The sequence below is a fragment of the Streptococcus infantis genome (assembly GCF_000960085.1).
Lineage (GTDB): Bacteria > Bacillota > Bacilli > Lactobacillales > Streptococcaceae > Streptococcus > Streptococcus infantis_C.
The window spans coordinates 1-57,671 of record NZ_JYGT01000008.1 but is presented as its reverse complement, the minus strand read 5'-3'; the positions used below and the strand labels follow the sequence as shown (position 1 = coordinate 57,671).

54 protein-coding genes (1 of these 54 running past the window's edge) are annotated in these 57,671 nt (G+C 38.0%); 38 read left to right on the top strand and 16 right to left on the bottom strand.

From position 1 onward, the window contains the following. Both serB and TZ94_RS05280 read left to right on the top strand, forming a co-directional pair. Positions 1-99, top strand: the final stretch of a protein-coding gene (gene serB, locus TZ94_RS05285; RefSeq protein WP_045614963.1) for a phosphoserine phosphatase SerB. 543 nt of this gene lie to the left of the window's left edge; the window shows 99 of its 642 coding nt (coding positions 544-642); the start codon falls outside the window, past its left edge; it ends in the stop codon at positions 97-99. Positions 100-117: 18 nt separating this feature from the next. Next, positions 118-1,227 (top strand): glycerate kinase, encoded by a 1,110-nt coding sequence (locus TZ94_RS05280; protein ID WP_045614962.1) that lies wholly within the window; start codon positions 118-120, stop codon positions 1,225-1,227. 2 nt (positions 1,228-1,229) lie between these two features. Here TZ94_RS05280 and TZ94_RS05275 read toward each other — a convergent pair whose 3' ends face one another. Continuing rightward, positions 1,230-1,673: a DUF1694 domain-containing protein gene (locus tag TZ94_RS05275; protein WP_045614960.1), complete on the bottom strand. Its 444-nt coding sequence runs from the start codon at positions 1,671-1,673 to the stop codon at positions 1,230-1,232. Positions 1,674-1,835: 162 nt separating this feature from the next. Between TZ94_RS05275 and eno the strand changes: the two genes are divergently transcribed. The 18 genes from eno (at position 1,836) to lacD (ending at position 18,683) form a co-directional block, all read left to right on the top strand. Continuing rightward, positions 1,836-3,140, top strand: coding sequence for a surface-displayed alpha-enolase (eno, locus tag TZ94_RS05270; protein ID WP_045614958.1), 1,305 nt, complete (start codon positions 1,836-1,838; stop codon positions 3,138-3,140). A gap of 194 nt (positions 3,141-3,334) precedes the next feature. After that, positions 3,335-4,675 (top strand): exodeoxyribonuclease VII large subunit, encoded by a 1,341-nt coding sequence (gene xseA / locus TZ94_RS05265; protein ID WP_045614956.1) that lies wholly within the window; start codon positions 3,335-3,337, stop codon positions 4,673-4,675. Next, positions 4,653-4,865: an exodeoxyribonuclease VII small subunit gene (locus TZ94_RS05260; protein ID WP_006154290.1), complete on the top strand. Its 213-nt coding sequence runs from the start codon at positions 4,653-4,655 to the stop codon at positions 4,863-4,865. The genes xseA and TZ94_RS05260 overlap by 23 nt, the downstream gene beginning before the upstream one ends. Then, complete coding sequence (locus TZ94_RS05255) at positions 4,862-5,737, top strand: polyprenyl synthetase family protein (RefSeq protein WP_045614954.1); 876 nt, start codon at positions 4,862-4,864, stop codon at positions 5,735-5,737. The genes TZ94_RS05260 and TZ94_RS05255 overlap by 4 nt, the downstream gene beginning before the upstream one ends. Beyond that, positions 5,730-6,545 carry a TlyA family RNA methyltransferase gene (locus tag TZ94_RS05250; protein WP_045614952.1) on the top strand — a complete coding sequence of 272 codons (816 nt, stop codon included), beginning with the start codon at positions 5,730-5,732 and terminating at the stop codon, positions 6,543-6,545. Before TZ94_RS05255 ends, TZ94_RS05250 begins: the two co-directional genes overlap by 8 nt. Beyond that, a complete protein-coding gene (locus TZ94_RS05245; protein WP_045614951.1) occupies positions 6,538-6,969 on the top strand; it encodes an arginine repressor in 432 nt (143 codons plus the stop codon). Before TZ94_RS05250 ends, TZ94_RS05245 begins: the two co-directional genes overlap by 8 nt. A 6-nt stretch (positions 6,970-6,975) precedes the next feature. Next, positions 6,976-8,643 (top strand): DNA repair protein RecN, encoded by a 1,668-nt coding sequence (recN, locus tag TZ94_RS05240; protein WP_045614950.1) that lies wholly within the window; start codon positions 6,976-6,978, stop codon positions 8,641-8,643. After that, entirely contained in the window at positions 8,644-9,372 is a 729-nt protein-coding gene (locus TZ94_RS05235) for a metallophosphoesterase family protein (RefSeq protein WP_045614949.1), read from the top strand. It begins immediately after the preceding gene. A 78-nt stretch (positions 9,373-9,450) separates the two neighbouring features. Beyond that, complete coding sequence (lepA, locus tag TZ94_RS05230) at positions 9,451-11,274, top strand: translation elongation factor 4 (RefSeq protein ID WP_045614948.1); 1,824 nt, start codon at positions 9,451-9,453, stop codon at positions 11,272-11,274. A 125-nt stretch (positions 11,275-11,399) separates the two neighbouring features. After that, positions 11,400-12,011, top strand: a complete 612-nt coding sequence (locus TZ94_RS05225) for a hypothetical protein (protein ID WP_045614946.1) — start codon at positions 11,400-11,402, stop codon at positions 12,009-12,011. A gap of 188 nt (positions 12,012-12,199) precedes the next feature. Next, the gene (locus TZ94_RS05220; protein ID WP_045614944.1) at positions 12,200-12,676 is read left to right on the top strand and encodes a PTS sugar transporter subunit IIA; all 477 of its coding nucleotides are present in this window, start codon (positions 12,200-12,202) and stop codon (positions 12,674-12,676) included. Positions 12,677-12,717: 41 nt separating this feature from the next. After that, positions 12,718-13,023, top strand: a complete 306-nt coding sequence (locus TZ94_RS05215) for a PTS sugar transporter subunit IIB (RefSeq protein WP_006148587.1) — start codon at positions 12,718-12,720, stop codon at positions 13,021-13,023. A 44-nt stretch (positions 13,024-13,067) separates the two neighbouring features. Then, positions 13,068-14,543, top strand: coding sequence for a PTS galactitol transporter subunit IIC (locus TZ94_RS05210; protein ID WP_045614940.1), 1,476 nt, complete (start codon positions 13,068-13,070; stop codon positions 14,541-14,543). A 95-nt stretch (positions 14,544-14,638) separates the two neighbouring features. Continuing rightward, positions 14,639-15,532, top strand: coding sequence for an aldose 1-epimerase family protein (locus tag TZ94_RS09335; RefSeq protein ID WP_052689734.1), 894 nt, complete (start codon positions 14,639-14,641; stop codon positions 15,530-15,532). Between the two features lie 257 nt (positions 15,533-15,789). Further along, positions 15,790-16,215 (top strand): galactose-6-phosphate isomerase subunit LacA, encoded by a 426-nt coding sequence (gene lacA, locus TZ94_RS05200; RefSeq protein ID WP_000029280.1) that lies wholly within the window; start codon positions 15,790-15,792, stop codon positions 16,213-16,215. Positions 16,216-16,245: 30 nt separating this feature from the next. Then, complete coding sequence (lacB, locus tag TZ94_RS05195) at positions 16,246-16,761, top strand: galactose-6-phosphate isomerase subunit LacB (protein ID WP_001216925.1); 516 nt, start codon at positions 16,246-16,248, stop codon at positions 16,759-16,761. A gap of 10 nt (positions 16,762-16,771) precedes the next feature. Continuing rightward, entirely contained in the window at positions 16,772-17,701 is a 930-nt protein-coding gene (locus tag TZ94_RS05190; RefSeq protein ID WP_045614936.1) for a tagatose-6-phosphate kinase, read from the top strand. 1 nt (position 17,702) lies between these two features. Next, positions 17,703-18,683 carry a tagatose-bisphosphate aldolase gene (gene lacD, locus TZ94_RS05185; protein ID WP_045614935.1) on the top strand — a complete coding sequence of 327 codons (981 nt, stop codon included), beginning with the start codon at positions 17,703-17,705 and terminating at the stop codon, positions 18,681-18,683. Positions 18,684-18,739: 56 nt separating this feature from the next. On the opposite strand, the gene TZ94_RS05180 is transcribed toward lacD, so the two are convergent. The 4 genes from TZ94_RS05180 to nrdH all read right to left on the bottom strand — a co-directional run bounded on the left by TZ94_RS05180 (position 18,740) and on the right by nrdH (position 23,187). Further along, the gene (locus tag TZ94_RS05180; protein ID WP_045614932.1) at positions 18,740-19,507 is read right to left on the bottom strand and encodes a DeoR/GlpR family DNA-binding transcription regulator; all 768 of its coding nucleotides are present in this window, start codon (positions 19,505-19,507) and stop codon (positions 18,740-18,742) included. Positions 19,508-19,638: 131 nt separating this feature from the next. Then, on the bottom strand, positions 19,639-20,601 hold the full coding sequence (gene nrdF, locus TZ94_RS05175; protein WP_006151169.1) for a class 1b ribonucleoside-diphosphate reductase subunit beta: 963 nt from the start codon (positions 20,599-20,601) through the stop codon (positions 19,639-19,641). Positions 20,602-20,739: 138 nt separating this feature from the next. Continuing rightward, on the bottom strand, positions 20,740-22,899 hold the full coding sequence (gene nrdE / locus TZ94_RS05170) for a class 1b ribonucleoside-diphosphate reductase subunit alpha (RefSeq protein WP_045614929.1): 2,160 nt from the start codon (positions 22,897-22,899) through the stop codon (positions 20,740-20,742). A 69-nt stretch (positions 22,900-22,968) separates the two neighbouring features. Then, on the bottom strand, positions 22,969-23,187 hold the full coding sequence (nrdH, locus tag TZ94_RS05165; RefSeq protein WP_006151154.1) for a glutaredoxin-like protein NrdH: 219 nt from the start codon (positions 23,185-23,187) through the stop codon (positions 22,969-22,971). 361 nt (positions 23,188-23,548) lie between these two features. Between nrdH and TZ94_RS05160 the strand changes: the two genes are divergently transcribed. The 3 genes from TZ94_RS05160 (at position 23,549) to udk (ending at position 26,309) form a co-directional block, all read left to right on the top strand. Next, the gene (locus TZ94_RS05160) at positions 23,549-23,812 is read left to right on the top strand and encodes a phosphocarrier protein HPr (RefSeq protein WP_000146952.1); all 264 of its coding nucleotides are present in this window, start codon (positions 23,549-23,551) and stop codon (positions 23,810-23,812) included. A 4-nt stretch (positions 23,813-23,816) separates the two neighbouring features. Further along, entirely contained in the window at positions 23,817-25,550 is a 1,734-nt protein-coding gene (gene ptsP, locus TZ94_RS05155; protein ID WP_045614925.1) for a phosphoenolpyruvate--protein phosphotransferase, read from the top strand. A gap of 120 nt (positions 25,551-25,670) precedes the next feature. After that, positions 25,671-26,309 (top strand): uridine kinase, encoded by a 639-nt coding sequence (gene udk, locus TZ94_RS05150; RefSeq protein WP_006151141.1) that lies wholly within the window; start codon positions 25,671-25,673, stop codon positions 26,307-26,309. 35 nt (positions 26,310-26,344) lie between these two features. Here the strand turns inward: udk and TZ94_RS05145 are convergent, their stop codons facing one another. The 3 genes from TZ94_RS05145 to TZ94_RS05135 are packed head-to-tail and all read right to left on the bottom strand — an operon-like array spanning position 26,345 to position 28,144. Next, complete coding sequence (locus TZ94_RS05145; RefSeq protein ID WP_045614921.1) at positions 26,345-26,908, bottom strand: ECF transporter S component; 564 nt, start codon at positions 26,906-26,908, stop codon at positions 26,345-26,347. Continuing rightward, positions 26,892-27,443: a phosphopantothenoylcysteine decarboxylase gene (gene coaC / locus TZ94_RS05140; RefSeq protein WP_045614917.1), complete on the bottom strand. Its 552-nt coding sequence runs from the start codon at positions 27,441-27,443 to the stop codon at positions 26,892-26,894. The genes TZ94_RS05145 and coaC overlap by 17 nt, the downstream gene beginning before the upstream one ends. Positions 27,444-27,457: 14 nt before the next feature. Beyond that, the gene (locus tag TZ94_RS05135) at positions 27,458-28,144 is read right to left on the bottom strand and encodes a phosphopantothenate--cysteine ligase (RefSeq protein WP_045614914.1); all 687 of its coding nucleotides are present in this window, start codon (positions 28,142-28,144) and stop codon (positions 27,458-27,460) included. 231 nt (positions 28,145-28,375) lie between these two features. Here TZ94_RS05135 and TZ94_RS05130 point away from each other — a divergent pair, with 231 nt between their 5' ends. After that, complete coding sequence (locus TZ94_RS05130; RefSeq protein ID WP_045614911.1) at positions 28,376-30,046, top strand: formate--tetrahydrofolate ligase; 1,671 nt, start codon at positions 28,376-28,378, stop codon at positions 30,044-30,046. Positions 30,047-30,129: 83 nt separating this feature from the next. On the opposite strand, the gene lysS is transcribed toward TZ94_RS05130, so the two are convergent. From lysS to TZ94_RS05105, 5 genes are all read right to left on the bottom strand, one after another. Then, on the bottom strand, positions 30,130-31,620 hold the full coding sequence (gene lysS / locus TZ94_RS05125; protein WP_045614909.1) for a lysine--tRNA ligase: 1,491 nt from the start codon (positions 31,618-31,620) through the stop codon (positions 30,130-30,132). 140 nt (positions 31,621-31,760) lie between these two features. Then, on the bottom strand, positions 31,761-32,384 hold the full coding sequence (locus tag TZ94_RS05120) for a histidine phosphatase family protein (RefSeq protein ID WP_045614907.1): 624 nt from the start codon (positions 32,382-32,384) through the stop codon (positions 31,761-31,763). After that, positions 32,381-32,866, bottom strand: coding sequence for an aminoacyl-tRNA deacylase (locus tag TZ94_RS05115; protein ID WP_045614904.1), 486 nt, complete (start codon positions 32,864-32,866; stop codon positions 32,381-32,383). The genes TZ94_RS05120 and TZ94_RS05115 overlap by 4 nt, the downstream gene beginning before the upstream one ends. Next, on the bottom strand, positions 32,866-33,708 hold the full coding sequence (locus tag TZ94_RS05110) for a DUF368 domain-containing protein (protein WP_045614902.1): 843 nt from the start codon (positions 33,706-33,708) through the stop codon (positions 32,866-32,868). Before TZ94_RS05110 ends, TZ94_RS05115 begins: the two co-directional genes overlap by 1 nt. A gap of 105 nt (positions 33,709-33,813) precedes the next feature. Then, positions 33,814-34,614: a glycoside hydrolase family 25 protein gene (locus tag TZ94_RS05105; RefSeq protein ID WP_045614900.1), complete on the bottom strand. Its 801-nt coding sequence runs from the start codon at positions 34,612-34,614 to the stop codon at positions 33,814-33,816. A 157-nt stretch (positions 34,615-34,771) separates the two neighbouring features. Between TZ94_RS05105 and glmU the strand changes: the two genes are divergently transcribed. The 6 genes from glmU (at position 34,772) to TZ94_RS05075 (ending at position 40,574) form a co-directional block, all read left to right on the top strand. Continuing rightward, positions 34,772-36,151 carry a bifunctional UDP-N-acetylglucosamine diphosphorylase/glucosamine-1-phosphate N-acetyltransferase GlmU gene (gene glmU, locus TZ94_RS05100; RefSeq protein WP_045614898.1) on the top strand — a complete coding sequence of 460 codons (1,380 nt, stop codon included), beginning with the start codon at positions 34,772-34,774 and terminating at the stop codon, positions 36,149-36,151. 9 nt (positions 36,152-36,160) lie between these two features. Further along, complete coding sequence (locus TZ94_RS05095) at positions 36,161-36,706, top strand: NUDIX hydrolase (RefSeq protein ID WP_045614896.1); 546 nt, start codon at positions 36,161-36,163, stop codon at positions 36,704-36,706. A gap of 11 nt (positions 36,707-36,717) precedes the next feature. Next, complete coding sequence (macP, locus tag TZ94_RS05090) at positions 36,718-37,029, top strand: cell wall synthase accessory phosphoprotein MacP (RefSeq protein WP_045614892.1); 312 nt, start codon at positions 36,718-36,720, stop codon at positions 37,027-37,029. Between the two features lie 10 nt (positions 37,030-37,039). Next, a complete protein-coding gene (locus tag TZ94_RS05085) occupies positions 37,040-37,735 on the top strand; it encodes a 5'-methylthioadenosine/adenosylhomocysteine nucleosidase (protein WP_045614891.1) in 696 nt (231 codons plus the stop codon). Between the two features lie 120 nt (positions 37,736-37,855). Next, positions 37,856-40,144: a DNA helicase PcrA gene (pcrA, locus tag TZ94_RS05080; protein ID WP_045614889.1), complete on the top strand. Its 2,289-nt coding sequence runs from the start codon at positions 37,856-37,858 to the stop codon at positions 40,142-40,144. A gap of 169 nt (positions 40,145-40,313) precedes the next feature. Then, positions 40,314-40,574: a SemiSWEET family transporter gene (locus tag TZ94_RS05075; protein WP_045614887.1), complete on the top strand. Its 261-nt coding sequence runs from the start codon at positions 40,314-40,316 to the stop codon at positions 40,572-40,574. A 47-nt stretch (positions 40,575-40,621) separates the two neighbouring features. Here TZ94_RS05075 and TZ94_RS05070 read toward each other — a convergent pair whose 3' ends face one another. Further along, positions 40,622-41,431, bottom strand: coding sequence for a Cof-type HAD-IIB family hydrolase (locus TZ94_RS05070; RefSeq protein WP_045614885.1), 810 nt, complete (start codon positions 41,429-41,431; stop codon positions 40,622-40,624). Positions 41,432-41,613: 182 nt separating this feature from the next. Between TZ94_RS05070 and TZ94_RS05065 the strand changes: the two genes are divergently transcribed. The 8 genes from TZ94_RS05065 (at position 41,614) to TZ94_RS05030 (ending at position 54,750) form a co-directional block, all read left to right on the top strand. Beyond that, a complete protein-coding gene (locus TZ94_RS05065) occupies positions 41,614-42,285 on the top strand; it encodes a CPBP family intramembrane glutamic endopeptidase (protein ID WP_045614883.1) in 672 nt (223 codons plus the stop codon). A 129-nt stretch (positions 42,286-42,414) separates the two neighbouring features. After that, on the top strand, positions 42,415-45,666 hold the full coding sequence (gene rexB, locus TZ94_RS05060) for an ATP-dependent nuclease subunit B (protein ID WP_045614881.1): 3,252 nt from the start codon (positions 42,415-42,417) through the stop codon (positions 45,664-45,666). Next, on the top strand, positions 45,663-49,313 hold the full coding sequence (gene addA, locus TZ94_RS05055) for a helicase-exonuclease AddAB subunit AddA (RefSeq protein WP_045614880.1): 3,651 nt from the start codon (positions 45,663-45,665) through the stop codon (positions 49,311-49,313). Before rexB ends, addA begins: the two co-directional genes overlap by 4 nt. An 88-nt stretch (positions 49,314-49,401) precedes the next feature. Then, positions 49,402-49,899: a YkgJ family cysteine cluster protein gene (locus tag TZ94_RS05050; protein WP_045614878.1), complete on the top strand. Its 498-nt coding sequence runs from the start codon at positions 49,402-49,404 to the stop codon at positions 49,897-49,899. Positions 49,900-50,109: 210 nt separating this feature from the next. Further along, positions 50,110-51,153 carry a bifunctional glycosyltransferase family 2/GtrA family protein gene (locus tag TZ94_RS05045; RefSeq protein WP_045614876.1) on the top strand — a complete coding sequence of 348 codons (1,044 nt, stop codon included), beginning with the start codon at positions 50,110-50,112 and terminating at the stop codon, positions 51,151-51,153. Next, a complete protein-coding gene (locus TZ94_RS05040) occupies positions 51,150-52,061 on the top strand; it encodes a phosphodiester glycosidase family protein (protein WP_045614873.1) in 912 nt (303 codons plus the stop codon). The genes TZ94_RS05045 and TZ94_RS05040 overlap by 4 nt, the downstream gene beginning before the upstream one ends. Further along, complete coding sequence (locus TZ94_RS05035) at positions 52,036-52,461, top strand: hypothetical protein (RefSeq protein ID WP_045614871.1); 426 nt, start codon at positions 52,036-52,038, stop codon at positions 52,459-52,461. The genes TZ94_RS05040 and TZ94_RS05035 overlap by 26 nt, the downstream gene beginning before the upstream one ends. Positions 52,462-52,680: 219 nt before the next feature. Next, the gene (locus tag TZ94_RS05030; RefSeq protein WP_045614869.1) at positions 52,681-54,750 is read left to right on the top strand and encodes a glucosaminidase domain-containing protein; all 2,070 of its coding nucleotides are present in this window, start codon (positions 52,681-52,683) and stop codon (positions 54,748-54,750) included. Between the two features lie 99 nt (positions 54,751-54,849). Here the strand turns inward: TZ94_RS05030 and TZ94_RS05025 are convergent, their stop codons facing one another. Then, complete coding sequence (locus TZ94_RS05025; RefSeq protein ID WP_045614867.1) at positions 54,850-56,562, bottom strand: LPXTG cell wall anchor domain-containing protein; 1,713 nt, start codon at positions 56,560-56,562, stop codon at positions 54,850-54,852. 356 nt (positions 56,563-56,918) lie between these two features. Continuing rightward, positions 56,919-57,671, bottom strand: a 753-nt coding sequence (locus tag TZ94_RS05020; protein WP_045614864.1) for an LPXTG cell wall anchor domain-containing protein, incomplete at its 5' end; no start/stop codon positions are given.

Here is a 57,671-nt window from a genome sequence, read left to right as displayed (position 1 = left end):
ATAGCCTTTTGTGCCAAGGATATTGTGAAAAAGGAAATAAATCTTCAGGTAGATGAGAGAGATTTTGGGAAAGTTTTGGAAATGATAGACTTCCTTTAGATAGAAAGAGAAATCAAGATGAAAATTATTATTGCACCTGACTCTTTTAAGGAGAGTCTCCCTGCTAACCAAGTGGCTGAAGCTATAAAACGGGGCTTTAAAAAAGCTCTGCCTGATTCAGAATGTGTACTTTTGCCTGTAGGCGATGGAGGAGAAGGAACCGTTGCTGCTATAAATAATTCTTTAGGTCTTGAAGAACATACAAGTCAGGTAACAGGATCTTTTGGTGATGAGGTTCAAATGCCCTATTTTCAAAAAGGTCAACTAGCTCTATTTGAAGTTGCTGATTTGGTGGGCCTTGCTAAGATACCTTATGAAAAACGAAATCCACTTGAGATTCAAACAAAGGGAATTGGACAGCTGATTCTATATTTAATAGAGCAAGGTATAAAAGATATCTACATCGGTGTCGGTGGAACTGCTAGTAACGATGGAGGCATTGGTATTGCTTCTGGACTTGGTTATCAGTTTTATGATGAAAACGGAAATGTAGTTCAAGCAAATGGTCAATCTCTATTTGATATCAGGAAAATTTCGAAGGAGGGAGTGCTTCAAATTCCTTCTGATGTACATATAAAAATACTTGCAGATGTAACTAATCCCCTATGTGGACCTCACGGCGCCACCTATACATTCGGGAAGCAAAAAGGGTTGGAACCAGCTAAATTCCAAGATGTTGATATTGCTATTGAAAACTTTTACAACAAAGTTGCACCTGAAATTTTAAAATTAGAAGGTAGTGGTGCTGGTGGTGGAATTGCTGCGGGTTTGTGTGCCTTTGCTGATGCAGAGATTGTTTCTGGAATACAAACTTGTTTGGATTTGATAAACTTCAATGAACAGGTCGCAGATGCAGATCTAGTTATTGTTGGTGAAGGTAGATTAGACTCTCAAAGTTTTTCAGGCAAGGCTCCAATCGGTGTAGCAAAAAGAACACCAAATTGTGTTCCGGTTATTGCTATGTGTGGTAGTTTAGCTGAGGATTTACCTCCTTTACCATTTGAGAATATCATCGCTGCTTTTTCTATACTAGAAAAAAGCGAACCATTAGAAGATAGTTTAAAAAATGCAGCTGTTTATTTAGAAAATACAGCTGCAAGTATTGCTCGGATCATGTCTTTGAGATAGAGTTAACCAAACCATTTTTTCCAAAAAGAAGTAGGAGCTTTCGTCTCTTTCTCTTGCCATAAGTCAGAAAAGGCCTTTTTAAGGTCTTTTTCTTGGGTTTGAACAGGACTATCACTGTGTATGACCATGCCGAAAGGAGAAGAGTTATGATTTTCAGAAACGATGGTTGCTTGACATTCAGCTTCTTTGGCTTTTTTTAGATAAAAGACTTGTTTGTCAAATTCAATCTGAGGAGAAATTTTGACAAATAGAGGTTCAGTCTCTTTTTTAAAGGTTTCTAAAATTGTTGAAAATCCTTTTTGAAATTTATCATCATCGGCAGTTTCAAGGTCTGCATAGCCAAGGACACGTTCTTCAAATGTTCCGAGAAAACGTCTTTGTTCATCAGGATTTAATTTAAGACCACCATTGGCCTTTTCTAGGATTTGTTTAGATAGATCAGTCATAAATATAGTATATCACAAAAGTCTCAAGATAAAAGGAAAAAGAAAGCGATTACTTTATCAACTTAAGGAAAATTTGCACAAAGATAACGTTTTTTCTTGAAAAAGGTCTCTTTTTAATGTATCATAGAGGTGTAAAAAATTTAACTCAAAGGAGAGTAAAAAATGTCAATTATTACTGATGTTTACGCTCGCGAAGTCCTAGACTCACGCGGTAACCCAACACTTGAAGTAGAAGTTTACACTGAATCAGGTGCTTTCGGACGTGGTATGGTTCCATCAGGAGCTTCTACTGGTGAACACGAAGCAGTTGAACTTCGTGATGGTGACAAATCTCGTTACGGTGGTCTTGGTACACAAAAAGCTGTTGACAACGTAAACAACATCATCGCTGAAGCAATCATCGGCTACGATGTACGTGACCAACAAGCTATCGACCGTGCTATGATCGCACTTGACGGTACTCCTAACAAAGGTAAATTGGGTGCTAACGCAATCCTTGGTGTGTCTATCGCTGTAGCTCGCGCTGCTGCTGACTACCTTGAAATCCCACTTTACAGCTACCTTGGTGGATTTAACACTAAAGTTCTTCCAACTCCAATGATGAACATCATCAACGGTGGTTCTCACTCAGATGCTCCAATCGCTTTCCAAGAATTCATGATCGTACCTGCTGGTGCACCTACATTCAAAGAAGCTCTTCGTTGGGGTGCTGAAATCTTCCACGCTCTTAAGAAAATCCTTAAATCTCGTGGTCTTGAAACAGCCGTAGGTGACGAAGGTGGATTTGCTCCTCGTTTCGAAGGAACTGAAGATGGTGTTGAAACTATCCTTGCTGCTATCGAAGCTGCTGGTTATGTTCCAGGTAAAGACGTATTTATCGGATTTGACTGTGCTTCATCAGAATTCTACGATAAAGAACGTCAAGTATACGACTACACTAAATTTGAAGGTGAAGGAGCTGCTGTACGTACTGCTGCAGAACAAATCGACTACCTTGAAGAATTGGTAAACAAATACCCAATCATCACTATCGAAGATGGTATGGACGAAAACGACTGGGACGGTTGGAAAGCTCTTACTGAACGTCTTGGTGGTAAAGTTCAATTGGTTGGTGACGACTTCTTCGTAACAAACACTTCATACCTTGAAAAAGGTATCGCAGAAGGTGCTGCTAACTCAATCCTTATCAAAGTAAACCAAATCGGTACTCTTACTGAAACATTCGACGCTATCGAAATGGCGAAAGAAGCTGGTTACACTGCTGTTGTATCACACCGTTCAGGTGAAACTGAAGATTCAACAATCGCTGACATCGCAGTTGCAACAAACGCAGGACAAATCAAGACTGGTTCACTTTCACGTACTGACCGTATCGCTAAATACAACCAATTGCTTCGTATCGAAGATCAACTTGGTGAAGTAGCTGAATACCGTGGATTGAAATCATTCTACAACCTTAAAGAATAATCGTTGATTTAACAACGTTTTTAGCCCCTTGGATTTTATCCAAAGGGTTTTTTCTTTATTCAAGGGATATGAAAGGGACAAAACTTTTGTACAAACAAGCTGTATTTTTGCCATTCCAAGTGGAAATAGAGATTTTTAAGCATATTTTTGGTATAATAATACCCAGGAAAAACTAGAGAAAGAAGGAGGTTGAGATGGAAAAGTATTTATCGGTAACAACTTTGACCAAGTATTTAAAAATGAAATTCGATAAAGACCCATACTTGGAGAGGGTCTATTTAACTGGTCAGGTTTCTAACTTTCGAAAGCGTCCAACTCACCAATACTTTTCTCTAAAAGATGATCGCGCTGTTATCCAAGCAACCATATGGTCTGGTATCTATCAGAAACTTGGATTCGACTTGGAAGAAGGCATGAAGATTAATGTAGTCGGCCGAGTTCAAGTCTATGAACCAAGTGGGAGTTATTCAATTATTATTGAAAAGGCAGAGCCGGATGGTGTCGGCACACTTGCCCTTCAGTTTGAGCAACTGAAAAAGAAGCTTTCAGAGGAAGGGCTTTTTCAAGACCGCTTTAAGCAAGTAATTCCGCAGTTTGCAAACCGTATCGGGGTAGTGACAAGTCGTAGTGGAGCTGTTATCCAGGATATCATTACAACCGTTAGCAGACGCTTCCCTGGTGTGGAAATTATCTTATATCCTACCAAGGTTCAAGGTGAAGGAGCGGCAGAGGAGATTGCCCTTAACATTGCTAAAGCTAATGAACGTGATGACCTAGATGTACTTATCATTGGTCGTGGTGGTGGCTCGATAGAGGATCTCTGGGCTTTTAACGAGGAAATAGTTGTTCGTGCTATTTTTGAATCGCGTTTACCGATCATTTCAAGTGTTGGTCACGAGACGGATGTTACTTTGTCAGATTTTGTAGCAGATAAGAGAGCAGCAACTCCAACTGCTGCAGCAGAACTAGCGACTCCTGTTACTAAGTTAGATCTTTTGACTTATCTGAAGAATCAAGAGAGACGTATGGCTACATCTGTACAAAACACTTTATCTAAGAAAGAAAAAGCATTAAAAGTACTAAGTCAATCCGTTATTTTCAGGCAACCTGAACGCTTATATGATGGTTATTTACAACGATTGGATCAGTTACAGCTTCGTCTCAAACAAAGTATTAATACAGAACTTGTCAGACAACAACAAAAAGTCTTGGAACAAGTTCATCGTCTTGAACAGTTATCACCAATCAATAAGATTCATCGTTACCAGGACCGTCTGCTACAACTGGAAAAGTTACTTCGTAGTCAAATGGCAGTAGTTTATGATGCCAAGGTGGCCGAAGTCAAACGTTTGTCAGAAGCGCTACTCATGTTAGATACTAGTCGTATCGTAGCCAGAGGTTATGCGATTGTGAAAAAAGAGGATGCCGTAGTATCGTCAGCTAAAGATTTGAAAAAAACTGATCAAGTAACGTTAATGATGCGAGATGGTCAGGTAGAATTAGAGGTTAAAGATGTCAAAACAGAAGAAATTTGAAGATAATTTAGCAGAACTAGAGACTATTGTTCAGAGTTTAGAAAATGGTGAAATTGCTTTAGAAGATGCCATTGCTGCATTTCAAAAAGGAATGGTTCTTTCAAAAGAATTGCAAGCAACACTTGATAAAGCAGAAAAGACTTTGGTTAAAGTCATGCAAGAAGATGGAACAGAAAGCGAACTTCTATGAACAAGCAAGAAAAATTAGCTTTGGTTGAGTCAGCTCTTGAGGAGTTTTATGGAGACCAGCAATTAGCTGCTAATCTCAGAGAAGCTGTTCTTTATTCTATTCATGCAGGTGGTAAACGAATTCGTCCTTATCTACTTTTAGAAGTTTTGGAGTCTTTGCAGGTGCCAATCACTATAGCTCATGCCCAGATTGCAGCAGCGCTCGAGATGATTCACACAGGAAGCTTAATTCATGATGATCTTCCTGCTATGGATGATGATGATTATCGCCGAGGACGTTTGACCAATCATAAAGTCTATGGAGAGGATTTAGCTATCTTGGCAGGTGATGCTCTTTTTCTAGACCCGTATGCTCTCATAGCTCTGTCAGATTTGCCAAACGAAATCAAGGTAGACTTAATAGCAAATCTATCTCTTGCTTCTGGAAGTATGGGAATGGTAGCGGGTCAAGTTTTGGATATGGAAGGTGAAGGAAAACACTTGAATTTAGAGGAACTTCAGACTATCCATGCTAATAAGACTGGTAAACTATTGGCCTTTCCTTTTCATGCAGCTGGAATCATCGCTGGATTGGATACAACTATTCATACAGCACTTAAAACTGTTGGAGAGTTGATTGGTCTTGCCTTTCAAGTGAGAGATGATATCCTTGATGTTACAGCTAGTTTTGAGGAAATTGGTAAAACACCACAAAAAGATTTACAAGCCGAGAAATCAACCTATCCTGCTTTGTTAGGATTGGATGAGGCGATTGCCTTTTGCAATCATACTTTGGATCAAGCCAATGCGAAACTAGAAGAGATTAGCCAAGTTGTAAGCTTTGATAAAGAACCAATTGTAAAAATAGTAGAAAGTTTGAGAATCAATGGCTAAAGAAAGAGTAGATGTACTAGCTTATAAACAAGGTTTGTTTGAGACAAGAGAGCAAGCTAAAAGAGGAGTTATGGCTGGTTTGGTTGTTGCGGTTCTAAATGGTGAACGATTCGATAAACCAGGAGAAAAAATTCCAGATGATACTGAATTGAAACTCAAAGGTGAGAAGCTTAAGTATGTGAGCCGTGGTGGCTCGAAACTTGAAAAAGCCCTAGAGAAATTTGATATATCAGTCGAAGGCAAAACGACCATTGATATTGGAGCTTCAACAGGAGGATTTACTGATGTCATGCTTCAAAATGGAGCAAAATTAGTTTATGCAGTTGATGTCGGGACCAATCAGCTTGCTTGGAAATTGCGCCAAGACTCACGTGTTGTTAGTATGGAGCAGTTTAATTTTCGTTATGCTGAAAATTCTGATTTTGAACAAGTACCTAGCTTTGCAAGTATCGACGTGAGTTTTATATCATTGAGTCTCATCCTTCCAGCTCTACATAGAGTCTTAGCTGATCAAGGACAAGTTGTTGCCCTCATAAAACCACAGTTCGAAGCCGGTCGAGAACAAATTGGGAAAAATGGTATTATTAGAGATGCTAAGGTTCACAAAAATGTTTTAGAAATGGTAACAGAAATGGCAGTCACAGAAGGATTTTCCGTCTTAAGATTGGATTTTTCACCTATACAAGGTGGCCACGGTAATATTGAGTTTCTTGCTTATTTACGTAAGGAAGAACACGCAAGCAATCAGGTGGTTTCTGAAATAGAACCACTAGTAGAAAAAGCACATAGAGAGTTTAAAGATGAATAAAAAAGAGAGACTTGAGAAGATTAGAAGATTTGTGACTGATTATCAAATCGGTACTCAGGAAGAAATCGTTGAACATTTAAAAGAAGCAGGAATCACTGCTACTCAAGCAACTGTTTCACGAGATATCAAAGAACTAGGGATTGTGAAAATTCCATTGAAAGACAATACATATGTCTATGAATTGCCAAAGTCAGTAGTCAAAAGTTTACAGTTAGCTGAGAACAATATTGAAAGCTTTGAACGAATGGGAAATCTCATCAATTTAGATGTTATTCCTGGAAATACAATTTTTGTTAAAAGCCAATTAACTCAAACATTTTCAGATAAGATTTTTAGCTGTTTAGCAGATGATAATTCCATTTTGATTGTAGCGCGAACTGAAGATGCAGCTGTAGAAATTGTAGAGCAAGTTAAAAAGTGGTAGGACCTTATGTTACTTGAAATTTCAATTAAAAACTTTGCCATCATTGAGGCTATTTCACTTAATTTTGAGAAAGGAATGACAGTTCTTACTGGGGAAACTGGTGCCGGGAAGTCTATCATCATCGATGCTATGAACATGATGCTGGGAGCAAGAGCAACAACAGATGTCATTCGTCATGGTGCACTCAAAGCGGAAATCGAGGGTCTTTTCTCAATTGAAAATAGTCTCCCTCTTCAAGAGATTTTTGATGAGCAAGGTATCGATTTAGGTGATGAAATCATCATTCGTCGTGAAATTTTACAAAACGGGCGCAGTGTTAGTCGAGTTAATGGACAGATGGTCAATCTTTCTGTTCTACGCGCAATAGGACAACATCTAGTCGACATTCATGGTCAGCATGACCAAGAAGAGTTAATGCGTCCACAATTACATATTCAGATGCTGGATGAGTTTGGTGATACAGATTTTCTTGAATTGAAGCAATCTTATCAGACCAACTTTGATGCCTACCGTCAAATGCGCAAGCAACTTCTTGAAGTTAAGAAAAACCAAGAAGAACATAAGGCTCGTATTGAGATGTTGGAATTTCAAATGGCAGAGATTGAATCTGCAGCATTACAGCCAAGTGAAGACCTCAAACTCAACCAAGAACGCGATAAACTTCTGAATTATAAAAATATTGCTGATACGCTAACTAATGCCTATACCATGCTAGATAATGAAGAATTTTCAAGCCTGGCTAACGTCCGTTCTGCTATGAATGACATGGAGAGTTTAGAAGAGTATGATGCTGAGTACCGTGAAATATCAACTTCTTTATCAGAGTCTTATTATGTATTAGAAGATGTCACCAAACGTTTAGAGGATATTATCGAAGATTTAGATTTTGACGGCAATCGCTTGATGCAGATTGATAGTCGTTTAGATCTCATACATGCCATTACACGTAAGTATGGTGGAAATGTAGATGATGTCTTGTTATACTTTGCAAAAATAACTGAAGAATACAATTTACTCACTGGTAATAATCTTTCTTCAGAAGATATGGAAGCAGAACTCAAACAATTAGAAGTAAGTCTGGTTGATTTAGCAAGTAAACTTGCATCTGCTCGCCACAACTTAGCTCAACAATTAGAAATTGAGATTCAACAAGAGCTTAAAGACCTTTATATGGACAAGACTCGATTTCAGGTTCAGTTTACTATAGGAAAATTCAGTCGTGAAGGGAATGAGAGTGTTGAATTTTATATTTCAACTAACCCTGGAGAAGACTTTAAACCATTAGTAAAAGTAGCTTCTGGTGGTGAGTTATCTCGTTTGATGTTGGCTATTAAGTCTGCCTTTTCTCGTAAGGAAGGTAAGACTAGCATTGTATTTGATGAGGTAGATACAGGAGTTTCAGGTCGCGTAGCTCAGGCAATCGCACAGAAAATTCATAAGATTGGTCAGCATGGCCAAGTTCTAGCTATTTCGCATCTTCCTCAAGTCATCGCTATCGCTGATTATCAGTTCTTTATTGAAAAAATTAGCAATGAGCATTCAACCGTTTCAACCGTTCGCTTGTTAACAGTTGATGAAAGAGTGGAAGAAGTTGCTAAAATGTTGGCTGGTGAGAATGTAACTGAAGCTGCACTTAGTCAAGCGAGAGAATTGTTGCAAAGTAAGGAGAAATAAATGACAGACTATTATGTTATTGGAGATGTCCACGGGAAAGCAGGAATGCTCGAGGACCTTCTAAAAACATGGGATGGTAAGACTCAATTACTCTTTCTTGGAGATTTGATTGATAGAGGTGAAGATAGTCGCAGAGTTCTAGAAATGGTCAAAGACTTGGTTGACAATCAGAGAGCTATTTGCTTGTCAGGGAACCATGAGTATATGTTTTTAACTTGGTTGGATAACCCTGAAGAAAGCTATGACCACTATCGTCGTAATGGTGGGGATACAACTATTAATTCTATTCTAGGTCGCCCATTGGATGCACCGGTAGATGGTGTAGCAGATGCTAAGCGTGTTGAAACTGAAGCAGCCGACTTAGTGGAGTTTATCCGTCAGATGCCTTTTGTCATCGAAACAGATAAGTATATATTCGTTCATGCTGGTATTGATTTGACTTTGGATGACTGGCATGATACTACAGATTACAAGAAAGTTTGGCTCAGAAAACCATTCCACGAAGCAGCTAATCATACAGGGAAAACAATTGTCTTTGGACATACACCAGTCTATGGACTTTTGGATCAAGAACCAGGAACTGAAGAACTTTGGATGACAGAAGACGGGAAAATCGGAATGGATGGAGGAGCTGTCTATGGCGGTGTCCTTCATGGAATTGTCTTTACTGACCAAGGTATGACTGACCACTATTTCATCGAAAATGACGGCTTTGTTGCCGAAGATTAGTACTCCTAGCAGGGTATGGTCTTGTCAAAATATTAAAAACATTTTATAATTAATAGATACCCTGAAAGGAAGAGAATCATGAACGTAGAAAAATTGAAAAAACGACAGGAGAAGATTCGTAACTTCTCAATTATTGCCCATATTGACCATGGGAAATCAACGTTAGCAGACCGTGTTTTAGAGAAGACAGAAACAGTTTCTAGCCGTGAAATGCAGGCCCAACTTTTAGATAGTATGGACCTTGAACGTGAACGTGGGATTACTATTAAACTCAACGCCATTGAGTTGAATTATACTGCTAAAGACGGTGAGACTTATATTTTCCACTTGATTGATACACCAGGACACGTGGACTTCACTTATGAGGTATCACGTTCTCTAGCTGCCTGCGAGGGAGCAATTTTGGTTGTTGATGCTGCCCAAGGAATTGAGGCTCAAACTCTGGCAAATGTCTATCTTGCTTTGGATAATGATTTAGAAATCCTTCCAGTTATCAATAAGATTGATTTGCCTGCAGCAGATCCGGAGCGCGTGCGTACGGAAATCGAAGATGTTATTGGTCTAGATGCTAGTGAAGCAGTTTTAGCATCAGCCAAAGCTGGTATTGGTATCGAAGAAATTCTCGAGCAAATCGTAGAGAAAGTTCCTGCTCCAACAGGTGATGTTACAGCACCACTGAAGGCCTTGATTTTTGACTCTGTGTACGATGCTTATCGCGGGGTTATTCTCCAAGTTCGTGTCATGGATGGAGTGGTCAAACCAGGTGATAAGATTCAGCTGATGAGTAATGGTAAAACCTTTGATGTTACTGAAGTTGGAATCTTCACACCTAAAGCAGTTGGACGAGACTTCCTTGCGACAGGTGACGTTGGATATATTGCAGCATCTATCAAAACTGTTCAGGACACCCGTGTCGGTGATACAGTAACCTTGGCAACAAATCCTGCTTCAGAGCCACTATCTGGCTACAAGCAGATGAATCCGATGGTTTTCGCAGGTCTCTATCCAATTGAGTCAAATAAATATAACGATCTTCGTGAAGCCCTTGAAAAATTGCAACTCAATGATGCTAGTTTGCAGTTTGAACCAGAAACTTCTCAAGCACTCGGATTTGGTTTCCGTTGTGGTTTCCTTGGATTACTTCATATGGATGTTATTCAGGAACGTTTGGAACGTGAGTTTAACATCGACCTTATCATGACTGCACCATCCGTTATCTACAAGGTTAATCAGACAGATGGTGAATCTATGGATGTATCGAACCCATCTGAGTTTCCTGATCCTACAAAGATTGCGACCATTGAAGAACCATATGTAAAGGCACAAATCATGGTACCACAAGAATTCGTTGGAGCAGTAATGGAGCTAGCTCAGCGCAAACGGGGTGATTTTGTGACGATGGATTATATTGATGATAATCGTGTCAATGTCATCTATCAAATTCCCCTTGCTGAGATTGTCTTTGACTTCTTTGATAAGCTCAAGTCTTCGACACGTGGTTATGCAAGCTTTGATTATGAATTGTCAGAGTATCGACCATCTAAGTTAGTTAAGATGGATATCCTTCTTAATGGTGACAAAGTGGATGCTCTTAGCTTTATCGTTCACAAAGATTTTGCTTATGAACGTGGGAAACTTATCGTAGAGAAACTTAAGAAAATCATTCCTCGTCAACAGTTTGAAGTACCGATCCAAGCAGCTATTGGACATAAGATTGTGGCTCGTACTGATATCAAAGCCCTTCGTAAGAATGTGCTTGCCAAGTGCTACGGTGGTGACGTTTCACGTAAACGTAAACTCCTCGAAAAACAAAAAGCTGGTAAGAAACGTATGAAAGCTATCGGTTCAGTTGAAGTTCCTCAAGAAGCTTTCCTCAGCGTCTTGAGCATGGATGAAGAATAGTCGCTATGTGAGAATGGCATCTAGTATAAGAGATTAATTACTGTATTTTTTAAACTTTCAAAATACAGTAATTTTTTGACACTTTTCCCTTCATACTTTAAAATAGAAGTGAAAGGAGAAGGATTATGAAAAAAATCATCAGCTTATCTACGCTTTTAGTGTGTTGCTTAACTCTTGCTGCTTGTAATACTTCAAAAACTAAGAAAGAAGCAGCCACAGATACAACAACAATCCAGGAAACTACCATAGTTCAAGAAACAACAACTGTAGCCGAATCAACGATTAAAGATACGCAGGTAATCGGATCGGATGATTATGGCTATGTAAAGGTTCCAAAATCATGGATTCACTTTACAGAAGTTGAGGGTGGGGATGATATTCAGTACTGTGATGGTACTGACATCAATATCGTAACCCTAAATACTTTTAAACCAGAGCACCTTGGTGTTAGTGAAAGTGAATATGCTGCTCTTGATGCTGTTCAAGTTTCTACTAGTGTCTATCAAACCAAACAACAAAGCAAGGACTTCTCAAAAGTATGGGGTTCTAAGTCAAAAATTGGTGGTTATGATGCCTATGTTGTAAATTGTATAGCTAAAAACGGGAAATATCTGGTCATCTGGATCTTTAAATCAGATGATGGTAAATTTAGATATGTTTCTCTAGAAGGAACACCTGAAGTATTGAAAGATATGCTTCCATTGATAGAAGAAAGCTGGACAGTGAAAAAGAATTAAAACTAAAAACAGGATATTTATCCTGTTTTTTATATTCAACTTTACCTTTAAAGAATATGGATGTAAAAATTTTGTTTGAAATCAAACAAAAAAAATAAAATCAAACAAAATGCAACAAATATTATTGACAACGGTTTCATATAGTGATATACTTGTATCATAAAAGTTAAATATGAAGGGAGAAGGTCATGGGATTAGATCATTTCTTCAGCAAAGACTTAGTCTATTGTCTAGAAGCAGATAATCAAGAGCAACTATTTGATCAAGTTGCAACCCTATTGGAAGAAAAGAAAGTTGTTACGGATACCTATCGATCGGCTTTGATTGAACGTGAAAAAATGTTTCCAACCGGTTTAGATATGGAATTTCTAGGGAAGGACTTGCCAAACGTAGCAATCCCTCACACAGATACGATTCATAATTTAACTGAAAATGTTGTTGTGGTTCGCTTACCAAAACCAGTAACATTCCACAATATGATTGCACCTGACAAGGAAGTAGAAGTATCATTACTTTTCTTTATCATCAATAATTCAAGTTCAAGTCAAACAAACATTCTTGCTCAATTGATGGACTTCTTTACAGGTAACGGTCATCTAGAGGCGCTTTCTAAGATTACAGAACCAGAAGCTCTGTACCAGTATATCTCAGAAGCAACTGCTTAAATTTATAAATATATAGAAATTAAAAAACGGAGGAAATCCAAATGATTAAAATTCTTGCTGCTTGTGGTGCAGGTGTTAACTCAAGCCACCAAATTAAAAGTGCTCTAGAAGAAGAGCTTTCAAATCGCGGATACGATGTACAGTGTGACGCAGTTATGGTCAAAGATGTCAATGAAGACTTGATTAAAGGTTATGATATCTTCACGCCAATCGCTGCAACTGACTTAGGTTTTGACCCTGGTATTCCAGTAGTTGAAGCTGGACCAATTTTGTTCCGTATTCCAGCCATGAGTGCTCCAGTCTATGACAATATTGAAGCAGCAATCAAAGAACACGGATTAAGTTAATTATTATTTTGTAATTTTCCATAAAAATAAAGGGAGGAAATATTATGGATTTCATTATCAATTTGGCCAATGATATCTTTAAACCTATCTTGGCTATGGGTGGCCCAATCATCATGCTGATCATTTTGACAGTATTGGCCTTGCTTTTCGGAGTAAAATTCTCCAAAGCGCTTGAAGGTGGTATCAAACTTGCCATCGCACTTACTGGTATCGGTGCTATCATCGGAATGCTTAACGGAGCTTTCTCTGCTTCTCTTGCAAAATTCGTTGAAAACACTGGTATTCAATTGAACATCACCGATGTTGGTTGGGCACCACTTGCTACAATCACTTGGGGTTCTGCCTGGACACTTTACTTCTTGCTCATCATGTTGATTGTCAACGTTGTGATGCTTGCAATTAAGAAAACTGATACACTTGACGTTGATATCTTCGATATCTGGCACTTGTCTATCACAGGTCTTTTGATCAAATGGTACGCTGACAACAATGGAGTTAGCCAAGGAGTTTCACTCTTCATCGCGACTGCAGCAGTTGTACTTGTTGGGGTTCTTAAAATCATCAACTCTGACTTGATGAAACCAACATTTGACGACCTTCTTAATGCACCAAGTTCATCACCAATGACTTCAACTCACATGAACTACATGATGAACCCAGTTATCATGGTTTTGGATAAGATTTTTGATAAATTCTTCCCAGGTCTTGATAAATACGACTTTGACGCAGCTAAATTGAACAAACGAATCGGTTTCTGGGGATCTAAATTCTTCATCGGATTCATCCTTGGTATCGTTATCGGTTTGATGGGAACTCCACATCCAGTTGCTGGAGTAGAAGATGCATCTTCATGGGAACTTGTTATTAAAGGTTGGTTGTCACTTGGTTTGACTGCCGGTGTCTGCTTGGAGCTCTTCTCACTTATCGGTTCATGGTTCATCGCAGCCGTAGAACCACTTTCACAAGGTATTACAAACGTTGCTACTAAACGTCTTCAAGGACGTAAATTCAACATCGGTCTTGACTGGCCATTCATCGCTGGTCGTGCTGAAATCTGGGCTTGTGCCAACGTACTTGCACCAATCATGTTGGTTGAAGCTGTGCTTCTTTCAAATGTCGGAAATGGTATCTTGCCACTTGCTGGTATCATCGCAATGGGTGTGACTCCAGCTCTCTTGGTTGTTACTCGTGGTAAATTGCTCCGTATGATTATCTTCGGAACTCTCTTGTTGCCACTCTTCCTGCTTTCAGGTACACTTATCGCACCATTCGCAACTGAACTTGCTAAAGGTGTAGGTGCCTTCCCAGAAGGTGTGAACCAGTCACAATTGATTACTCACTCAACTCTTGAAGGACCAATCGAGAAACTATTTGGTTGGGCAATTGGTAACGCTACAACTGGTGATATCAAAGCTATCCTTGGCGCAGTAGTATTCCTTGTATTCTACGTTGGTATCTTTGCATGGTACAGAAAACAAATGATTAAACGTAACGAAGAATACGCAGCAAACGCAAAATAATTTGCTCCTAAAAATGTAAATTGTAAAAACTAGGTTGTCAGTTTCCACTATGGAGCAGTCAGCCTAGTTTTTTTGAAAAAATGGAGGTATAAGTTGTGATTGAATTAAAATCAGATTATTTACAAGTAGAGTTTCAGAGTTTAGGAGGAGCGCTATCTTCTATAAAAGATAAAGATGGTGTAGAGTATTTATGGCAAGGAGATCCAGCTTATTGGAGTGGTCAAGCACCTGTTTTATTTCCAATTTGTGGATCAGTTAGAAATGATAGCGTAGTCTATGATAAAGAAGATGGTAGTCAAGTTAAAGGTAAAATTCCTCGACATGGCTTGGTAAGGAAAAAAGAATTTACATTAGTAGAACAAACAGAACATTCTGTGACTTTTGCTATTGAGGATACTGAGGAAATGTATGAGAATTATCCTTATCATTTCCGACTAGAAATAACTTATATTGTGACTGGTAAAACAATTCGTACAGAGTATAAAATTTACAATAAAGAATCTGAAAAGACTATGCCGTACTTTATTGGAGGGCATCCTGGCTTTAATTGTCCACTCTTGGCTGATGAAGTTTATGAAGATTACTATCTTGAATTTGAAGAGCCTGAAACGTGCTCAGTTCCGAAACCTTTCCCAGAAACAGGAATGTTAGATTTCAAAGATAGAAGTTCTTGGTTAGACAATCAAAAAGAATTGGACCTGAATTATGATTTGTTTAGCTATGATGCAGTGACATTAGATGAGTTAGAATCCCGCAAAGTAGCTTTACGCTCAAGAAAACATGATAAAGGTTTGAGACTACACTTTGAAGAATTTCCAAATTTAATTGTATGGTCAACTCTTAATAAAGGCCATTTTATTGCCTTAGAACCATGGTCTGGCTTGTCTACTTCACTTGAAGAAGGCGATCGACTTGAAGAAAAGAAAGATGTTCGAATTTTGAAACCTGGCGATTTTGATCACGTTGGATTTGATATCGAAATTTTATAAAAAAATAAACAAAAACAAACATAAATTGTTGACTTTTACAACTAATAGTAGTATATTATGTTTATAAAGAACAATTTGTGTTTATTTTAACAAAGTGACTGTTCTAGTTTTTCTATGAAGAAAACTTATTAAGAACGGAATACGGTCTTCGTTCTTAATTAAAATTATTGTCAACAAAACTACTGGTAGCTTTTTGAGGATGAAGATATCTGAATTCAAAAGTTTACTGGTCTATTATTAAAAAAGGAGTATACAATATGTCTATTGTTATTGGTGCAGATGCTGCAGGTTTAAGATTGAAAGAAGTTGTTAAAGACTTCCTGGAAAAAGAAAACTTCCACGTGGTGGATGTTACTGCTGAAGGTCAAGACTTCGTTGACGTAACTCTTGCAGTTGCAGAAGAAGTTAAAAAAGAGGAACAAAATCTTGGTATTGTTATTGATGCTTACGGTGCTGGTCCATTCATGGTTGCTACTAAAATCAAAGGAATGGTTGCTGCAGAAGTATCTGACGAACGTTCAGCTTATATGACTCGTGGCCACAACAACTCACGTATGATTACTATGGGTGCTCAACTCGTTGGTGATGAATTGGCTAAAAACATTGCTAAAGGCTTTGTAAACGGTAAGTACGACGGCGGTCGTCACCAAATCCGTGTCGACATGTTGAACAAAATGTGCTAATTTTTATAACGAAAGAAAGGTAAGATAATAATGAGAATTGCAATTGGATGTGACCACATCGTAACTAATGAAAAAATGGCGGTTTCAGAATTTTTGAAATCAAAAGGACATGAAGTCATTGACTTTGGCACATATGACCATGCACGTACACACTACCCAATCTTTGGTAAAAAAGTTGGTGAAGCAGTAGTTAGTGGTCAAGCTGACCTTGGTGTATGTATCTGTGGTACAGGTGTAGGTATTAATAATGCTGTTAACAAAGTTCCAGGTGTTCGTTCTGCCTTGGTTCGTGATATGACAACAGCTCTTTATGCAAAAGAACAATTGAATGCTAACGTTATCGGATTTGGTGGTAAAATCACTGGTGAATTGCTCATGTGTGATATCATTGAAGCTTTCATCAATGCAGAATATAAGCCATCTGAAGAAAACAAAAAATTGATCGCTAAAATCCAACACGTTGAAACTCATAACGATCACCAAACTGATGCTAACTTCTTTACAGAATTCCTTGAAAAATGGGATCGCGGTGAATACCACGACTAAGAGGTGACTCATGATTTTAACAGTCACAATGAACCCATCCATTGATATATCCTATCCTTTGGATGAATTGAAAATTGACACTGTCAACCGTGTTGTCGATGTTACGAAAACAGCTGGTGGTAAAGGTCTAAATGTTACACGAGTTCTATCAGAATTTGGTGATTCTGTAGTCGCAACTGGACTTGTTGGTGGTAAACTAGGTGATTTTCTAGTTGAAAATATTGACGATAAAGTCACCAAGCGTTTCTTCTCTATCCAAGGTGAAACACGTAACTGTATCGCTATTCTTCACGGTGATAATCAAACTGAAATTCTTGAAAAAGGTCCTGAGGTTCAAGAAAAAGAAGGACAAGATTTCTTGGCTTACTTCAAAGAACTTCTTAATACTGTAGAAGTTGTAGCTATTTCAGGTAGTCTACCAGCTGGACTCCCAGTGGATTATTATGCTAGTCTAGTTGAACTTGCTAACCAAGCTGGTAAACCTGTTGTCTTGGACTGTTCAGGAGCTGCACTTCAGGCGGTTCTTGAATCTCCACATAAACCAACGGTTATCAAACCAAATAATGAAGAATTGTCTCAACTTTTAGGAAGAGAAATTTCTAAAGACTTGGATGAATTAAAAGGAGTCCTTCAAGAACCACTATTTGATGGAATCGAGTGGATTATCGTTTCCTTAGGTGCTAATGGTGCCTTTGCAAAACACGGAGACACTTTCTATAAAGTGGATATTCCAAAAATTCAAGTTGTAAACCCAGTTGGTTCTGGCGATTCTACAGTGGCAGGTATTGCTTCAGGTCTTTTCCATAAAGAATCTGATCAAGAATTGCTGACTAAGGCGAATGTCCTTGGTATGCTAAATGCTCAAGAAAAAATGACCGGTCATGTCAATATGGTTAACTATCAAGGCCTATATGACCAACTAGTAGTGAAAGAGGTATAAAATGGTTTTAACAGAAAATAAACGTGCATGTTTGGAAAAACTCTCTGATGAGAATGGTATCATCTCAGCTCTTGCTTTTGACCAACGTGGTGCTTTGAAACGCCTTATGGCTCAATACCAAACAGAAGAGCCAACAGTAGCTCAAATGGAAGAACTTAAAGTATTGGTAGCGGATGAATTGACAAAATACGCTTCATCAATGCTTCTTGACCCTGAGTATGGACTTCCTGCTACAAAAGCACTTGCTCCAAATGCAGGTCTTCTCCTTGCTTATGAAAAAACTGGATACGACACAACAAGCACAAAACGTTTGCCAGACTGCTTGGATGTTTGGTCTGCAAAACGTATCAAAGAACAAGGTGCAGATGCTGTTAAGTTCTTGCTTTACTACGATGTAGATAGCTCTGACGAACTCAACCAACAAAAACAAGCCTACATTGAACGTATTGGTTCTGAGTGTGTGGCTGAAGACATTCCATTCTTCCTTGAAATCTTGGCTTACGATGAAAAGATTGCTGATGCAGGTTCTGCAGAATACGCTAAAGTGAAACCACACAAGGTTATCGGTGCGATGAAAGTCTTCTCAGACCCACGTTTCAACATCGATGTTTTGAAAGTAGAAGTTCCAGTTAACGTGAAATACGTTGAAGGATTCGGTGATGGAGAAATCGTTCATACACGTGAAGAAGCAGCAGCATTCTTCAAAGCACAAGACGAAGCAACTAACCTTCCTTACATCTACTTGAGTGCAGGTGTATCCGCTAAACTCTTCCAAGAGACACTTGTCTTTGCCCACGAATCAGGTGCAAACTTCAATGGAGTTCTTTGTGGACGTGCAACATGGGCTGGATCAGTTGAAGCTTACATCAAAGATGGTGAAGCAGCGGCACGCGAATGGCTTCGTACAACTGGTTTTGAAAACATCGATGAACTCAATAAAGTACTTCAAAAAACAGCTACTTCATGGACTGAACGCGTATAAGATTATCTTCGAAAGCATTTTAGAAATAAAAAAAGTCTCACCAATGGTGAGACTTTTTAAGGTGTTGATTTAATAATTTTTGTTTGTTTGGATAAAGCTTTTAGGTTTTCATCGCTAAGTTTTGAATCGGAGATAATGGTATCGATATCTGCAATATTATAAAAGGTGTAAAAATCAAATTTATCAAATTTACTATGGTCAGCAAGAAGAATCTTCTTATTAGCATTATTTAATGCTAGTTTTTGAACGTCACCTTCATCTTCACTAAAAGTAGCAATCGCATGATCTTTTATACCATTACAACTAACAAAAGCTTTAGAAAATTGAAGACTTTCGATGTCTTGGAGAGTCAAAGTACCAACAAAAGCGCCAGTGATTTCTCGATAATTTCCACCAATTAGAATTAAATCTGTGAGTTTTCGTTCATTCAAGATAATGAAAACAGGTAGGCTATTGGTAACCACACGAATATTATCAATTGGAAGTTCACGAGCAAAGAACTCAAGAGTAGTTCCAGGACCAATGAAAATGGTTTCTCTTTCTTCAACTAAATGTCCAGCAAAGCGAGCAATCTCTTGCTTTTCGGCGATTTGCAAGCCTTGTTTTTCGATATTAGAGCGTTCGTTTGCTAATAGGGAGCCTGAACGAAGCTTTTCAGCACCTCCGTGCACTCGAACAAGTAAATCCTTGTCAGCTAGCTCTTGTAGATAACGCCGAGCTGTCATATCTGAGATATCTAAACGACTCATAATTTCTTTGACAGTGATTGTTCCTTTGGTATTGACAATATCTAAAATCAAATCAAGTTTTTCTTGTTTTAGCATTGAATCACCCCCTGTATCTAATATCATTTTATCATATTTTAAACACTGAAGCAACTTAAAGGAAACAAAAATAAACAAAAACAAAAGAACATCTTAGTCCAAAACAAACAGAGATGTTCTTTTTTAAAAAATTAATCTAATCCGTAGTTATAATCATCGTCTTGCATGGCTTCGACTTCACCAAGTAGATATCCGTTACCAACTTGAGAGAAGAAGTCGTGGTTGGATGTACCAGTTGAAATTCCATTCATAACAATTGGGTTTACATCGTCAGCTGAGTCAGGGAAGAGAGGGTCTTGCCCCAGATTCATAAGAGCTTTGTTTGCGTTGTAACGTAGGAAGGTTTTAACTTCTTCAGTCCATCCAACACCATCATAAAGGCTTTCGGTATAACCTTCTTCATTTTCATACAGTGTGTAGAGAAGGTCGTACATCCAATCCTTTAATTTTTCTTGCTCTTCTTCAGGTAATTCGTTGAAACCAAGTTGGAATTTATAACCGATATAAGTACCGTGAACAGACTCATCACGAATGATCAACTTAATGATTTCAGCAACGTTAGCCAATTTGTTATTACCAAGGTAGTAGAGTGGTGTAAAGAAACCAGAATAGAAGAGGAAGGTTTCAAGGAATACACTGGCTACTTTCTTTTCCAGAGGAGTACCATTGAGGTAAATTTCATTGATGATTTGTGCTTTTTTCTGAAGATATGGATTCGTATCAGTCCACTCAAAAATTTCTTCAATTTCAGATTTGGTATTTAAAGTTGAAAAGATTGAAGAATAAGACTTAGCGTGAACAGATTCCATAAATTGGATATTGTTAAAAACAGCTTCTTCGTGAGGAGTACGGATATCAGCACGGAGCGCATTTACCCCAGTTTCAGATTGCATGGTATCCAAAAGTGTCAAACCACCAAAGACTTTTCCTACCAAGTCTTTTTCCTGATTTGATAACTTTCTCCAGTCATCTAAGTCATTAGATAAAGGAATACGAGTATCTAACCAAAATTGTTCGGTTAGTTTTTCCCATGTTGATTTATCGATGACATCTTCGATGGCATTCCAGTTAATGGCTTTGTAGTAAGTTTCCATTACAAATCTCTTTCTTTTGATTTAATTAAATAAAATGATGATGAATCTTGTATCATTTTAGGTTTGGTCTACCGCACAAAAAGTCGGTAACTCGACTTTTTGTTATTACCTAATAGTATAGATGTTCTAAGTAAGTCCTTAAATTACACAGCTTTCACATTGGTTAGCACCAACTTCACCGCCGTCATCTGTATAGGTACGAACGTAGTAGATAGACTTGATTCCCTTGTTAAAGGCGTAGTTACGAAGGATAGACAAGTCACGTGTTGTTTGTTTGTTTTCTGACTTCCATTCGTAAAGTCCTGTTGGGATATCACTGCGCATAAAGAGAGTGAGAGAAAGTCCTTGGTCTACGTGCTCAGTAGCCGCAGCATAAACATCAATGACTTTACGCATATCCATGTCATAAGCAGAAGTGTAGTAAGGAATCGTTTCAGTTGACAATCCTGCAGCAGGATAATAGATCTTACCGATTTTCTTCTCTTGGCGTTCTTCAATACGTTGAGTGATTGGGTGGATAGAAGCAGAAACATCGTTGATGTAGCTGATAGAACCATTTGGTGCTACAGCAAGACGGTTTTGGTGGTAAAGCCCATCTGCTTTAACTTTATCACGAAGTACAGCCCAATCAGCTGCAGATGGGATAAAGATACCTTCAAAGAGTTCTTTAACACGATCAGATTTTGGTACAAACTCACCACTTGTGTACTTATCAAAGTAGCTTCCGTTCGCGTAGTCTGATTTTTCAAAGTTGTGGAAGGTAACACCACGTTCACGCGCAATATTATTTGATTCTACCAAAGTCCAGTAGTTCAATAGCATGAAGTAGATGCTTGTGAATTCAACAGACTCAGGTGATCCGTATTCGATTAATTGTTGAGCAAGATAGCTGTGAAGTCCCATAGCTCCAAGTCCAAATGTATGAGCTTGGCTGTTTCCGTGGTCGATTGTAGGAACAGCGACGATGTGAGAACTATCTGTAACGAAAGTCAAAGCACGTACCATAGCTCGGATAGAACGACCGAAGTCAGGTGAAGTCATCATGTTGACCACGTTTGTTGAACCAAGGTTACATGAAACGTCAGTACCCATTTTAAGGAATTCTTGCGCATCATTGATAAGACTTGGTTCTTGGACTTGAAGAATCTCTGAACACAAGTTACTCATGATGATCTTACCATCGACAGGATTAGCGCGGTTAGCTGTATCGATGTTGACAACGTAAGGATAGCCAGATTCTTGTTGTAGTTTAGAAATTTCAGTTTCCAAATCACGCGCCTTGATCTTTATCTTACGAATGTTTGGATTTGCAACTAGCTCATCGTATTTTTCAGTGATATCGATATAGTTGAAAGGTACGCCATACTCTTTTTCTACAGAATATGGGCTAAATAGGTACATTTCTTCATTCTTACGAGCCAATTCGTAGAATTTATCTGGTACCACAACACCAAGAGAAAGAGTCTTGACACGAACTTTTTCATCAGCATTTTCTTTCTTAGTAGAAAGGAAAGCGATAATGTCTGGGTGGAAGACGTTAAGGTAAACAACCCCAGCACCTTGACGTTGACCAAGTTGGTTTGAGTAAGAGAAGCTGTCTTCGAAGAGTTTCATAACTGGTACGACACCAGAGGCAGCACCTTCATAGCCTTTAATAGGAGATCCAGCTTCACGAAGGTTGCTAAGTGAAATCCCTACACCACCACCAATACGTGAAAGTTGAAGAGCCGAGTTGATAGAACGTCCAATAGAGTTCATATCATCTGTAACCTGGATCAAGAAACATGATACCAATTCACCACGACGTGCACGCCCTGCATTTAAGAAGGAAGGTGTAGCTGGTTGGTAGCGTTGGTGGATGATTTCGTTTGCAATATCAATAGCAATCGCTTCATCTCCATCAGCAAAGTAAAGAGCGTTAAAGAAGACACGGTCTTCCATGCTTTCAAGATAGTATTCACCATCGTTAGTTTTTAAAGCATACTGGTTGTAAAACTTGTATGCAGCCATGAATGACTTGAATTGGAAGTCTTGGTCTTTAATAAATTGATAGAGCTCTTCCAAAAATTCAGGACGATATTTTTGGATAAAGGCTGTTTCGATGTAGTCGTGTTTGATAAGGTAATCAATTTTATCAGTGATAGAATTAAATACCATAGAATTTGGTACAACGTTCTCTTTAAAGAAAGCATCCAAAGCTTCTTTATCTTTGTGGAGCATAATTTGTCCATTAACAGGACGGTTGATTTCATTGTTTAGACGGAAGTATGTTACATCCTCAAGTTGTTTTAATCCCATAAAATTCCCTTTATTTCATTACAAAAGAAAGGCTTCTAAGATTTACATAGAAGCTTTTAATCCTGATACTTAAGCAAGTTTTTTAAGTTTTGCTGGTTGGAAACCAGAGAAAACTTCAGTTGGTGTTTGAATGATAGGAGCAGCGCTGAAGCCTAGCTCTTTAACTTGTTCGATATATTCAGGTTGTTCATCAAGATTGATTTCGCGATAAGCGATGTTGTTACTATCTAAGAAACGTTTGGTCATTTTACATTGAACACAATTATTTTTAGAATAAACGGTTACCATTCTGTAACTCCTCTTTCAAAAATTTAATTACTTCTTAAGTATATCAGAAAAAAAATCTTTGTCAACGAAGAAAAACTAAATATTGTAGAATTTTTTTAGATGATAGATATCAAAACACAATATGTAGTGATTGTAAAAAATAAAATCCATAAATAACAGCGTTTTCTAAATGTTAAAACTATAAAAAACTACATGATGTATTTTGATATATAAAATAGAAGATTTTCAGCAAGTTATCTGAAAGGAAAAAGAAGAAATCCCATAAAATACTTGAAAAAAATCCCAGAAGATGATATAATACCAAATTGTAAGGGTTATCACATATAACTCAAAAAAGAAAGAACAAAAGGAGAGTCAAACTATGGCTTCTAAAGATTTCCACGTAGTGGCAGAAACAGGTATTCACGCACGTCCAGCAACATTGTTGGTACAAACTGCTAGCAAATTTGCTTCAGATATTACTCTTGAATACAAAGGTAAATCAGTTAACCTTAAATCAATCATGGGTGTTATGAGTCTTGGTGTTGGTCAAGGCGCTGATGTTACAATTACTGCTGAAGGTGCAGACGCTGATGACGCTATCGCTGCTATTTCAGAAACAATGGAAAAAGAAGGATTGGCATAAGGAAATGACAGAAATGCTTAAAGGAATTGCGGCATCTGATGGTGTTGCTGTTGCAAAAGCATATCTACTCGTTCAACCGGATTTATCTTTCGAAACTATTACTGTCGAAGATACAAATGCAGAAGAGGCTCGTTTGGATGTTGCTCTTGAAGCTTCTCAAAACGAGCTTTCTCTTATCCGTGAGAAAGCTGTAGGTACGCTTGGTGAAGAAGCAGCGCAAGTATTTGACGCTCACTTGATGGTTCTTGCTGACCCTGAATTGATTGGTCAAATCAAAGAAACTATCCGCGCTAAGAAAGTAAATGCAGAAGCAGGTCTTAAAGAAGTTACAGACATGTTTATCACTATCTTCGAAGGAATGGAAGACAATCCATACATGCAAGAACGTGCAGCGGATATTCGCGACGTTACAAAACGTGTTTTGGCAAATCTTCTTGGTAAGAAATTACCAAACCCAGCTTCTATTAATGAAGAAGTAATCGTGATTGCACATGACTTGACTCCATCTGATACTGCTCAATTGGACAAAAACTTTGTAAAAGCTTTTGTAACAAACATTGGTGGACGTACAAGTCACTCAGCTATCATGGCTCGTACACTTGAAATTGCTGCTGTTTTAGGTACAAACAACATTACTGAACTTGTAAAAGACGGCGACATTTTGGCAGTTTCAGGTATTACTGGTGAAGTTGTAATTAACCCAAGTGAAGAACAAATTGCAGAATTCAAAGCAGCTGGTGAAGCTTACGCTAAACAAAAAGCTGAATGGGCTCTTTTGAAAGACGCTAAAACAGTTACTGCTGATGGAAAACACTTTGAGTTGGCTGCCAACATTGGTACACCTAAAGACGTTGAAGGTGTGAATGATAATGGTGCAGAAGCTGTTGGTCTTTACCGTACAGAATTCTTGTACATGGATTCACAAGACTTCCCAACAGAAGATGACCAATACGAAGCCTACAAAGCAGTTCTTGAAGGTATGAATGGTAAACCTGTTGTCGTTCGTACAATGGATATCGGTGGGGATAAAGAACTTCCTTACTTCGATCTTCCTAAAGAAATGAACCCATTCTTGGGTTACCGTGCTTTGCGTATCTCTATTTCTGAAACTGGTAACCAAATGTTCCGTACACAATTGCGTGCCTTGCTTCGTGCATCTGTTCACGGTAAATTGCGTATCATGTTCCCAATGGTTGCTTTGTTGAAAGAGTTCCGTACTGCTAAAGGTATTCTTGAAGAAGAAAAAGCAAAATTGGTTGCTGAAGGCGTTGCTGTTGCAGATGATATCCAAGTTGGTATCATGATTGAAATCCCAGCTGCTGCGATGCTAGCGGATCAATTTGCCAAAGAAGTTGATTTCTTCTCAATTGGTACAAACGACCTTATCCAATACACAATGGCTGCTGACCGTATGAACGAACAAGTTTCATACCTTTACCAACCATATAACCCATCAATCCTTCGTTTGATCAATAACGTGATCAAAGCAGCTCACGCTGAAGGTAAATGGGCTGGTATGTGTGGTGAAATGGCTGGTGACCAAACTGCCGTTCCACTTCTTGTCGGAATGGGCTTGGATGAGTTCTCAATGTCAGCGACATCTGTACTTCGTACACGTAGCTTGATGAAAAAACTTGACACAGCTAAGATGCAAGAATATGCTAACCGTGCTCTTACTGAATGTTCAACAATGGAAGAAGTTCTTGAACTTTCAAAAGAATACGTTAACTTCGATTAATCATTATAAACCTTGTAACTTTGGTTGCAAGGTTTTTTGTTCTATTATATAGAAAACTCTGTCTGTAAAATTTCCAAAAATTATGGTAAAATAGACAACGGAAAATACAAGGAGGCAACTATGCAAAATAGACCAATCATTATCGGAGTAACAGGAGGTTCTGGAGGAGGAAAAACAAGTGTTTCTAAAGCAATTTTATCTCATTTTCCCAACGAAAAAATTGCTATGATCGAACACGATTCCTACTATAAAGACCAATCTCATCTAACTTTTGAAGAACGAATCAAGACTAACTATGATCATCCTTTTGCTTTTGATACTGACTTGATGATTGAGCAAATTAAGGAATTGTTGGCGGGGCGTCCTGTTGATATTCCTACCTATGATTATGCTGCCCATACAAGAAGCTCGAAAACCTATCGTCAAGAACCTCAGGATGTCTTTATTGTAGAAGGAATTTTGGTTTTAGAAGATAAACGTCTTCGTGATTTGATGGATATAAAGATTTTTGTGGACACAGATGATGATGTTCGTATCATACGTCGTATTAAACGCGATATGGAAGAGCGTGGTCGTAGTTTAGACAGCGTCATTGATCAATACCTTGGAGTCGTAAAACCTATGTATCATCAGTTTATCGAACCTACAAAACGTTACGCTGATATTGTAATTCCTGAAGGAGTAACTAATACTGTAGCGATTGACTTGTTGACAACAAAAATTGAGAAGATTTTAGAAGAGGCTCGTTTAGCCCAGTAATAAATAAAAAAAGACTGTATCTATTGATACAGTTTTTATTGTTTTATTTTTTCAAGTCTTGGAACGATAATGAGGGTCAAGAGAGCAGAGATGATTAATTCTGCGATCGAATTTGTGGAGATAACAGTCGCTAATAGTTTTTGAATATTTCCATCAAAAACATTACCAAAGAGGAAGAAGATACCACCTAAAACAAATACTGTATTTGTCAGCGATCCAAGTGCACCTGCGAAGATGAGTCCGGCTTTTCCCTTTAGCAGTTTATAAACGAAATAAGGTGTCAAACCGATCAAGATACGTGGGACAATTGCAATCACAACTGAATATAGGTTACCATTAGGTACAAAAGGTGAGAAGAGATAGCTGGTTGGAAGAATTGTGAGAGTATTTACAGTCAAGCTAATCATTCCCATTAAGAAACCTAATGTTGCGCCAATTCTTGGTCCATAGATAATACTTGCAATAATTACTGGAATGTGGACGATAGTTGGTTTAATAGGAAAGGGCAGCACGTTAAATAGGATTGAGCTCAGTAAATGAATAACAATCATACTGGCAAAAAAGATAGCGATTGGTGCAATATTAGAGCGTTTGTTCATGAAGTTTATCCTTTATTTGTTGTAAAATGGTTTCAAGGTTAGCGAGAGCACCTCGGCCGATATCTCCGCAGGCGAGTAGAGAATCTTTAGGAGAAATAATTGTATAGCCGAAACTCTCTAAGATTTTTAGGTTAGCTTGAGTCGCTGGATGGTCGTACATTTTTGTATTCATAGCAGGAGCTAATAATTTTGGTACAAAATGTGGCAAAGCAAGGGCGGTAGTGGTCACCATATTGTCCGCTAAGCCATGAGCTAATTTAGCGATTGTATTAGCTGTTGCAGGCACGACAATAAACAAGTCTGTTTCTTTTCCTATTTGAATGTGATTTACCTGATCTGGGAAGGGTTCTTGCATAACATCAAGGTGTACAGTATTTTGAGATAGAACTTGTAAAGTTAATGGTTGAATAAATGCTGTAGCAGCCTGGGTCATCAGAACAGTTACTGAATGTCCCTGCTTTTTCAAAGAACTTACTAGATCAACTGCCTTGTATGCAGCAATGGATCCTGTAATAGCGAGTGTAATACGGGCCATATTATTCCTTTCTTTTACTCATAACTCTGGATTTTCTTGAGGAGAAAATCCGCAATTTCTTGTTTTCTAGTAGCAGTTTGGAAGCTAGATTTTTCAACTAGATATGCGATATGTTGTTCAGCATTGATCTGTGTGAGATCATTAGCAACAATGATATCCGCTTTGTTTTTTTCAAGACTTTCTCGAGCAATTTGAATCAAGTATTCTTGACTGACATCAACTAATAATTTAAATCCAATCAGATGAATTGAAGGATTCCACTCTTTGACAAGTGAAATGATTTTAGGATTTTTCTTGAGAAATAGTACCTGTACGTCTTTCTTGGATGAGATTTTAGTTTCTTGATTTTTCTTATCTAAAAGTTCTGTTAAATCTTGACTAGATTGAACTTCATCGAGACCAGTCATATAAACTGGAGTGTAGTCTGATACTGCCATAGAATGAATTAAAACCTGGAAATCCACAATCTTATCTTTCATCGATTGCAGTAAATCAGCTGTGTTTTTAATTTCAATGATGGTAAGATTTGAATGGCTAGCTGGCTTCACTGCTTGAGGAGTAGTGATCAAACAAATCTCATGACCAGCTTTTAGAAGAGTTTCAGTAATAATCTTACCTAGTCTACCAGAAGAGTGGTTGGTTATTGAACGAACACTATCAATTGCTTCGCTAGTACCACCAGAAGTAATTAAAATTTTCATAGAACTATTGTACAAAAAAATGAGCAGTAAGTAAAATGAAAGCGATAAAATAAGCTTAAGGATATCACATTAAACCATAGTTAAAACCTATAAAGGCATATAAAAATTTAGATAGAATGTGATAAAGTCCCTAGTAAAGGGATATTTACGAACGTTAACAAACATTACGACTGATAAAAATCTTGTTTTATGATATAATGAATTAACACATTAGATGTAGAGGAGTTTGTTATGAAAACAGATATTGAAATCGCACAGAGTATCGAGCTAAAACCAATCGTTGATGTTGTAGAGAAACTTGGTATTTCTTACGACGATTTGGAATTGTACGGAAAGTACAAGGCTAAGCTTAGCTTTGATAAAATCCGTGCAGTTGAGAGCAATCCTGTAGGAAAATTGATCCTGGTAACAGCCATCAATCCAACACCAGCAGGAGAAGGGAAATCGACTATCACTATCGGGCTTGCAGACGCCTTGAATAAGATTGGTAAGAAAACCATGATTGCTATCCGCGAACCTTCTCTTGGACCTGTTATGGGTATCAAGGGCGGTGCTGCTGGTGGTGGTTATGCACAAGTTTTACCAATGGAAGATATCAACCTTCACTTTACTGGTGATATGCATGCTATTACAACTGCAAACAATGCTCTTTCTGCCCTGATTGACAATCACTTGCATCAAGGGAATGAGCTAGGTATCGACCAACGTCGTATTCTCTGGAAACGCGTAGTGGACTTGAATGATCGTGCTCTTCGTCACGTGACAGTTGGACTTGGTGGTCCTCTTAACGGTATTCCGCGTGAAGATGGTTTTGACATCACTGTTGCTTCAGAAATCATGGCCATCCTTTGCTTGGCAACTGATATTGAAGATTTAAAACGTCGTTTAGCCAATATCGTTATCGGTTACCGTTATGATCGTACACCTGTTTCAGTAGGTGATCTACAGGTTGAAGGTGCCTTGGCATTGATTTTGAAAGACGCTATCAAACCGAACTTGGTTCAAACCATCTATGGAACACCTGCCTTTGTACATGGTGGCCCATTTGCCAATATCGCACACGGATGTAACTCTGTCTTGGCTACAACTACAGCCCTTCATTTAGCAGATTACACAGTAACAGAAGCAGGTTTTGGTGCAGACCTTGGTGCAGAGAAATTCCTTGATATCAAAACTCCAAACTTGCCAACTGCGCCAGATGCAGTAGTTATCGTTGCAACCCTTCGTGCTCTTAAGATGAATGGTGGAGTTGCTAAGGATGCCTTGACAGAAGAAAATGTAGAAGCAGTTCGTGAAGGATTTGCAAACTTGAAACGTCACGTTGAAAATATCCGTAAGTTTGGTATTCCAGCAGTTGTTGCTATTAACGAATTTGTATCTGATACAGAAGCAGAAATCGCAGCTTTAAAAGAACTTTGTGCTTCCATTGATGTTCCGGTTGAGTTAGCTAGCGTATGGGCTGATGGAGCAGAAGGTGGAGTGGCTCTAGCTGAAACTCTTGTCAAGACAATTGACGAACACCCAGCTAACTATAAACGTTTGTATGATAATGACCTTTCAGTTCAAGAAAAGATTGAAAAGATTGTTACTGAAATCTATCGTGGTAGCAAAGTAAACTTCGAGAAGAAAGCTCAAACTCAAATCGCACAAATCGTACAAAACGGTTGGGACAAATTGCCAATCTGTATGGCGAAAACTCAATACAGTTTCTCAGACAATCCAAATGCGCTTGGTGCACCTGAAAACTTTGAAATTACTATTCGTGAATTGGTACCGAAACTTGGCGCAGGCTTTATCGTTGCTCTTACTGGTGACGTTATGACTATGCCTGGACTTCCAAAACGACCAGCTGCTCTCAATATGGATGTTGAAAGCGATGGAACAGTTCTCGGTTTATTCTAAGTAAACAAAAAAGACAACCTTCAAATGTAAGGTTGTCTTTCTAGTTATTTAAAACTCCTAGAAATTTTCTAGGAGTTTTATTGTTATTTCATAGTTGGGAAGAGCAATACATCACGGATAGTAGTAGTATCTGTGAGGAGCATGCAGAGACGGTCGATACCGATTCCCAAACCACCTGTTGGTGGCATACCGTATTCAAGGGCTTCGATGTAATCGTAGTCAATGCCTGTTGCTTCATCATCACCAAGTTCTTTGGCTTTAGCTTGAGCTTCGAATCGGCTGAGCTGGTCGATCGGGTCATTCAGCTCAGTAAAGGCATTACCGTATTCTTTAGTCATGATGAAGAGCTCGAAACGATCTGTAAAGCGCTCATCTTCTGGGTTTTTCTTAGCAAGTGGTGATACAGCTACTGGGTGACCGTATACAAATGTTGGTTGAATCAATGTTTCTTCAACAAATTCTTCAAAGAAGGCATTGATGATGTGACCAACTTCTGTGTAGTGTTTTTCAACTGGAACTTTCTTTTCAGCTGCGATAGCTTTAGCTTCTTCAAAAGTCATATCTTTCCAGAAATCAACACCTGTAATTTCCTTGATTGCATCAACCATGTGTACACGTTTAAATGGTTCGTTGATCTTGATTTCAGTTCCTTGATAGATAACTGGACCATCACCTTTAACAGCTTTAGCTACGTGTTGGATAATTCCTTCAGTCAAGTCCATGATATCGTGGAAGTCTGCATAAGCTTGGTAAACCTCGATAGAAGTAAACTCAGGGTTATGTGTAGCATCCATTCCTTCGTTACGGAAGATACGACCAATTTCATACACACGTTCCATACCACCAACGATAAGGCGTTTCAAGTGAAGCTCAGTCGCGATACGAAGTACCATGTCAATGTTTTGTGCATTGTGGTGTGTGATGAATGGGCGAGCAGCAGCACCACCAGCTTCGTTGTGAAGAACTGGTGTTTCCACTTCAAGGAATCCTTTTTGGTCTAGGTAACGACGGATTTCAGAGATGATTTTTGAACGAGTGACAAAACGCTCAAAGCTTTCGCGATTAGAAATCAAATCAAGGTAACGTTTACGGTAGATTGTTTCAACGTCAGTTAGTCCATGGAATTTCTCTGGAAGGGGACGAAGGGCTTTAGACAAGTGTGTGATGTGAGTAGCTTTGATAGAGAGCTCTCCCATATCTGTACGCATCACTTCACCTTCAACACCAAGGAAGTCACCGAGGTCAGCTTTCTTAAAGATTTCGTAGTTTTCTTCACCGACAGCATCTTTACGAACGTAGATTTGAATTTGGCCTTCGCGGTCTTGAAGGTGAGCAAAACCGACTTTACCTTTCCCACGTTTTGTGACTAAACGTCCAGCAATAGTAGCAGTCTCGTTTAATTCGTGTAGTTGTTCTTTATCAAGGTCAGCAAATTTATCTTTTAGTTCTTGAGAGTTAGCAGTACGTTCAAAACGTTTACCGAAAGGATCAATTCCTTGTTCACGGAGCGCAGCCATTTTTTCACGGCGAACGATCTGCTGATCATTCAATTCTTCCATATGTTCTGTTGACATGGGGTCCTCCTAATTTTTAATCAAATTTTGAAATATTAAATCAATTTTTCACGATACTCCCATTTTATCATAAATAGTCAAGAAATTCACGGATATTCTATAAAAACTAAAAAGAACTTGACGCAGTAAATCAAGTTCAATTAATTTTTCTGATAGGAAGTATCATTCCAAGTCTTAAGATTAAATTTTTCGAAGTCGTCAGTCTCTATAATTGTTAGACTTGCATTGGCCAAACCACCATTTTTTCGAAGATGCGCTTCATTAAATCCTAAAAGTGTTCGAAGACTTGCAGTGAGATTTGCTCCGTGGCCTACCAGTAAGAGTTGTTCTACCTTAGTGTTTTTCAAAGATTTAATAAATTGAATGGTGCGCTGAGTTGTGCTGTAGAGTGATTCAGCTTCAAACATACTCGTATCAAACTTAGCTAAGTTCGTTTTAAAGGCTTGAATTTGCTGCGGATAGATTGCATTTAAAGTAGCAATTTTTAACCCTTCTAGTTTTCCAAGGTGCCATTCTCTTAGTTCAGGTACACTTTCTAGCGGGCACGGGTTTGTTAGCTGACTTTGGATAATTTCAGCAGATTTTACAGCCCTTGGTAAATCACTTGAATAAATTTTATCGAATGAAACATCTTTAAGATATTGACCGAGTTCCTTTAAGGTCTCAATGGACTCAGGAAGAAGTGGAGAATCTCCACCTGCACCTTGAAAGCGACCTTCTAGATTCCAGACTGTTCGACCGTGACGGACAAAGTAAAGTTTCATGATTTGCTTTCCTCCAAAATATCTACAAAGTTCGCTTTAACAAAGGATGCTAGATCTTGAGGATTGATAATGATACTGTGACCAACTTCCCCCGAGGAAACAATCATTTCATTCAGTTGAAGAGCAGTTTGGTCGATAAAGATAGGGTAGTTGTGTTTTTGACGGATACCGACAGGGTTATTTGCACCATGAATATATCCAGTTGTTTTTTCTAAATCCTTTTGCGGAATCATACTCACTTTTTTGTTACCGGAAATCTTTGCTAATTTCTTTTCAGAAAGATGTTCAGTAATAGGAATAATCCCAATAACTGGACCAGTCTTGTCCCCTAAAAGAGCTAGTGTTTTAAAAATGTGATTTCTCTCATACTCAGAAGGAAGCTCTCCTTCTAAAGCATTGATTTGAATCCCTTGGTGTTCAACACCTGCCTTAGCTAATATTTGCTCGACTAAGGTCTTCTTTACTTTAGTTTTTTTTGCCATTATTTGTACTTATCCTCCAATTGACTCATCCAGATCCCTAACCAAATGCCAAGGGCGAAGAAGAAGGCGATGATGACATAGGAAACAAGAGATAAGCCGCTATAGCTGATGCTCTCAGCATTACCAGCGTTTGGAATCAAAATCAGGAGAGTGCTTGAAAGGACGATCCCAATGATAAAGTGATAGACACGAGAGTGGTAGACACGAAGAGCATAATCCATTAATTTTGAGAAAATAATCAGAGTTGCTCCAGCTCCAATTGCAATTGGAAGAAAAGTTCCGATTAAATCAAAAGTCTTGAAACCGGTCAACATTGGACTATACAGTCCTAAAATTAAGAGAAGGTTTGAAGGACTTAATCCTGGGACTAAAACTCCTAAAGCAAGAAGGGCACCAGCTAAGATAAAGCTTGTAAAACTTGCATTTAGTGAACCTACTACAAAGTTTAAAGCATAAAGTCCAATCCCTGAAATGATGAAGGTTGCCCAAAACCAAATCATATCTATCTTATCTCTTTCGGAGTCCTTAGTAGCTTCCCTTACAAGGCTTGGGACAGTTCCAATAATGGCACCCGCAAAGCTCCATAATACATAAACCTGATAGTGTTCAAGGAGATATTCAATAGGATATGAAAATAGTCCAATACCTAGTAACATACCAATTGCAACTGGTAAAAAATAAAGAACATCTTCTTTAAAATTTTTAAATGGGTGAGCTAAGAATCGAATCATTCTCTCGTAAATACCCAAGATTGCTGCTAGAACACCACCAGAAATTCCTGGTAAAATAAAGCCTAACGCAATAACAATTCCTTTAATAATTTTTGAAATCCAAGATATCATAAACTCTCTCCGTATTTTTTCTCTAAAATTCTCTTCTTGTATTATATCACAAAGTAAGAGAAATAAAAAAGCAAGCAGAAGTAATATCTGACTTGCTAAATAAATTTAAGGTTTTAAGAATAATTTTCTAAACGTCTCTTCCTTATCTTTTGATAAAGAAATAAGATTTAGGTCTAGATGGTGTTCAAACCCTACTATTTTTCCTTTTGAGGTATATTGGTGAAGGTCGAAGTCAAGTTCTGTATTTGGTGAACTTTCAAAGTAACCTGAGTCAAGTCCATAAGAAGGAATCCAAATAGCAGAAAATTTATCTGTACTGATGCTATGTTCTTGCATGAAGTAAACACCAATATAGATACCGATGTTTTTAGCACCAAGTGATTCTAGTTTAGCACGGAAAGCTTCAACCCCTTTGTTCATATCAGACATGGTTTTTTCTTCGACATCTAACCAATAGTAACTTGGGTTGTACGGCGAAGCTGAATTATAAAATGATTCAGCCGCTTTTTCCATATCCTCTACACTTTTACCAGATATATAGGCATAGACAGCAACTGGAACATTTCTCTTTTGAAACTCAGCGATATGACTTTTATAAGCTTTATCAATACCGTTTGTATAAGATGCATCGTTCTCAGTGGTGATCTGATTTCCTCCGTGGACTCGAACAATGACACCAGATATATTTTGAGATAAAATATCATAATTAATTTCTGATGGTCTCTGCCAACCAGAGATATCGATGATAGGCTTATCCAAGTTATGTAGAGCTTGTGTTTCTATTTGTACTGGATTTTGTTTAGTTTTTACAGGGTGTTCTTCAAACCGAGGCCGGTTGAGAAATAAGAGTCCTATAAAAACAGCAAATATAGTAACTATAAAAGCTGGATGAATTTTTTTTCTCATACCTCTATAGTTTATCGTAAATAATGAAAAAAATCAAAATATTTACTCAAAATTGAGTAATGACAGTCTTTTGAGTGGTATTGAGTTCATCAAATTTGTGTACCATGAACTAAAATGTGGTATAATAATAAAGAATTTCTATAGAAAAGAGAAAAATATGGCAAATTATGCAATTATTTTAGCAGCGGGTAAGGGTACCCGTATGAAATCAGATTTACCGAAGGTTATGCACAAGGTTGCGGGAATTTCAATGCTTGAGCATGTTTTTCGTAGTGTAGGTGCAATTAACCCTGAAAAAACTGTTACAGTTGTTGGGCATAAGGCAGAGCTAGTTGAACAAGTTTTAGCCGGACAAACTGATTTTGTGAGACAGTCTGAGCAATTGGGAACTGGTCATGCAGTAATGATGGCTGAGCCAATTCTTGAAGGTCTTTCTGGACAAACATTGGTTATCGCTGGAGATACACCTTTAATCACTGGTGAAAGTCTAAAGAACTTGATTGATTTCCATGTAAACCACAAGAATGTAGCAACAATCTTAACTGCAGAAGCTGACGACCCATTTGGTTATGGACGTATTGTTCGTAATGACAACGCTGAAGTGCTCCGTATTGTTGAACAAAAAGACGCGACTGACTTTGAGAAACAAATCAAAGAAATCAATACAGGAACTTATGTTTTTGATAATGCTCGTCTTTTTGAGGCACTTAAGAATATCAATACTAACAATGCTCAAGGTGAATATTATATCACAGATGTGATTGGTATTTTCCGTGAAGCTGGTGAGAAGGTGGGAGCTTATACTCTGAAAGACTTTGATGAAAGTCTCGGTGTAAATGACCGTGTCGCACTTGCTACAGCAGAAGCTGTAATGCGTCGTCGTATTAACCAAGCACACATGGTCAATGGGGTAAGTTTTGTAAATCCAGATGCGACTTATATTGATGTGGATGTTGAGATTGCTCCAGATGTTCAAATTGAAGCGAATGTAACCCTCAAAGGTTCTAGTAAGATTGGTTCAGAGACTGTTTTGACAAATGGAACATATATTGTTGATAGTACTATTGGATCAGGTGCAGTAATTACCAACTCTATGATTGAGGAAAGCACAGTTGCTGATGGAGTTACAGTTGGACCTTACGCTCATATTCGTCCTGGATCTAGCTTAGCTAAGGATGTTCATATCGGAAACTTTGTTGAGGTGAAAGGTTCTTCTATTGGCGAAAATACCAAAGCGGGTCATTTGACTTACATTGGAAACTGTGAAGTTGGAAGTGATGTTAACTTCGGTGCTGGAACCATCACTGTGAACTACGATGGTCAACACAAGTTTAAAACTGTCATCGGTAACAATGTCTTTGTCGGATCTAATTCAACGATTATCGCTCCGGTAGAACTAGGGGATAACTCTCTTGTTGGTGCAGGTTCAACAATTACTAAAGATGTGCCTGCTGACGCTATTGCCATAGGACGAGGTCGTCAAGTTAATAAGGACGAATATGCAACTCGTCTCCCTCACCATCCTAAAAAAAAATAGGAGCTAACCATGGAATTTGAAGAGAAGACGATTAGTCGAAAAGAAATCTATAAAGGTCCTATTTTCCAATTGGTTCAAGACCAGGTTGAACTGCCTTCAGGAAAAGGGACGGCTCAACGCGATTTGATTTTCCATAACGGTGCAGTATGTGTTCTTGCAGTTACTCCAGAAAATAAGATTGTTCTAGTCAAGCAATATCGCAAGGCGATTGAAAAAGTTTCTATTGAAATTCCTGCAGGAAAACTAGAAATTGGAGAAAACGCTGATCCTGAAGCAGCAGCCCTTCGTGAATTGGAAGAAGAAGCTGCCTACACTGGAAAACTGACTCTTTTGTATGATTTCTATTCTGCTATTGGTTTCTGTAATGAGCGATTAAAACTTTATTTGGCAAGTGATTTGTCAAAAGTTAAAAATCCACGTCCACAGGATGAAGATGAAACTTTAGAATTACTTGAAGTTAGTCTTGAAGAAACTAAACAACTGATCCAGTCTGGTGATATCTGTGATGCTAAGACTATCATGGCTATCCAGTATTGGGAATTACAAGAAAAATAGAGGAGGAACCCATGGGAAAACCTTTATTAACAGACGAAATCATTGAGCGTGCGAATCGAGGTGAAGATATCTCTGGTCCTGCTTTAGTAGATGATCAAGAAACGAAGATATTGTCAACTTCATCTCAATATGATGGATATTCACGTTCAAGTGACCATGGATTTAGTCAGGATACTTTAACGATTGAGGTTGAACCTCAAATCCATAAGAGTCGTCGAATCGAAAATACCAAGAGAAATGTCTTTAACTCTAAATTGAATAAGATTCTATTTGCTGTTATTCTTCTCTTGATTCTGCTAGTTTTAGCAATGAGATTTATTTAAGGGGAATGTCATGAAAATCGGTATTATAGCGGCTATGCCAGAAGAATTAGCCTACCTGATTCAACACCTGGAGAACGCTGGTCAAGAAAAGATTCTGGACAATACTTACCATACAGGAAAGATTGGAGCTGTTGATCTTGTACTTGTAGAGAGTGGTATTGGTAAAGTCATGTCTGCTATGAGTGTAGCAATCCTAGCCGACCACTTTAAAGTAGATGCTGTCATCAACACTGGTTCAGCTGGAGCTTTAGCAGAAGGGATCGAAGTCGGTGATGTAGTGATTGCTGATAAGCTAGCTTATCATGATGTTGATGTGACTGCTTTTGGGTATGAATACGGTCAAATGGCCCAACAACCACTCTATTTCGAATCTGACAAGAAGTTTGTCAGTATGATTCAAGAGAGTTTGTCTAAACTTAACCAAAAATGGCATTTAGGTTTGATTGCGACCGGTGATAGTTTTATTGCGGGTGAAGATAAGATTAAAGCTATAAAAGAACATTATCCTCAAGTTCTTGCTGTGGAGATGGAAGGAGCGGCTATCGCTCAAGCAGCTTACGCGCTTAATCTACCTTTCTTAGTTGTCCGTGCCATGAGTGATAATGCGAATCATGAAGCTTCTATTTCATTTGATGAATTTATCGTAGAAGCTGGACGTCGCTCAGCACAAGCCCTTCTAACTCTCCTAGAAACAATTCATAATTAAAATCTAAAGAACACTAGCAAGTGTTCTTTTTTATTGGAAATAGAAGCTTGTCTCAGTTAAAGTTATTTTTTGTCTTTTTTGATATAATAGAAACATTGATTTGAAGAATAGGAAAAGAAAATGAACGAATTATTAAAGGGAATGAATGACCGTCAAGCCGAGGCTGTCCAAACTACAGAAGGACCTTTGCTGATCATGGCAGGGGCCGGTTCTGGAAAAACACGAGTTTTAACCCATCGTATTGCCTACTTAATTGATGAAAAGATGGTCAATCCATGGAATATTTTAGCCATTACCTTTACCAATAAAGCAGCGCGTGAAATGAAGGAGCGTGCTTATGGTCTCAATCCAGCTACACAGGACTGTTTGATAGCGACCTTTCACTCTATGTGCGTTCGTATCTTACGTCGTGATGCAGATCATATTGGCTATAATCGTAATTTTACAATCATCGATCCAGGTGAACAGCGAACCCTGATGAAGCGCATCTTAAAACAATTAAACTTAGATCCTAAAAAATGGAATGAACGCACCATTTTAGGAACTATTTCTAATGCTAAGAATGACCTGATTGATGATGTGGCTTATGCTGCTCAAGCAGGAGATTTGTATACTGATATTGTGGCTAAATGTTATACTGCATACCAAAAGGAGCTTCGTCAGTCAGAATCTGTCGACTTTGATGATTTGATCATGTTGACGCTGCGACTTTTTGATCAGAATTCAGATGTCTTGACATACTACCAACAAAAGTTTCAGTATATCCATGTTGATGAGTATCAAGATACAAACCACGCTCAATATCAACTTGTTAAACTCTTAGCTTCGCGTTTCAAAAATATCTGTGTGGTTGGGGATGCAGACCAGTCTATCTACGGTTGGCGTGGTGCTGATATGCAGAATATCCTTGATTTTGAAAAAGATTATCCAGATGCAAAGGTCGTTTTGTTAGAGGAAAATTATCGTTCCACTAAAACCATCCTCCAAGCTGCCAACGATGTTATCAAAAACAATAAAAATCGTCGCCCTAAAAACCTTTGGACTCAAAATGCAGATGGGGAACAAATTATTTACTATCGTGCATATGATGAACAGGACGAGGCTGTCTTTGTAGCCAAAACCATCGATGAACTTGGCCGTAGCCACAACTTCCTACATAAAGACTTTGCAGTTCTTTATCGTACTAATGCCCAGTCACGTACCATAGAGGAAGCTCTGCTTAAGTCAAATATTCCGTACACAATGGTTGGTGGAACAAAATTCTACAGTCGTAAGGAAATTCGTGATATTATTGCTTACCTCAATCTTATTGCTAATTTGAGTGACAATATCAGTTTTGAACGCATTATCAACGAACCAAAACGGGGAATTGGACCAGGAACCGTTGAGAAAATTCGCGACTTTGCTAATATGCAAGAAATGTCTATGCTAGATGCTTCAGCCAACATTATGTTATCTGGCATCAAAGGAAAAGCAGCTCAGTCTATTTGGGACTTTGCAAATATGATACTCGATTTGAGGGAACAACTTGATCGACTTTCAATCACTGAGTTGGTAGAAGCAGTATTAGAAAAAACAGGTTACGTTGATTTACTTAAGGCCCAAGCAACCTTGGAAAGTAAGGCTCGGGTTGAAAATATTGAGGAGTTCCTCTCTGTTACGAAAAACTTCGATGATAATCCTGAAAGTGAAGAAGAGGAAACAGGACTAGATAAACTTAGTCGATTCCTGAACGACTTGGCTTTGATAGCAGATACGGACTCTGGTAGCCAAGAGACATCTGAAGTAACCTTGATGACTCTACACGCGGCCAAAGGGCTTGAGTTTCCTGTTGTCTTTATCATTGGTATGGAGGAAAATGTCTTTCCGCTCAGTCGCGCTACTGAAGATCCTGATGAGTTAGAAGAAGAACGTCGTTTGGCCTACGTAGGAATCACGCGAGCTGAGAAAATTCTTTATCTGACCAATGCAAACTCTAGATTGCTATTCGGACGTACTAGTTACAATCGTCCCACACGCTTTATCAATGAGATTAGTTCAGATTTGTTGACTTATCAAGGATTGGCACGTCCGGCTAATTCAAGTTTTAAAGCGTCTTATAGTGGCGGAGGAACAGCATTTGGTAAAGGAATGAGTTTGGCTCAGGCGTTTCAAGAACGAAAACGGAATGCAGCGCCTACATCGATCCAATCAAGTGGCTTACCACTTGGACAATTTGCATCTGACACTAAATCAGCTTCTAGTGAGACTAGCTGGTCTGTTGGGGATATTGCCCTTCATAAAAAATGGGGTGAAGGAACTGTGCTTGAAGTATCGGGCAGTGGATCCACTCAGGAATTGAAAATCAATTTCCCAGAGGTTGGTCTCAAAAAACTTTTAGCCAGTGTAGCACCAATTGAGAAAAAATAAGTTTTCTTAACGAATAAAACTCCCTCTGTAATATTCAGAGGGTTTTTTTGATGATTATCTTATCACAAGATTGTGATAATTTACGTTTTCATAACAATGGAAACTTTTGCTTACATGAATTTGAAAAAAAGTGTATAATACAGTGATTCGAAGTTGAAAGGAGAAGAAAATGAGTGAAAAACAAATGAAAACATTAGGTTGGATTGCAACCTTTATGTCTGTTATGATGTATATCTCATATATTCCACAAATTATGAACAACCTTGCGGGTCAAAAAGGAAACTTTATCCAACCAGCAGTAGCTGCAATTAACTGCAGTCTCTGGGTTTACTACGGACTCTTTAAAAAAGAACGTGATATCCCTTTGGCAGCAGCTAATGCACCAGGTATCGTTTTTGGGATTATTACAGCTTTGACAGCTTTGTTCTAAAAATAAAAAGCAATTAGCAGAATGTTCTGCTAGTTGCTTTTATTTATTTACAAAATATATTCTTCAATAGCGCGTGCAACGCCCTCTTCTTCATTGCTGGCAGTTACGGCATCGGCAAGAGATTTGACATGGTCGCTGGCATTTCCCATAGCAATCCCTAACCCTGCAAACTCCAGCATCTCAATGTCGTTATTAGCATCACCCATTGCCATGATTTCAGAAGGTTGGATATCCAAAATCTCAGCCAAGCGAGAAAGAGCAGAAGCCTTGGTTGTGCCAAGTGGCATCGCCTCATAGATAACAGGTTGAGAACGAACACCGCTAAATCTCTGACAAAGTTCTTCAGCAAACCGTTGTTCAAAGTCATCCGTTTGTTCTTTTGTGCCTAAGAACATGCCTTGGAACATACGATACTTACCACTAGTAGCTTCTTCCAGTGAGATTTCAGTCAGGTCAGCAAAGACAAGTGTCGCATCATATTGAACGATAGGATTCGGTTTACCTCCGAGAACGAAGTAGTGTTCCTCGTCAAAGAGAGTCAATTGAACCTCACTTTTTTCTGCAAGTTCATTCAGGTATTCAATGTCAGATTTGCTAAGTTCTCGCCAGTCAACAAGGCTCCAGTCACTAGTTTGGTGGGTAGAACAACCATTGTTGACAATAACGTATTCATTCTGCAAATCTAGGCCTAGTTTCTTGTAGTAGGGAAGAACTCCAAAGAGAGGACGACCAGTACATAGAACCAGTTTGACACCTTTTTCGATAGCCTTATGAATAGCATCAATATGAGCCTGAGGAATTTCCTTGGCTTCGTTGAGAAGAGTACCATCCATATCTAGGGCAAGTAATTTAATCATAGTATTTACCTTTTTACGTGTTCTGCCTATATTATAGCATATTTTAGACAAATAAGGCTAAAGTAAGGAGAAATGCTATTTCTTTTTAGGATTTTTACTAGATAGATAACAAAAATATGATATACTAAATTTGCGATGCATTTAATATTATAGTATAAAGTATAAAAAGTAGAGGTCTTATCATGAAAAGAAGAACAGTACAGATTTTACTAGCCTTATTGGTAATCATTTATAGGAAGACTTGGTTTTGGTGGATTTTTAATCACTTTACAGCTAGATTTGTAGCTGCTAGTCGAGAATTTTTTCAAATTCTTGCTTTTTTAGAGTTTATCGTTATTCTTCTAGCTATGCTATATTTACTAGTATTCGAAGGTAGGAAAATTCTTGAGTTGAAGTGGAAATGGAGATATCCAGTTTATTTGCTTCTTGCTTATGGAGTCAGTTATCTTTCAGATATTGTGTTTTCTTTTTTAACCCCAGCAACGTCCAATCAAATGGCTTTAAATGAATTAGTTGAGATGACAGGGAGACAAGAGTTACTATATTTATTGCTTATTACTTGTCTGCTAGGACCAATTACAGAAGAATTGGTATATCGAGGAGTTCTGATGAATACATTTTTGAAAGATTCACCTTGGTATGGAGATGTTTTACTATCAGCCTGTGTCTTTGGCTATGTGCATGTCAGTTCAGGTTTAACACCACTCGCCTTTTTCACCTATGCAAGTGGTGGAGCAATTTCTGCATTCCTCTACCGGAAAACTCACTCTCTCTATTACCCTATTGTGCTCCATATCATGATTAACATTGCAGCATTTTGGGATTTATGGGTACTCTTGTTTAATTCTAGGTAAATATTAAAAAGTCGGAGTTATTCCGACTTTTTTGATATGGGACAGGTTAAAATTAGGGCTTTATATCAATCTGTTTTGACTTAAAAAATGATATAATAAAAGGTAATGACAAAAACAAATGAGGCAGATATGAAACTACTGTATACCGATACTCGGACTTCTTTAACAGAAATCCTAACCAAGGAGGCTCAAGGACTAGTTGACCAAGGTAAACGAGTCTTTTATATCGCCCCTAACTCTCTTTCTTTTGAAAAGGAACGTGCCGTGCTGGAGTGCTTGAGTCAGCAGGCTTCTTTTGCGATCACAGTCACGCGCTTTGCTCAAATGGCTCGTTATCTGGTTTTAAACGATATACCAGCGAAGTCTAGTCTCGATGATATCGGTCTTGGTATGGCTTTCTATAAATGTTTGTCTGAGATAGACGCTAAGGATTTACGTGTTTACGGAGCTATTAAGCAAGATCCGCAATTTATCCAACAACTGATTGAGATTTATCACGAAATGACAACTGCGAAGATGAGCTTTTTGGATTTAGAAAGTCTATCTGACGCTGATAAACGTTCTGATTTACTCTTGATTTTTGAAAAGGTAACAGCTTATCTGAATCAAGGTCAAGTTTCGCAAGGGAGTCAATTATCCTATCTGATCAATGCTATAGAAGAAAACAAAGTAAGTAGTGATTTTAGCCAGATTGCCTTAGTTATTGATGGTTTTACTCGTTTCTCTTCAGAAGAAGAACACCTAGTGGATCTACTTTATCGTAAGGGTGTTGAGATTGTTATTGGTGTATATGCGTCTAAGAAATCTTATACTAGCCCATTTAGTGAAGGGAACCTCTACCAAGCCAGTGTTGAGTTTCTACGCCATTTAGCTTTTAAATATCAGACCAAGGCAGAAAATGCATGTCAAGAACACGGAAATCTTGATGCCTTTGCTAAAGCCTCAAAACTTCTCGAAAGTGCCTATGATTATTCCGAAATTAGTTTAGATGTGAATGACGAAGATAGAAAGGACTTTCAAATCTGGTCTTGTCTAACACAAAAAGAAGAGTTGGAGTTAGTTGCTCGTAGTATTCGCCAGAAATTGCATCAAGATTCAGAACTTAGTTATAAGAATTTTCGAATCCTGCTAGGAGATGTAGAGTCTTATAAACTGTCTTTGCAGACAATATTTAATCAATACCAGATTCCATTTTATCTGGGCAAGAGTGAGTCCATGGCTCATCATCCTTTGACTCAATTTGTAGAATCCATTGGACGTTTGAAACGATACAATTTCCGTCAAGAAGATTTGATTAATCTCTTACGAACTAACTTGTATACGGACCTTAGTCAAGAGGAAATTGATAGCCTTGAACAATATCTCCGCTATCTGGGGATTGATGGTCTTTCTAATTTTAAACAAGAGTTTACAAAGTCACATCACGGAAAGTTTGATCTAGAAAAATTAAATGAACTTCGACTTCGTATCATTACACCTTTAGAAAATTTACTAGGAAGTCGCAAGCAAAAGGCTGAAAATATTCTTGCAAAATGGAACAACTTTTTGAAGGAAGCTCATTTGACCAAGCAGTTACAAGTCTTAACAGAAACATTGGAGGTATCTGAACAAGAAAGACAAGAAGAAGTCTGGAAGGCTTTTTGCCATGTTATGGAGCAATTTGCAACCGTATTTGAAGGTTCACTGGTTAATTTAGATGATTTCTTATCTTTACTTCATTCTGGGATGTCCTTGACGAACTATCGCACAATACCAGCAACGGTAGATACGGTTCTGGTGCAAAGTTATGATTTGATTTCACCTTTGACTTCTGATTACATCTATGCACTTGGCTTAACCCAGGATCATCTACCTAAAATCACCCAAAATACTAGTCTTTTGAGCGATGAAGAAAGGGAAGTACTGAACCAAGCAACCCAAGAAGGTTCTCAATTACTGATTGCAAGTCAAGAAAACCTTAAGAAAAACCGCTATACCATGCTTTCTTTGGTCAATTCTGCCCGTAAACAGTTAGTCTTGTCAGCACCAAGTTTGTTCAATGAAGACGAGAGTGAAGAGTCCATTTATTTGAAGGAATTGCAAAACTTAGGTTTTACCAAGATCGAAAAAAGAATCGACAGAAAAAATCTATCGAAAGATGATATTGGTTCTTATCACAGTCTTTTGTCTAGTCTTGTTGCCTATCATCAGCAAGGTGAGAGTGAGACAAGTGACCAAGACTTAACTTTTATAAAAGTTCTGGCTCGTGTCATGGGGAAAAAGTTGGAAGACCAAGGTTTAGAAAATCCAGTCCTGCCTACAAGTCCTCGCAGTAAGACTTTAGCGGCAGATACTTTAGATGCCTTGTATCCTCAAAATCAAGATTTTTATCTATCAACATCTGGTCTAACAGAATTCTATCGAAATGAATACAGCTATTACCTTCGGTATGTATTGGGCCTACAGGAAGAATTGCGTTTGAAACCTGACGCTAGAAGTCACGGGAATTTCTTGCATCGTATTTTTGAACGTGCGATGAAACTTCCTGCTGGTACATCTTTTGATCGCCGTTTAGAACAGGCCATCTCTGAAACTAGTCAAGAAAGAGAGTTTCAAGCTATTTATCAAGAAAGTTTAGAATCTCAATTTGCTAAGGAAGTTCTCTTAGATGTGGCACGTGCTACTGGACATATTCTTCGTCACAATGCTGATGTCGAAACAATTCAAGAGGAGGCTGTTTTTGGTGGCAAGGAACAAGCTTTTGTACAGTTAGATAATGGTCGTAATGTCTATATTCGTGGGAAGGTTGACCGAATTGACCGTTTGAAAACTTCTGATGCTATCGGTGTTGTAGATTATAAGTCTTCTTTGACTCAGTTCAAGTTTCCTCTCTTTTATAACGGTCTTAATTCGCAATTGCCGACTTATCTTGCCGCCCTCAAGCAAGAAGGGAATAGAGACTTCTTTGGTGCCATGTATTTAGAGATGGCTGAACCGATTCAGTCATTACAAACTGCTAAAACTCTTTCAAAGGCAGTAACAGAAACCAATAAGAGCATGAAATACCAAGGTTTCTTTCTCGAAAAAGAGATGCAACACCTCGGAGAGTTTTACAATAAAAACAAGACGTATCAGTTATCTGATGAAGAATTCCAATTATTACTAGACTATAATGCCCTTATCTACAAAAAGGCAGCAGAGAAGATTTTATCTGGTCAATTTGCTATCAATCCATATACAGAAAACGGTAGAAGCATTGCGCCCTATGTCCAGCAATATCAATCTATTACAGGTTTTGAAGCTAATTATCATCTAGGTCAGGCTAGATTGTTAGATAAGGTAGCTAAGAGCAATGACAAGGAAGCATGGTTTAATAAAATCAGAGAGGAGTTGGAGCGATGAAATTTTTATCTCAAGAAGAGATTAAAGAGTTACAAATAGCAGAAGCTCAGTCTAACAAGAAACCTAAGAAAACGGCTGAACAAATTCAAGCGATCTATAGTTCTGGTCAAAATATTCTAGTCTCAGCTTCTGCTGGTTCAGGGAAAACCTTTGTCATGGCTGAACGGATTCTTGACCAACTAGCGCGTGGTGTAGAAATTCGCCAACTCTTTATCTCAACCTTTACCGTTAAGGCAGCAACCGAGTTAAAAGAACGCTTGGAGAAGAAAATCAGCCAACAGATCCAAGAAACGCAAGATGTGGAACTAAAAAAACATCTTGGTAGACAATTAGCCGATTTACCCAATTCTGCTATTGGAACCATGGACTCTTTTACCCAGAAGTTCCTGGCTAAGCACGGCTACCTCCTTGATCTTGCCCCAAACTTTCGTATCCTTCAGAACGAAAGTGAACAACTTCTCTTAAAAAATGAGGTTTTTCGACAAGTTTTTGAACAGCACTACCAAGGCAAGGATAAAGACAATTTTAGTCGATTGGTCAAAAACTTTGCAGGTAGAAGCAAAGACGCGCGTGGACTACGTAAACAGGTCTATATGATTTATGACTTTTTGCAATCCACTAGCAATCCTCAGGCTTGGCTAGAGGAATCTTTCCTAAAAGGTTTTGAAAAGACTGATTTTACAGTTGCTAAAGAAAACATTGTAGACGATATAAAGGAGAAACTCTGGGATTTAGAAAGCTTTTTCCGTTACCATTTGGATAATGATGCCAAGGAATTTGGTAAAGCAGCTTATTTAGAGTCTGTCCAACAAGTTCTTGATGAAATCGGAGCTTTAACCAACGAATCTACTTTTGAACAATACCAAGAAGTTTTAGAGCGAGTTGTAAATATTTCTAAAGCTAAGAATGGTAAAACTCTCACAAATGCCAGTCGCAAGGCCGAACTGCAAGACTTGAAAGAAGCTTACAACCAAGAGAGAAAAGCAAAATTTGAAAAGCTGATTGCACTCAATGATCAAATCACTTTACTAAAATTCCAAGAAGATTATCATCAAGATTCTTGGGACTTGGCAAAGACATTTCAAGTCTTCATGAGAGATTTTGTTGATGCTTATCGACAACGAAAACGCGAAGAAAATGCCTTCGAATTTGCTGATATTAGCCACTATACCATTGAGATTTTGGAAAACTTCCCTCAGGTTCGACAAGAGTATCAGGAACGCTTCCATGAAGTCATGGTCGATGAATATCAGGATACCAATCACATCCAGGAAAGAATGCTAGAACTCCTCTCAAACGGTCATAATCGTTTTATGGTGGGTGACATTAAGCAGTCTATTTATCGTTTTAGACAGGCAGATCCCCAAATTTTCAACGAAAAATTTCATAGATTTGCTCAAGATGACAAAGAAGGTCAGTTAATTCTGCTTAAGGAAAACTTCCGGAGCGGTTCAGAGGTTCTTGATGCTACGAACGATGTCTTTAAACACCTCATGGACGAGGAAGTTGGAGAGATATCTTATGACGGTATGCACCAGCTTGTTTTTGGAAATACTGATATTCAATCAAATCCAGAAAACAAGGCAGAAGTTCTCTTGTATGATAAGGCTGATGATGGCGATTCTGATGATGAGGAGGAACTTGCAACTAACAAACTGACTGGTGAAATGCGGATGGTGCTTAAGGAGATAATTCACCTTCATAATGATAAGGGTGTACCTTTCAAGGACATGGCTCTCTTAACTGCCAGCAGAAGTCGTAATGATCAAGTTCTACTAGCATTGTCAGAGTATGGTATCCCTGTCAAGACAGACGGTGCTCAAGCAAACTATTTGCAATCCCTAGAAGTGCAGGTTATGTTGGATACTCTTCGTGTCATCCATAATCCTCTGCAAGACTTTGCTTTGGTTGCTCTAATGAAATCTCCGATGTTTAGCTTCGATGAGGATGAATTGGCTCGTCTCGCTCTCCAAAAATCTGAGGATAAAGTTCAAGAGAACTTTTATGAGAAACTAGTCAATGCTCAAGCGAAAACTAGTATTCATAAGGATTTAATTAAGTCTGAACTTCATAAAAAATTAGAATTTTTCATGGAAACAGTCCATTCATGGCGCTTTTATTCTAAAACACATTCTCTTTATGACCTCATTTGGAAAATCTATAGCGACCGCTTTTACTATGACTATGTCGGTGCCTTGCCAAATGGACAGGCCAGACAGGCAAATCTCTATGCCCTTGCTTTAAGAGCAGATCAGTTTGAAAAGAGTAATTTCAAGGGATTATCTCGCTTTATTCGAATGATTGACCAAGTCTTGGAAGCCCAGCATGATCTTGCCAATGTCGCTGTAGCACCACCCAAGGATGCTGTAGAACTTATGAGTATTCATAAAAGTAAGGGTCTTGAGTTTCCTTATGTCTTTATCCTTAATATTGATCAGCAATTTAACAAGCAAGATTCCATGGCTGAGGTTATCCTGAGTCGAAGAAATGGCCTTGGTCTCAAGTATGTTGCTAGAGTTGCTACAAATGCCAAAGAGGAATATGTTCCATCTACCATTAAATTATCTATTCCAAGCTTGACATATACTCAAAATGAGGAAGAACTCCAATTAGCAAGTTATTCTGAACTCATGCGTTTGCTCTATGTAGCCATGACACGTGCTGAGAAGAAACTCTATCTAGTCGGAAAAGGATCACGTGAAAAATTAGAGTCTAAAGAATATCCGACAAATGGAAAAGGTCTTTTGACGAAAGAAACTAGACTAGATGCTCAAAATTTCCAGGATTGGATTTGGGCAATCTATCAAGCATTTTCTAAAGAGGATTTACACTTTAGTGTGCGCTTTGAAGGTGAAGAAGACCTAACCAAAGAAGCTATGGGAGAATTGGAACATAAAAGTCAACTTCAAGACCTATCCCAAGCAGACAACCGCCAGTCAGAAACCATCAAAGATGCGTTGGAAATGCTAAAAGAAGTGGAAGTGTATAACGAAATCCACCGTGCAGCAATCAATCTTCCAAGTGTTCAGACACCGAGTCAGATTAAAAAGTTCTATGAACCGGTCATGGATATGGAAGGAGTCGTAGTAGCTGGTCAAAGTAAACCAAAAGATCCTACTGTTCAGTTTGAGCTTCCAGATTTTTCAAAAACTGAAAAAGTTACAGGGACTGAGATTGGAAGTGCAACTCACGAACTCATGCAACGAATTAATCTCGATAAGAAACCTACTTTAGAGACTTTGACAGAGGCTTTAGAGCAAGTGCAAGCAAGCTCTGCTGTTAAAGATAAAGTTAATCTTAAAAAAATCTTGTCTTTCTTTGATACAGCTCTTGGTCAAGAGATTCTTGCAAATCAGGACAAGCTTTATCGTGAACAACCCTTCTCTATGTTAAAAAGAGACGAGAAGAGTCAGGAAGACTTTGTTGTCCGTGGTATTTTAGATGGTTATTTGCTTTATGACGATAAGATTGTTCTATTTGACTATAAGACCGACAGATACGAGTTTTCAAGTCAACTTATTGAACGTTACCGTGGTCAGTTAGAACTATATGCCGAGGCTCTATCTCGTTCTTATCAGATAGACAGAATTGAGAAACATCTAATTTTACTTGGCAAAGATATGGTTGAAGTAGTCGAGGTTAACTAACCTATTAAAACTATTGCCTTTTTGGCAGTAGTTTTTATTTGTTTTCAGTTATGGTATACTAGTTTCAGAAAAGGATGTAAAAGAATTTATGCCAAAAGAAATCGATATTGAATACTATCATCAATTAGCACTACAAAAACAAAAGGAACACAGAAAATTTCTAGGAAACCTAAAGAAAAAAGCTCCTAAAAATTTGGATAAGATTGCACTTGAGATTCACCAAGAGGTTTTTGAAGAGATTGATTGTACAGCCTGTGCTAACTGTTGTAAAACTCTTGGCCCTGACTTTAAGGAAGCAGATATCACACGCATTGCCAAGTATTTTAAGATGAAACTTCCTGCCTTCGAAGCGGAATTCTTACAAGTTGATGAAGATGGAGATAAGGTTTTTAAATCTATGCCTTGTCCATTCTTAGGTGGCGATAACCTCTGCTCTATTTACGAGGTCCGCCCAAAAGCTTGTCGAGAATTTCCTCATACTGATCGAAAAAAGATTTATCAAATCAATAATCTGACTATCAAAAACACTTTAACCTGCCCTGCGGCCTATCTCTTCGTTGAGAAATTAAGAGAAAAATTAGAGTAAATTTTCTATTTTATAATAAATTTTATCCTCAAGTAGACTTGCTATTTGAGGACTTTTTGTATATTTATTAACCTTGATTATTTTTACTTGCTAGAGAAAACCTGTCCTTATCTTAAAATTTCTTTAACTTTTTCTTAAAGAAAACTTATATAAGTTATCTTTAAGCGATATTCTGTATAGTTATACTATTACTAAGAAAGGAGTGCCGGTATGAACTATATAGTAATTCCAGCTTATCAACCTGATAATAAACTTATCAAACTCATCGAAAAAATCCATGAAAAGAGTGATTTTCATATTCTAGTTATCGACGACGGCAGTTCATCAAAGTGTCAAAAAATCTTTGATAAAGCTGAGCAATATGCTACGGTACTCCGTCACCAAGTGAATCAAGGGAAAGGGCAAGCACTAAAAACTGCCTTCCAATTTATCAAAGAACAAAATAGTTATGGAACAGTAGTCACAGCAGACGCAGATGGTCAACACAAAATCTGGGATATTTTCCGTACAGCCAATAAAGCTTCTGAAAAACCAAATAAACTAATCCTAGGTGTGCGTGCCTTCACAGGTAAAGTTCCCCTCCGTAGTCGTTTTGGTAATAGCTTGACAAAAGCATTCTTTAAATTACAAACAGGAGTAGGAGTAACAGATACACAAACAGGACTTCGTGCTTTTACAACAAATCTTATTTCTTTTATGTTGAAAATAGAAGGTCAACGTTATGAATACGAAATGAACATGCTTCTGGAAGCGAGCAAAGAATATGAAATCTTAGAAGTGCCAATCGAAACTGTCTATATCAATGATAATGAAGGATCTCACTTCCGTCCGATTAGAGATGGGTTAATGATTTATAAAAATATTTTTAAATTTGCCTTGTCATCATTCAGTAGTTTTCTTGTAGACTACCTTGTCTACGCCATTGCAATCTTGTTTTTACCAACAGTCCCAGCTGGTTTACGGATTTTTCTTGCCAACAGTATCGCTCGTGTGACTAGCTCCATTTTTAACTATTCTACTAATAAAAAACTTGTTTTTAAAAATGAGGATGGTCTTGTGAAAACAGGAATGGGCTACTTCGGTCTGGCAGTAGGACTTTTTGTTCTTGACACGCTACTTATTCGTCTATTCTATGCAGTATTTGGAATTAATCTCTTACTTGTTAAGATAATTGTTGGAATTCTTCTCTTTGCTGTTTCTTGGACCATTCAGAAGAAATTCATTTTTAAGGAAAGGACATCAACTGTACTATGAAATTTTTAAAGAAACGATATGCTTATGCTTCAGTTGTAGGATTACTTTTGACAGGATCCTTTAGCTACTCTATGTTGAAGACTTTTGTTCTTGCTGAAACTATTTCGACAGTAGCAACAATTAACACTAGTACAAATACTGCCACGGCAAGTCAAGCAGCAAAAACAGCAACAATAACTGATTCAAGTTATAAGGATGATAACATCTCCATCAATTTGTCTGAAATGACGGTTAATAATACGCAGGTCTACGTTGCGGATATTACAGTAAGCTCATCAGATTATTTAAAAACAGCCTTTGCACAAAATGCCTTCGGTACCAACGTAACTGCAAAAACTTCTGAAACAGCTGCTGATAATAATGCTATTTTAGCAGTCAATGGAGACTACTACGGTGCCAACTCTACTGGATATGTTATTCGTAATGGAGTCGTCTATCGTGATACTGTACGAGAAGATTCTAGTAATGGTGATTTAGCTATTTACAAGGATGGTTCTTTCAAGATTATTTACGAAGATCAAATTTCAGCTGTCCAACTAGTTAAAGATGGTGTTGTCAATCTCTTGGCTTTTGGCCCAGCTTTAGTTGAAAATGGTGAGATTGCAGTAGGAACAAATGAAGAAGTTGGACAAGCTATGGCATCAAATCCTCGTACTGCGATTGGGATTATTGATGAAAACCACTATATTATCGTAGTTTCAGATGGACGTACTTCTGAAAGCAAGGGGCTATCACTGTACCAAATGGCTGAAGTCATGAAATCATACGGCGTAAAAACGGCCTACAATCTTGATGGTGGTGGATCATCTACGCTTTACTTCAACGGTCAGGTTATTAACAAGCCAACGACTGGAGGAAACAAAATTTCAGAAAGGGCGGTGAGTGATATTGTCTACATCGGTTATTAATCCTAACAAAAAACTCTTTAAAAAAACTGTCATCTCTTATACACTAATTACGCTTTTCTTCTTTACTTTTTCTAGAATTTATGAAGCATTTAGTTTTGGAGAGACATCAGTTCATATGCATTACTTGTTCGCTGTACCTCTGGTTGGTGGGATAATACTAGTAATCTTGTTCAAATCTCTTCCGTATTTTTCAAGAATTAGCCTTAATTTATGGAATTCGGCAGTAGCTATTGTTACAACAGGGACACTATTCCGAGGTATTGTCAATCTATCTGGTCGTTCAACCACGCTTGATGCACCATATTGGTATGTAGGTATTAGTTTTGCAATCTTAGCTATTCTATCTATATTTATAAATCCGCTTCTAACTAATAAACGTACCAAATTAATAGAAGATTAATTATTAGAATAAAAAAAGTAGTCGTTCAGTTACTGTTCGACTGCTTTTTATTGACTTTTGTTTCTAAAATGTTTTAACAATATTACAACTTTCTTTCTTCTTAATTATTCTACTTTTATCTTTAATAGAATATTGTATAATATAATGGATAATTGCTGTTTTTTAAACATTATGTATCAAGAACAAATACATCATTTATATAATGATAAGGAGAATACAATGAAAAGGATTTTACTGGCAAGTACAGTTGCTCTCTCGATTGCAGGCTTTGCAAAATCTACTGTTTATGCCGAGGATTCACAAACTAGAAATAAAGCTCAAACTTCAGAACAGGTTGTGTCTAATGATATTGGCAAAGAAGATCAAAAACAATCAATAACCCAAGATAAGGATAGAAACCAAAATTCAAAAGAAGATCTAAACAAAGAATCTTCGCAAATTACGCCGAAGAAAGAAACACCTGAAAATAAGGAAAAAACTACAACTGAAACAAAAGTTGAGGAAGTTAATAAAGATGGCTGGCAAAAAGAAAATAACCAATGGCGTTATTATGAGGATAATCAGCCAGTTTCAAATTGGAAAAAAATAGCTGGTGTTTGGTACTATTTTAATCAAGATGGCATCATGCTTAGTAATACTATCTTTAATGACTACCTATTGAATAATAGCGGTGCTTTGGCAGAATCTTCTTGGGTAAAAATTGACAACCAATGGTATTATGCCACTGAGGACGGGAAAGTTACTCGTAATAATTGGAAAAAGATAGCTGGTATTTGGTATCGATTCGATGAAAATGGTATCATGATTAGCAATGCTGTTTACGATAATTATCTATTCAAAGCAAGTGGTGTCTTAGCTGAAAATAGCTGGGTAAAAATTGGTGATAAATGGTACTACGGTAATCAAGAAGGAAAAATCAATCGTGACAAGTGGGCAAAGATTGATGGCCTATGGTATCGATTTGATGAATCTGGTGTCATGCTAAGTGCTACTATTTATAAAGACTATCTTCTCAAGACTAGTGGAGCTATGGCGGAAAATGCCTGGGCAAAACTCGAAGATAAGTGGTATTATGCTACTGATTCAGGAAAAGCTATCCGCGATAAATGGGAAAAAATCAATGGTTCATGGTACTCTTTTCATAAAGATGGTGACATGTTAAGTAGCCAATGGAAAGAGAAATATTATCTAAAAGATAGTGGGGCCATGGCTCAAAGTGAATGGTTCTTTGATAAGAAGTACGATAGTTGGTTCTACTTAAAATCTGATGGTGCTTATGCTGAAAACCAATGGCAAGGCTCTTACTATCTCAAATCTTATGGTTATATGGCCAAGAATGAGTGGATTTTTGATAAAAGTTATAACGCCTGGTATTATCTCAAAGAAGATGGGGCATATGTAACTGGTAATTTCACCATTAACGGTAAAGACTATTCTTTCCAAAGCAATGGAAAATGGATTTCCGATACAGCAGCATACTATAAAGTAAAACCAATTACAGCAAATGTATATAGTGCTTCTGGTGAAAAACTCAGCTATATTTCGCAAGGAAGTATTGTATCGATTGATGGATCCGAGACCAAAGACGGTCGACTTCCAGTCAAAATTTCAGGTCTTTCAGGATATATGAACAAGAGTGATCTAGTAGCGGTTAGCTCAGATAGTGACTTCATTCCTCACTATGCATCTGATGGTAATTATCTTTATCATGAATTATCACCATACGCAAGTATCCGTGTAGCCCCTCATAGTTCATCAATGGCTATTGGTAAAAAATATTATTCAGCTGATGGTATTAACTTTGAAAACTTTACAGTTGAAAATCCTTTCTTATTCAGGGATTTAAGAAAACCAACTAATTACACAGCTGAAGAATTAGATAAAGTATATTCTCTTATGAATATCAAGGGAAGTCGTTTGGCAGGTAAGGGAGCCATTTTTAAAGAAGCTGAAGAACGCTATCAAATCAACGCTCTCTATCTTATAGCTCACAGCGCTCTAGAAAGCGCATGGGGACGTAGTCAGATTGCTAAGGATAAAAATAACTTCTTTGGTATCGCTGCTTATGATACAACACCATATGATTCAGCTAAAAGCTTTGACGATGTTGATAAGGGTATCTTAGGTGCAGCTAAGTGGATTCGCGAAAATTATATTGATAATGGAAGAACTTACTTAGGAAATAAATCATCTGGGATGAATGTTCTTTATGCTTCTGATCCATATTGGGGAGAAAAAATTGCCAGCATTATGATGACAATCAATAGTAAACTTGGTGAAAAAGATTAAATATTTTAAAATCGATAACTATAAAAAGGTTATCGATTTTTTATTAATCAGAAATATAAAAAAGAATTTACTCATTAAAAGTAAATCCTTTTCAAGTTTCTAATTTATCTTAGTCTTTTTTGACTTATGCAAGAATGCTACTAGGACTATTGATGAAATTAGAGTTACAGCCCCAATGATTGTAATCAATGTTCCTTTACTTTCACCTGTATTTGGAAGCCCTGGCTTGTCTTCCGTAGTTGTTGTTTCGAAAGTTGATGAAGGAGTTGTAGTTGCTTCAGTAGTAGTTACTGAAGTTGTAGTTGCTTCAGTAGTAGTTACCGAAGTTGTAGGAGCTTCTGTTGTTGTAGGAGCTTCTGTCGTTGTAGGAGCTTCTGTTGTTGTAGGAGCTTCTGTCGTTGTAGGAGCTCCTGTCGTTGTAGGAGCTTCTGTTGTTGTAGGAGCTTCTGTTGTTGTAGGAGCTTCTGTTGTTGTAGGAGCTTCTGTTGTTGTAGGAGCTTCTGTTGTTGTAGGAGCTTCTGTCGTTGTAGGAGCTTCTGTCGTTGTAGGAGCTTCTGTCGTTGTAGGAGCTTCTGTCGTTGTAGGAGCTTCTGTCGTTGTAGGAGCTTCTGTCGTTGTAGGAGCTTCTGTCGTTGTAGGAGCTTCTGTTGTTGTAGGAGCTTCTGTCGTTGTAGGAGCTTCTGTCGTTGTAGGAGCTTCTGTTGTTGTAGGAGCTTCTGTCGTTGTAGGAGCTTCTGTCGTTGTAGGAGCTTCTGTCGTTGTAGGAGCTTCTGTTGTTGTAGTTGTAGTTGTTTCAGTAGTAGTTGTTATAGTTGAAGTCTGATCGCCATCCACACCACCGTTTGCGTTAATATTTGCTACCGAAGCGTTCACTACCTTGGCAATAACTGCTTGTTCACCTTTGACTTGATACCATACTTTAGTATTGTTCAAGAATTTCTTTTGATTTTCATTCTCTACTTTAGTTTGGTAGAAAATAAGAACGCCGGTCTTGTTGATAAGGTCTTTAGGAATCGTAACTACAAATTTTCCTGAAGCATCCACTGTAAATGTTGATCCAGGGAACGCTGCTTTGAAATCTTCAATCGCTGTAGCGCCAGAATAGTAGCCAGGTTTGTTTCCTGTTGTTGTAATTTTAAAGCTGTCTGGCACTAATTTGTGTCCGCCTTGAACTTCGTCTTCGACACGAACGTCGCCGTCCACTTCTAAGTTCATTGCATTGATGGTTAATGCCCAAAGAATGTGTTCAGGATCGTCAGCGTGCATATCACCTGCTTTGAGATAGAATGGAGCGCTATTAACACCAGTAGCCATTTTTTTAACGTTTAAATCTACGGTCTTAACTCCACTGATAATAGTAAATTTACCAACATGTTCTTTATCAGTTGCTGTATTGTTATGACCTTCAATCTCAAATTCACCCCAACCACGGATGTTTTGAAGGTTTTTGATAGCTTCATTGAAAGTAACAGTTGCAGAGCCATCAGTAATGACCATGTCTCCAACGTAAGTTCCGTCAATACTTAGAGGAATAGTCTTTTTAAAACCAACCCCAAAGACTGTACCAGAACTAGTCCAATTAACTTTTAATGTATCACCTGGTTGGATTTTTTGTACGTGTTCGTCAAATGTAAATTTAACAGATGTTTGTCCTCCATCTGTAATTTCATTTGATGAAACAGTCAGCGAACTAATGTTGTTACTGACATCTCCAGCTTTTACCACATCAGATTGCGAAAATACTATGAATAATAATGGTAAAAATACAAGAAAGAAGACTTTTGCAAGTCTACTTAGATTATTTTTTTTCATCATCTTCTCCTATTTGTCTCCAAATTTTCACACATTTTTGTACGTTAATACCGAAACTTACAAATATATGTATAACTTTATAGGTTACTTTTTCAAGACAACACTATTAAAAACACACCTCCTACTAGTCAATTATCAAAAAAATATCCTATAAAGTGAATTTTATCACAAATAAATAAAATTTCAAGCAAAAAACTGTTTTAAGTATAAAATAATATTAAATTCATTGAAAAAATAAAAACATTTATTTTGAACAATGTTTATAAGCAATGATTCATTAATTTGGAAAAGAAAAAGGACTATTTTTGTTAAATAGTCCTTTTAGATAGTCAATCAACTTTTATTTTATCTTACTTTTACTTTTTTTCTTTATTTCGAAAAAATGCAATGGCAACGATTGATGAAATTAGAGTTACAGCTCCAATGATTGTAATCAATGTTCCTTTACTTTCACCTGTATTTGGAAGCCCTGGCTTGTCTTCCTTAGTTGTTGTTTCGGAAGTTGATGAAGGAGTTGTAGTTGCTTCAGTAGTAGTTACCGAAGTTGTAGGAGCTTCTGTTGTTGTAGGAGCTTCTGTCGTTGTAGGAGCTTCTGTCGTTGTAGGAGCTTCTGTTGTTGTAGGAGCTTCTGTCGTTGTAGGAGCTTCTGTTGTTGTAGGAGCTTCTGTCGTTGTAGGAGCTTCTGTTGTTGTAGGAGCTTCTGTTGTTGTAGGAGCTTCTGTTGTTGTAGGAGCTTCTGTTGTTGTAGGAGCTTCTGTCGTTGTAGGAGCTTCTGTCGTTGTAGGAGCTTCTGTTGTTGTAGGAGCTTCTGTTGTTGTAGGAGCTTCTGTTGTTGTAGGAGCTTCTGTTGTTGTAGGAGCTTCTGTTGTTGTAGGAGCTTCTGTTGTTGTAGGAGCTTCTGTTGTTGTAGGAGCTTCTGTTGTTGTAGGAGCTTCTGTCGTTGTAGGAGCTTCTGTTGTTGTAGGAGCTTCTGTCGTTGTAGGAGCTTCTGTTGTTGTAGGAGCTTCTGTCGTTGTAGGAGCTTCTGTTGTTGTAGGAGCTTCTGTTGTTGTAGGAGCTTCTGTCGTTGTAGGAGCTTCTGTCGTTGTAGGAGCTTCTGTTGTTGTAGG

Bases quoted from the DNA above. Each gene is read 5' to 3' on its own strand.
- TZ94_RS05085 (WP_045614891.1), top strand. From the start codon at position 37,040: ATGAAAATCGGTATTATAGCGGCTATGCCAGAAGAATTAGCCTACCTG.
- TZ94_RS05210 (WP_045614940.1), top strand. From the start codon at position 13,068: ATGGATTTCATTATCAATTTGGCCAATGATATCTTTAAACCTATCTTG.
- recN (WP_045614950.1), top strand. From the start codon at position 6,976: ATGTTACTTGAAATTTCAATTAAAAACTTTGCCATCATTGAGGCTATT.
- TZ94_RS05115 (WP_045614904.1), bottom strand. From the start codon at position 32,866: ATGGCAAAAAAAACTAAAGTAAAGAAGACCTTAGTCGAGCAAATATTA.
- TZ94_RS05050 (WP_045614878.1), top strand. From the start codon at position 49,402: ATGCCAAAAGAAATCGATATTGAATACTATCATCAATTAGCACTACAA.
- TZ94_RS05065 (WP_045614883.1), top strand. From the start codon at position 41,614: ATGAAAAGAAGAACAGTACAGATTTTACTAGCCTTATTGGTAATCATT.
- TZ94_RS05130 (WP_045614911.1), top strand. From the start codon at position 28,376: ATGAAAACAGATATTGAAATCGCACAGAGTATCGAGCTAAAACCAATC.
- TZ94_RS05275 (WP_045614960.1), bottom strand. From the start codon at position 1,673: ATGACTGATCTATCTAAACAAATCCTAGAAAAGGCCAATGGTGGTCTT.
- TZ94_RS05255 (WP_045614954.1), top strand. From the start codon at position 4,862: ATGAACAAGCAAGAAAAATTAGCTTTGGTTGAGTCAGCTCTTGAGGAG.
- TZ94_RS05040 (WP_045614873.1), top strand. From the start codon at position 51,150: ATGAAATTTTTAAAGAAACGATATGCTTATGCTTCAGTTGTAGGATTA.
- macP (WP_045614892.1), top strand. From the start codon at position 36,718: ATGGGAAAACCTTTATTAACAGACGAAATCATTGAGCGTGCGAATCGA.
- TZ94_RS05180 (WP_045614932.1), bottom strand. From the start codon at position 19,507: ATGCTAAAACAAGAAAAACTTGATTTGATTTTAGATATTGTCAATACC.
- TZ94_RS05280 (WP_045614962.1), top strand. From the start codon at position 118: ATGAAAATTATTATTGCACCTGACTCTTTTAAGGAGAGTCTCCCTGCT.
- TZ94_RS05120 (WP_045614907.1), bottom strand. From the start codon at position 32,384: ATGAAACTTTACTTTGTCCGTCACGGTCGAACAGTCTGGAATCTAGAA.
- TZ94_RS05095 (WP_045614896.1), top strand. From the start codon at position 36,161: ATGGAATTTGAAGAGAAGACGATTAGTCGAAAAGAAATCTATAAAGGT.
- TZ94_RS05110 (WP_045614902.1), bottom strand. From the start codon at position 33,708: ATGATATCTTGGATTTCAAAAATTATTAAAGGAATTGTTATTGCGTTA.
- addA (WP_045614880.1), top strand. From the start codon at position 45,663: ATGAAATTTTTATCTCAAGAAGAGATTAAAGAGTTACAAATAGCAGAA.
- TZ94_RS05190 (WP_045614936.1), top strand. From the start codon at position 16,772: ATGATTTTAACAGTCACAATGAACCCATCCATTGATATATCCTATCCT.
- eno (WP_045614958.1), top strand. From the start codon at position 1,836: ATGTCAATTATTACTGATGTTTACGCTCGCGAAGTCCTAGACTCACGC.
- TZ94_RS05220 (WP_045614944.1), top strand. From the start codon at position 12,200: ATGGGATTAGATCATTTCTTCAGCAAAGACTTAGTCTATTGTCTAGAA.
- xseA (WP_045614956.1), top strand. From the start codon at position 3,335: ATGGAAAAGTATTTATCGGTAACAACTTTGACCAAGTATTTAAAAATG.
- TZ94_RS05245 (WP_045614951.1), top strand. From the start codon at position 6,538: ATGAATAAAAAAGAGAGACTTGAGAAGATTAGAAGATTTGTGACTGAT.
- TZ94_RS05225 (WP_045614946.1), top strand. From the start codon at position 11,400: ATGAAAAAAATCATCAGCTTATCTACGCTTTTAGTGTGTTGCTTAACT.
- coaC (WP_045614917.1), bottom strand. From the start codon at position 27,443: ATGGCCCGTATTACACTCGCTATTACAGGATCCATTGCTGCATACAAG.
- lacA (WP_000029280.1), top strand. From the start codon at position 15,790: ATGTCTATTGTTATTGGTGCAGATGCTGCAGGTTTAAGATTGAAAGAA.
- TZ94_RS05045 (WP_045614876.1), top strand. From the start codon at position 50,110: ATGAACTATATAGTAATTCCAGCTTATCAACCTGATAATAAACTTATC.
- TZ94_RS05250 (WP_045614952.1), top strand. From the start codon at position 5,730: ATGGCTAAAGAAAGAGTAGATGTACTAGCTTATAAACAAGGTTTGTTT.
- TZ94_RS05105 (WP_045614900.1), bottom strand. From the start codon at position 34,614: ATGAGAAAAAAAATTCATCCAGCTTTTATAGTTACTATATTTGCTGTT.
- nrdF (WP_006151169.1), bottom strand. From the start codon at position 20,601: ATGGAAACTTACTACAAAGCCATTAACTGGAATGCCATCGAAGATGTC.
- lysS (WP_045614909.1), bottom strand. From the start codon at position 31,620: ATGTCAACAGAACATATGGAAGAATTGAATGATCAGCAGATCGTTCGC.
- nrdE (WP_045614929.1), bottom strand. From the start codon at position 22,899: ATGGGATTAAAACAACTTGAGGATGTAACATACTTCCGTCTAAACAAT.
- TZ94_RS05025 (WP_045614867.1), bottom strand. From the start codon at position 56,562: ATGAAAAAAAATAATCTAAGTAGACTTGCAAAAGTCTTCTTTCTTGTA.
- lepA (WP_045614948.1), top strand. From the start codon at position 9,451: ATGAACGTAGAAAAATTGAAAAAACGACAGGAGAAGATTCGTAACTTC.
- pcrA (WP_045614889.1), top strand. From the start codon at position 37,856: ATGAACGAATTATTAAAGGGAATGAATGACCGTCAAGCCGAGGCTGTC.
- TZ94_RS05135 (WP_045614914.1), bottom strand. From the start codon at position 28,144: ATGAAAATTTTAATTACTTCTGGTGGTACTAGCGAAGCAATTGATAGT.
- ptsP (WP_045614925.1), top strand. From the start codon at position 23,817: ATGACAGAAATGCTTAAAGGAATTGCGGCATCTGATGGTGTTGCTGTT.
- TZ94_RS05070 (WP_045614885.1), bottom strand. From the start codon at position 41,431: ATGATTAAATTACTTGCCCTAGATATGGATGGTACTCTTCTCAACGAA.
- nrdH (WP_006151154.1), bottom strand. From the start codon at position 23,187: ATGGTAACCGTTTATTCTAAAAATAATTGTGTTCAATGTAAAATGACC.
- lacB (WP_001216925.1), top strand. From the start codon at position 16,246: ATGAGAATTGCAATTGGATGTGACCACATCGTAACTAATGAAAAAATG.
- TZ94_RS05160 (WP_000146952.1), top strand. From the start codon at position 23,549: ATGGCTTCTAAAGATTTCCACGTAGTGGCAGAAACAGGTATTCACGCA.
- lacD (WP_045614935.1), top strand. From the start codon at position 17,703: ATGGTTTTAACAGAAAATAAACGTGCATGTTTGGAAAAACTCTCTGAT.
- TZ94_RS05260 (WP_006154290.1), top strand. From the start codon at position 4,653: ATGTCAAAACAGAAGAAATTTGAAGATAATTTAGCAGAACTAGAGACT.
- TZ94_RS05030 (WP_045614869.1), top strand. From the start codon at position 52,681: ATGAAAAGGATTTTACTGGCAAGTACAGTTGCTCTCTCGATTGCAGGC.
- TZ94_RS05145 (WP_045614921.1), bottom strand. From the start codon at position 26,908: ATGAACAAACGCTCTAATATTGCACCAATCGCTATCTTTTTTGCCAGT.
- udk (WP_006151141.1), top strand. From the start codon at position 25,671: ATGCAAAATAGACCAATCATTATCGGAGTAACAGGAGGTTCTGGAGGA.
- TZ94_RS05215 (WP_006148587.1), top strand. From the start codon at position 12,718: ATGATTAAAATTCTTGCTGCTTGTGGTGCAGGTGTTAACTCAAGCCAC.
- glmU (WP_045614898.1), top strand. From the start codon at position 34,772: ATGGCAAATTATGCAATTATTTTAGCAGCGGGTAAGGGTACCCGTATG.
- TZ94_RS05075 (WP_045614887.1), top strand. From the start codon at position 40,314: ATGAGTGAAAAACAAATGAAAACATTAGGTTGGATTGCAACCTTTATG.
- TZ94_RS05235 (WP_045614949.1), top strand. From the start codon at position 8,644: ATGACAGACTATTATGTTATTGGAGATGTCCACGGGAAAGCAGGAATG.
- rexB (WP_045614881.1), top strand. From the start codon at position 42,415: ATGAAACTACTGTATACCGATACTCGGACTTCTTTAACAGAAATCCTA.